Genomic DNA, 57,671 nt, shown 5'->3' on the forward strand with positions numbered 1-57,671 from the left:
AAATGCCCTTTATTCAGGAATTGATGAATGGCAATTTAAATAAAGAAAAGTTTAAGTTTTACATGCAACAAGATTCTAAATATTTAGAAAATTTCGGAAAAACTTTATCCTTGTTGGCATCAAAAAGTTATAATATTAAAGAAACAATATCTCTTTTACATTTTGCTGAAACTGCAATTATTGCCGAAAGAGAATTGCATGAGTTCTATTTTAAAGATTTTAATATTGTTCCGTCAGCTGTTATTGAGCCTGTAATTCATCACTATATAAGCCATATCAAAGCGATTTCTGCGTTCGAATCAATTGAGGTTGGCATGGCGTCAGTATTGCCTTGCTTTTGGATTTATAAAAAAGTTGGAGAATATATCTACGAAAATCAAAAAAGTAAAAATAACCCATATCAAAAATGGATAGACACATATGCTGGTAATGATTTTGATTTCATAGTGAAAGATGCAATTAGTATTTGTGACAATTTAGCTTTACATGCATCAACAAAAAATCAGACGCGAATGACAGAAGTTTTTATTACATCTGCACGGTTAGAATTTGAGTTTTGGGATTCATCCTATAAAATGAAAAAATGGCAAAGTTTTGAATAATGGATGAAAAAATAGAAGCAGTAATTTTTGATATGGATGGTGTCTTAATTGATTCTGAACCTTTTTGGCAAATTGCAGAGAAAAAAGTTTTTACTTCATTGGGTGTGACCCTAAATTCAAAATTATGCAAACAAACAAAATTTATGACCACAACTGAGGTTACAAAATTTTGGTATACTCATTATCAATGGAAAGGAAAGTCTTTGGAAGATGTTGAAAATGAAGTAATTGATTGTGTGAAGTTTTTAATAGAAAAAGAGGGAAATGAAATTGAAGGAATAAAAAATCTTTTACAATTTATTAAACATAAAGGGCTAAAAATTGGTCTTGGAACTAATGCTCCATTTAGGTTAATTTCAGTTGTCTTGAAAAAATTAGATATAGTTGATTATTTTGATTTCTTCACATCTTCCGAATTTGAAAAAGAAGGAAAACCAAATCCAGCAGTTTATTTGTCTGTTGCTGAAAAAATGAAAGTTAATCCTGCAAATTGTATTGTTTTTGAAGATTCTTATTCTGGTTTATTGTCTGCAAAAACGGCAGGGATGAAAACGGTTGCCTATCGACCAAAAAAAGAAAAGATGGAAAGAAAAGAAAAGATTGAAAATTATGTAGTCAATTCATTCACGGATTTAGATTCAATACATAAAATTTTCAATCAATAATGAATGCTTGTTTTTAACTTGGCGATCTTTACACACACACACAAACCTTACGGAAAGCCTTTGTTAACTATATTTTATACGCGTTATTAGCAATTGATTTACTTTATTTTTATATCAAAATATTGCTTTAATTTAGTGTTAAATTCATTTTCATCAAAATCTATAACTGTTTCAATTCCTAAGTGTGTAGTTTTCAATTGTGAATTATTTAGGGTAATTCTTCCATCACTTTTTGCAATTGATATTAGTTTCATTTTTGTGAAATGTGAGTTTTCACTACTTTTATGAAAATTGCATCTTTTTGTAAATTCTGATAGTTTGTGTGCTTCGTTTTTGAAAATGTATTGAGGAATTAATTTAGTATTTATTATTTCATTCACGCGGTAATAATTTGTATCATACTTGTCAAATTTAAATTGACCAAAACTATCGTTAATCTCTTCGGTCATTTGCAATTTTAAAGGTTCTAAAGAGAATTTACCGAAACCTACGTCAACCAAATATTCTTGATTTTCTATATTTACAATAATGGCTAAATGATCATAATCTGGACTGTACGCTCCATTTTTTGTGTGAACTCGTGCTGAAATAAGTTTTGCATTGAATCCAATTTGTTTTAAAAAGTGATGAAATAGCCCGTTGAGTTCATAGCAGAATCCACCACGTTTGTGGATGACTATCTTTTGATAAATTTCATTAATAGAAAGATTTATTTTTCTACCATAGTGAATGTCCAGATTCTCAAAGGGAATATTTAAAAGATGTTTTCTTTGAAGTTCAAAAAGAACATTTTCATCGATGTTAGTAGCACCGTGAAAATCTATTCTTTTTAAATATTTTGATATGTCCATTAGTTTATTGTATTGATTTTACGAACTCATTCAGGTCATTTTTTACTGAAATCGGTATGTCGTTATCTTCAATCCAACAATGTACATCTGAAACATAGTTCATTCCCAAATATTTGGCTGTTTCAATGAATGGCATATGAAACCCGTTCTTCAATTTTTTATCAGAACCGCAACTTACTACTGCCATTTCCAATCCTCTTAATTTTCTACCAGTTTCCTTTTCAATTTTTAAGCAATCTGAAATTCTATCGAAAAAGGTTTTCATAATTCCGCTCATTGAATACCAATAAACTGGAGTTGCAAAAATTATTATATCATAAGTGTCTACTATTTCTTTAATTAATGGATGGAAATCGTCGTTTCTGTTTTTGAATTCATAATCAAATTCCGAAATGTTTTTCTGTTTTAAATCGATTATCGGATAATTTGTTTTATCGCTTATATATGAAACTATTTTTCTCGTTTCGCCATTGCTATTTGCGCTACCAAGGATTATAACTCCTTTTTTCATTGCTATTTGTATGTTTAGGTTATTGCCAATGGTTTTGGCTAGGATTAGTACGGAAAAAAAGGAGCAGCGCCTTTTCAAATATGGACTAAGTCTACGCCTTTTTTTGATTTTAATTTTTCTTATCGAAAACCAAATCAAAAAGAATTTGGTAACCTAGTAAATATACACAAAACTTTGTGCAAGAACTAAACTTGTATTGAGTATAGTCGGTATTGAGAACAGCTTTTTTAAATTCGTTCAATTTCTTGATGTATCTTTCTTTTTGAGGTTTCAAATATCTCTCCTCCAAATTCTTCATTGTCGAGTGAAATTGTAGTAACATCTTGTATTCCCATTATCCCGAACACGAATTTAAGGTAAGTAGTTTGAAAATTCATATGCTCATTTTTTTCATTTTCTCCATAACCTGTATCTCCTCTACTTGATAAAATGAACATTCTTTTGTGTTTTAAAAGACCCATATAATCTCCATCTGGTTTTCCTGAACGAAATTTCCATGTTTCATTTATTCGCATAAGTTGATCAATATAGGATTTTAAACCACTAGGAATTGACCAATTGTACATTGGCGTTCCGAGAACGTATATGTTATGCTCTTTAAATTCTTTAATCAATGTATCGCTAAATTTAACGCCAGATTGATTTTCTTTTGTTCTGTCTTTAGGGTTGACAAATGCACTTGCAATCCATTTTTCATTTATGGCAGGAATTTTTTCAAGTCCGACTTCTCGAAATGAAAATGTGTCTTTTGGGTGTTTTTTTTTCCAGTTTTCCGTAAATAGTTTTGTTAATTCTCGACTGTGTGATTTTTCATTTCGGACACTTGCGTTAATAATAAGTACTTTGTTCATTTTTCTAAATTTTGAATGATGACACAAAGTTCGTTATCGTAATAGAGAAAAATATTGATCTAGTTTAAGATGTTTTATGTTTTCTGCGAATTCTACTCAAAAACTCAGCAGTAATACCCAAGTAAGAAGCGATTAGATATTGTGGTACTTTAGTTGCTATTTTTGGATAATTCTCTATAAAATTAGCATATCGTTGTTTTGCATCTAGTACATTATCTTCGATTATTCTTTTTTGTAAACTGCCCAAATAATTTTCAAGTATGATTCTGAAAAAACGTTCAAGTTTTGGAACCTGTGTTAACATTTCTTGAAAAGAATCGTAACGAATCTGTAATAATTCAGTTTCTTCAATTGCTTGAATGTTATAAATGGAAGGTGTTTGTTTTTGAAAACTTTGAATATCTGTTGTCCACCAATTTTCAATTGCAAAATAGAGTATTTCTTCTTTGCCAGTTTTAGAATTTATATAAAAAGCTTTTAAAGCTCCGCTAATTACAAAATTGTCAGTTCTGCAAGTTTCCCCGTTTCTTAGCAAATAATCTCCTTTTTTGAGTGTTTTTTCTGTCCAAAAACTTTCGATTAGATTTTCCTCCTCTGAATTTAGTATAATATATTTAGAAATGGATTCAATTAAAGGATTTTTCATTCGGATGAGTTCAAATTGTTGCTGACGATTTTGTGTATGATTAGTGGTGTATCTCAGCTCGAATCATTAAAAGTACAAAACTCCGCTGGAACATTCGCAAAGATTTTCTAAAGCGGCTCTGACCCAAAAATGACTGATGTGCGGTGTTGGTAAACGTGATTTTTTTCAGTCTAGTATTCCTTTGTTTTTTGTTTCCAACGAGTCTCACTGGTTTCCGTATAAATCTTCGAAAACTGCGATCATTCCATAATCTATTTGTTCAGCAGGTCTGACAAATTTTATTTTCCTTTCGGTCATTTTGTTATAATCTCTCCAAAAAATGTCGGTAAATAGAAATAGAAAAACTCGTCCGCCTCTCTCTGAAATTTTATATTTTTTGATTTCAGAAAAAGCAAGTTTTGTCTTTCGTTACCAGATTTTAATATTCGATAGTTCTAAAATTTTCAATCAAATCTCGTTTTATATATTGTGGACAACGTCTTAGCAGTTAGTGCGAGAATAGAAAGTTAGAGATCTTCTATTCTCACACTCGGTTAAGGTTTTTCGTTTGCTTTAATTTTTTCTTATTCAAAAGTCCAATCAAAATGATTTTACGGACTTTATAAAAATTACTAACTTTAGGGCTAAACATAAAATCCTGCATTAATTATAGCTTTTATTGACGATAATTATTGTTTTTTTCTACCCAAAAATCTTATGACAGAACCTTTTCCATTATGGTAAAGCCCTTCATTTAATTCTATTTCTTTTTCAATTAACTCAATAATTTCATAGTTTTCAAAGTCTAATTTTATTTCATCAGTTGAGAATAACGAATCTAAATCAGATGGACCTCCTATTTTCGGATTATTTCTCTGGTAGTCAAGATGATTTTTGCCAAATGCTTCAAGTATTACAATTCCTCCTTTTTTTAATTTGTTATTAAGTATTTTATGATATTCTGATCTGATTTTTGGAGGAAAATGTGCATAGATAAGAGCAATAGCATCAAATTGTTCATTTTCATATTTCAAATCAGGTAGCAACCCAATTTCATAATTAATTGAGACGTTGTTTTCTTTGGCGATTTCTAAGGCTTTGTTTTTTCCTTCCATACTTATATCAAAAGCATGAACATTCCAACCTTTTTTTGAGGCAAATACAGCATTTCTTCCTTCTCCTTCTGCTCCAAATAGTATTGTGCCAGTGTTTATGTTTTGTAATTTTTCTTTTAAAAAATTATTAGGTTCTTTACCATATGCAAATTCTTTTTTGGAATATCTATCATTCCATTTATTTAACCAGTTGTCTGACATAATTATTTTTTTTACGTTATATTTTTTTAATCATTTTGAGAACTAAGAATTTTCAAAAAAAAACTCTTTGTTTATTACCATTCCTGCATTTGTTCTCATGTAAACTGCGTTTGCAATGGTTCGCATTTTTGTTGTATTATCACCACAAGCATAAATATCTTTAACAGTGGTTTTTTGCAAGTGGTCAACTTTAATACAGCCTGTATCTGTTAACTCACAGCCTAGTTTTTCAGGGATTAAGCAATGTTGTTTAAAAGGCGTTTTGGTATAAATAGCTTTTATTTTCATTTTCTATAATTTGTATCTGATGCTTTTGTAATCTCATGGTATGTTCTTTGGTTAACGAGGATTTTCCATTTGCAAAAAGCGTTAAATCTTTAGTCCAATTAGAAATAAGTTTTGAAAATTGAAACGCATACTCTTCATTTCCTAAGATACCAGTTGCAAAAAATTAATTTCTGAGCGGAAAATCTATCACTAGCGGCAGTTGTTATTATACAACCTTTTTCTGTTTTTGAGCCAGATGTAGCTGAACCATTAAAAAAATATATTGTATCGTAGTTTTCTACTTGCTTTTTTGCTGTTGCTGTTATCTCAGCAGGTGTTTTTCCATCTTGTCCTAAAAAATTATAAAAATAGGGAGTTTGTTTGTTACATGAATTTCCGCTGTCAATTATCAGCACTTTTCTGAAAGCTCTTCTAAGAGCCATTGCAGCAACAAGGCCATAATAGCTTCCTCCAATTATAATAATATCAAATTGTTGTAATGTTTTGTCATTAGCTAATACATTAAAGGTGTTGAATGGTAATGCTAAAGCAGTGGTTATTAAAGCGCCTTGTTTTATGAATTTTCATCTACTTGTATTTTTCATTTGCCAGTTGTTTGCAAAGCTACTACTGTGTTAAAACATAAAGTAAGACAAAAAAAAGAGTTATATGGTACTTATTTAAATTTGTTTCTGTAGACGTTAGGAGAAAGCCCAGTATGTTTTTTGAAAAAGCGAATAAAATAGGAAGTGTCTTCATATCCTAAGTAAAATGCAATTTGCTTTATTTGATTATTAGTCCCTATATAGATTTCGTTTTATCTCTAATAGAATTTGTTCATTTATCAACTGAGAACACTTGATACAATAAAAGCACTCTTTTTAGTATTCCTTAAGCTAACAAGAAATATTCTTTTTATAATACGTATACAATTCTTCAGGAGTGGCGCCTTTTGATTTTTTAATGTGAATCATGGCAAAATGATACTGCAGTTTCCAAGTGCCTTTTTCACGATACTTTCTAGCAGACGTTTTTACACTTTTTGGAATAATAGTAAACTTATCTTTTTCATATACACGATTGATAAATTCACAATCTTCATAAATAATATACGATTCATCAAAACCATTTAACAACTCAAAAAGTGATTTTTCAATAAATAACGATTGATCGCCACCACGACACCAATTTACATTAAAACGTGTGAAAAACTGCGAAACAATTAAGACAGGATGCAAATAATCGAACTTCATGCGAAAACATCCAACTTTATTTTCTTTCTGTATTTCTTGAAGAATATATTCGTCAAAATGTTTTGGTGGAAATGTATCTGCATGTAAAAAATACAAAATATTTCCTGTTGCCTTTTGCGCGCCAAAATTTAGTTGTTTTGCACGTCCTTTATCAGAAGAAAAAAGCTGAATTTGAATTGTAGGTTTTTCAGTTTCAAACAAATTATCTACACATCTGTTAGTCTCTGTATGATGCCATCTGCGAAAATTTACAATAAAATCAGAGACAATTTCAACAGTTTTATCCGTGCTTCCGCCATCAATAAGTAGAATTTCATGATGCGTATATTTTACACGTTCCAACAACGTTTGAAGGAGTGAAACAATATGCTTAGCTTCATTGAGAATTGGTATTATGATCGAAATTGTATGGCGCTTCATTTGTAGTACATACGTAATTATGAACGTAATGGTTTTGTATTATTCGTTTAACGTCCAATCGTAATCTTTGTAATCAATAGCTGCGTCATTGCTAATTTTTACAGTACTATATGTGTTTAGAAAGTCAATCAACGAACCATTTTGTTTAAAATCTTTTGAAAACCACTTGAATATTTTTGAAACTTCAAGATTGTCCTTTGTAATTGTATTTCGTTTGGCATCTGCTAAAAAGTCTTTGGTCACTTTCATTAATTGCGGTTCCATTGTTGAAGCCGTAAATGCTTTATTTAATAATGGCGGACACGAAAACGAAGCACAATTGATTGCAAAATGAATTCGTGGCTCGTCCATTTTACGTAAAATTTTATGCTCAATAGTTTCCAAATCATATTTTTTTCCACCCAATGTCCATAATTCTTGTTTCCAAGGATTTCTAATGTCTTTGATACTTTTTAGCGGATAATTTTGTAAAATTAAATCTACTGTCAATGCATTATACGCATTAATCCAATACGCTAATTTTTCTTCTTTAGACCAATCATTCGTTGGCACATTTTCTGCTAAAGAAGCAATGTATGCACGTAACTTTGTTCGATCATTTTTAAAACCTTTGTAGTTTACATTTCCTTCACTTGAAACATATTTTTGAAGTAATTTGTCCCAAGAATCATGATTAAATGTTGGTTTTTCATAAGGGACAACCTCAGTTGTTACCGTTTCTCCATTATCAGTTGTGTAACCATCGGTATCTCCTTTTACTGGTTTTGTTGTATTTAAAGAGTCGCTTGGCGCGATTTTATCATGTTGTGCATTTACTGAATCTATAATCGTTGCGTTTATTGGAGTTGTTTCTTTCTTCGTGTTTTCAACTGTTTCTTGTTGTGTTCCACATGCTATACATAACGTAGAAATAAATAATGTAAAGATAAATTGTCTCATAAAAGTTATTCTTTTTTTAAATTGATAGGATAGATTTCTTGCTGTAAAAAATCTTGTGGAAACGATTCGTCATTTGTAAAACCTAACTCAATATCGCGTCCGTTTTTTGGAACGTAATTCGTTTTAAACAAATAATCCCAAACACTTAACGTTAGTCCGAAGTTTACACCATATCTTACAGGAAGTTCTTTGCTATGATGCCAAATGTGCATTTTTGGATTGTTGAAAATGTACTTTAAAACACCATAATCCCAACCCAAATTGGCATGATTTAAATGTCCAACAGCAATGGTGAAAAAGTATACAAAAGCAACATGATTCACGCTAAATCCGCCAATAATTGCCATTGGAATATACAACATAGATTTGTATACAACCGTTTCCATCCAATGGTAACGCAAATGTGCGGCAAAGCCCATTTCTTTTACAGAATGATGCACTTTGTGAAAATTCCATAAAAAGTTAACTCTGTGTAGCATTCTGTGTGTATTCCATTGTACAAAATCTGCAACTACAAAGAAAATAATCAAACCTAACCACGTTGGTAAATTGTCTACATCAAACAATTGAAAACTATCAATTGACAAACCAACAAGTCCTAAAATATCATTAAAAAATGTTGCGGCAGTATTTGAAAGCGCAATAAAAATGATAAGGTTAAAGATGAAAAAGTTGAAAAACATATAAAACGTATCCAACCAAAAATCCTTACGAAAGATTGATTGATTTTTTCGCCAAGGAAACGCAATTTCTAAAAACCAAACGAGTAACGAAATCACAATTAAACCATAAAAATAGTTTTCCAAATTTTGAAAAAATACTTGTCCTTGGAAGTAATTCCAATAGCCACTATACGATTGTTTGATGATTTCTAAATACTTTTCCATAGATTCACAAAGATACGTATGATTCGTTAAAATTGATAGGTTATTCCAAATTGTGCTTTCCAGCGTGAGCTTTCGGTATCAACAACCCACGGAGTCGCATCTTGCACATTAAATTGATATGTAGGTTGATTGTTTTCAATTCCTTGAAAATTTAATAAACTAAAACTAGAGTTTACCACATTTGGTACAAAAACCTGTTTTCCCCAGTTTCTGTTGACCAAATTTAACACGTTAAAAACATCTAATGACAAACTGATTCGATGTGTTCCTTTTATATTAATTCCATATTCAAAACGCGCATCCAAACGATGATTCCAAGGTGTTTTTGCACCATTTCGTTCCGTGTATTGTCCACGACGCGAACGTAAATAATCATTATTGTTGATGTAATTGTTTAAATTTTCCCATTGTTCAGCGGCCGTTGCAACTACAAGTCCATTACTATCTGTAATAGCTACTAAATTGATTTCACTTTGATCGTTTGGAACATATACCAAATCGTTTCGAGAAGAACCATCACGGTTTACATCTCCTTGATTTACAAACGAAAACGGACTTCCAGAAGTTCCATTGTACAACATTGAAACGAGCAAATCGCTTTTGTCTGAAATATTGAATTGGTAACTGTGTGAAGACACAATTTTATGACGTAAATCGAAGTTAGAAAACGACAAATCAGGATTGTTTGCGTTTATCGATTGATTCCATTCAAAGTTTGCGGCAGGCGAGTTTCGAACCGTACTTGAAATGTCTTTACTTTTTCCATAAGTATAGCCAAGATATCCGTTGTATTGCTCCGTTTTTTTTGTCAAACCAAGCGTTAAATTGTAACGATATCCTTTGTTTGTATTCGTTAATAAAAATACATTAGTAAAGTTCGGATTCACTTTTATAGCTTCTCCTGTTGCTGTAAAATACGAGCGATTGTCAGCGCCAGAAAAGGTAGTAGTTTCATCTTTTCTATTGATCGATTTGAAGAAAATTCCATTGATGACATTTGTGTAACTTCCTTCTACAGTTAGTCCGAAATTGTTAGGAAGCTTGAAATCGATTGCTAAATTACTTTTCCATTCGCGAGGCAAATCAAAATCATTATCAATTAAATTAATTTCCGTTAAACCTGGTTGCTGACTTGCCAAATCTTCCACATTTTCAACAATTTGTGTTTCTCCCGTTGGGCGAATATCTACATTAAAATAATCCGTTCCCGAGATATATTCCGCGTAAGCGAACCATAAATACGGAATACGACCTGTAAATAATCCAGTTCCACCACGCAATTGTATTTTTTTACTATCGTTGATATAATAGTTAAAACCAAGTCTTGGGTTTATTTGTGGCGTTGCATTTATCGTATTTTCAAAACGACTAAATTCGGGTGTGTTTTTCACTTCGTCACTTACAGGCAATTCATCCAAAAGTGCTTGACTGTCTAAACGAATTCCCGCAGCAACCGTTAATCGGTCATTAAAACGAATTCGATCTTGCACATAAAATCCTGTTGTTAAAATGTCTAAAGTTGCCGAAGGCGTATTGCTTACAAAGTCAAAATTATTATTGGAAGTTCTATACACACCTCTAATTCGTGAAGGTCTGTCGTTTACAAAATCGTCCACAGAATTGTACTGCCAGCGTCCATTCCATGCAGATAGAAATCCGTAATCAATATCGTTGTATTGCAATAAAGCTCCTAACGTAAATGTGTGATTATTTTTTGTGTATGTAAATTTATTTGTGATTTGAAACGTATTTAAATTTGTGCTGTAGACAGAAGCTTCTCGGTAGGTTCCTGCAAAGATTCGGTTTGAAGCATCTTGAATCAATAAATGTGGAAATACTCGTCCGTCAAACTCTCTGTCTTCCGTTACTTTATTGTATCCGATGGATACTACATTTGACGTATTATTATTAAAGTTTGCGTTCCATTCGGCAGTTAAACTATTAGCAATACTGTTGTGTCGATATCCTTGATTTCCAAAGTTAAAAATAGATTCATTCCATTCTAAGTTGTCTGAAAAACTGTTTACATAATTATTGCGAAGTGTCAATTTATGTTTGTCTGAAATATTATAATCTAACCGTGCAAAAACCTTTGTGCTCGCTGTTTTTAGTTCGGCATTTGTAAACGTTCCTGGATCGTAATTGTACCGCGATTGTAAAGTTTCAGAGATCAACTGAACCGTTTCAAAGTCAATATTAGAAGTTGCACTTCCAGGCGCATTTAATACAGGCAAACTACTTAATGATTGTTCAACATTGATAAAATAAAATAGCTTGTCTTTTTTTAGGGCGCCACCAATACTTGCACCAACTTGAATGTCATAAAAATTGTTTACTTCTTGGCGTGTTCCATCAGCATATTTCCCAACCAAACTTTGATTGTTTCCAAAACCATAGATAGAAGTTTTCGTCGTATTTGTTCCGTTTTTCGTGACCAAATTTATATTTGCTCCAGTAAAATTTCCAATACTGACATCAAAAGGTGTCGTTTTTACAGAAAGCTCTTTGATAGCGCCAAAAGCAATTGGTTGTGTTTTGGATAAACTTCCAGGCGTTCCATTTGCGGAAGATCCGGCGGCACCACTTGCAGGTTCTTGAAAACCAACAACATCATTATTAGCAACACCATCAATATTTAGGTTGTTAAATCGGTTACTCGCGCCAGCAAACGAGTTTAGGTTTGCTTCAGGAAGTGTTCGTGTTAAATCTTGAATACTTCTGCTAATACTTGGTGTTTGTGCAATTGTTTTTTTAGAGATGAGTTGTTCATTATCTTTTCTAAGATTTGCTCTATCAACTTGCAAAACAACAGCATCTAAGGCTTCGTCTTCTTCTTTTAAAATAAAATCTTTTGTAGTGGTAGCTCCAAGATTTATGGTAATATTTTCAAGTGTTTCTGTATGATATCCTAAAAAACTAACTTCAATTTTATATGTATTTCCTGGCGGAAGATTATTTACAATGTAAAACCCAGATTCCTGTGAAATACTTCCATATTTGAAGTTGGTTTCCGTATCCGTGATGATGATATTTGCAAATACAATCGGTTGATTTTTGGAGTCATTTATTTTACCTTCTAAACGACCTGTCGTTTCTTGAGCACATAGTATTAGGGGAAAAAGAAAGCATAACAAGGTTATGCGTAGTAACGTGTAATTCATGTAATGGTTTGATATTCAATAATAGAAGTTTTTAGTCTTCAAATTTGGGCTAAACTTACAGTTGTAACGTGTTTTTTTGAATTTTATATGAACCAGAAATTGTAATCGTAAAGTATATATAACGTCAGTGAATATAGGATGTTTCGGTAGTTGTGTGATTGCTAAAAGCTTAGGTATTCTTTTCCGTTTCTATCGAGCCAACCTTTTTGTCCGTTGGGCAATTCAAACTTTGCGAAAAAACCTTGAAATGCTTCCAGTTTTTTAAAACGCCCTTTCTTGTGAATTCCGTAGTAACCGTATAAATTATCTTTTCTAAAACAGATATAACTGCCAACACGTTTAATTTCATCCATTGACGTGAGTAAATTGGATTTTGGGTTTCTGATATCTAATAAATTATACTTTCCGTTGTTTACTTCGGCAATGATGTATGAATAATGATCCGAGATTATTTCTTTTTTTCGATTTTTAAGAAAGTAGATGTCTTTTATGCCGTTTTTTGAAATGGTTAGTGTGTCAAACGAGAAATCATGAGAGAAGGCAAATTCATGGGTGCGTTCTTCTATTTTTAGCATCATTTCCAATGTTAGTTGCGGCATATATGGTGGTGTTGGATTTGAAAGGATATATTTTTCAGAAGTATTATTAGACAATGGAATTTTTTTCAATTCATTGTTTTGAATGATTTGTAAGTTGTACCGATTATTACTGTTAAGATGAACAGCTTGTAGTTTTGGGAGTTTAAATTTTTGAAATGTTTGATTGTACACATCAATATTTTTATGTTTAAAACCAATAATGAAATTACCTAAAATAATGGAGTCATAGCTTTTCTGTAACACATCTTCACCGCGATAATTGTATACATGTTTCTTTTTGTTTTTAGTTATAATATGATAATATTTATCGAGTTGAAATAGGTGTGATGAAATAGAATATAGTTTTTTACTATCGTATGTTGGCGAATATGATTGGGTTTGAATAAAATCTAAAAGAAACATGCTTTGTCCTTGATAACGTGTCCAAATTTTTAATACTAACTTATTTTTTTTAGGAATGATATAATTTTGATGTGTATGATGAATGAGCGTTAAAATTTTTCTTTCGCCTTTTAATTGTATGAATGTAAATGGTAGCATTTCCAACTTATTTAACTTCCATTCTTTTTTACCATAATCATTCATGGTAGTATGAAATTCTTCTAAAATGAAAAATTCTTTATTAAATTGATATAACTCATATTTGAAATTTCCTTGATAAGCAGTAAATTTTTTATGTTGTAATTGGTCAAAATTATAGGGTGCAATTTCGGCAACATCTTGTAAATTATTTGTTTTGCCTGAATACTGACGTAATAGTGCATCTGCAATTATTTTTCTACGATATAATTTGAATCGTTCACTAAAAACAGTATACTTTTTTTGACGTGTATGAATACTTATAAATCTCTCTTTTAAAAGTATGTAATGATCTGCTTTTTTCCTCTTTAACTCTCTTGCTTCATCGGATATAGTTTGTCCAATAGTTGTAGCGGAAAAAAACAAACAAAAAAATACATATAGATATCCTTTCATTTTGTTGCGTTTTGAGAAACAAAACTAAGTGCTTTTACATGACCAGAAAATGACCAATACGTAAACACCGCATTTCAGTTAGTGAAATGCGGTGTTTTGTATGTTAAATTGATATGTTTTTACTTCTGCCTAGCAACATCCGCCACCATCATAATGGTAGGTAGAACCTGAAATAAAAATATCGTCTCTTCCTAAATCGGCTAGTGCTTGTGCTGTTTTGTCACAGATAGCAATTGGTTGATTTTTTAGTAGAATGTGTCCTTTTTCATCATCAAAATAGTCTTCTGTTCCAAAGTAAATTGCCGCTTTTCCTGTAAAAATACACGGTCCATCAGCTGGCATTGGATCTTTGATGGCAGCAACTTCAATTGATTCTATATAGATTAATTCTTCTGTTGGGTAATTCTTCGAATCTAAAATACGATATGGTTTTCTAGCACGAATTTCAATCGTTCCAAATCCTGCATCTGTTAGCATTTTTACGTATTCTGCAATTGGCAAACTTCCGCTTAAACACAATGCGCGTAAACGTTCATCATTACGTAACGTTTCGTTCATTGGTTGCTCACATGTTGGATCACTCATAACCAATTTTCCATGTGGTTTTAAGACACGGTACATTTCGGCAATCGCCTTTTTTAAATCATCCGTTTTAAAGATGTTGAACAAGCAGTTTTGTGCCGCAACATCAATACTATTATCTTCCACAGGTAAGTTTAATGCGTCACCTTTTCTAAGATCTACAAAGTCACTTTTGAACCAATCATTTTGTGCTTCCGCTTCTATGAAATTTTTACGAGATGCTTCTAACATTTCGTCTACAACGTCCAAACCAATAACACCGCCTTTTTGACGATTGAAATAGGCAAATTGCAATAATTCCATTCCGCCACCAACACCAACATATAACATGGTTGGGTTGTTGGTTAAATCACGCGCATGCACTGTACTTCCACAGCCGTAGTTCATTTCCTGCATGATTGTTGGAATTTTTAAACCTGGCAATTCCCAAATTGGGTTTGTTGTACAACAAAGTCCAACATCTGGCGTTAAAGCCGCTTCTTTGTATACGTCGTGTGTAGTTTCTAAATAACTCATTAATTGTATGTTTATTTATTTTTTCTTGAATAAAGTGTCTAGTCGATAATGATCCCATTCTTTCGGTAATAGGAGCAAAGCCAACAATAAAATTGCTCTGTACATTACATGTGATGCATCCCAAACAGGTTCTACTAAACCGTGCCCGAAAGTTACAATTATTAACACAGATGCCAAAGCATACAATGTGTAGTCGCGTTTTAGTCCAATTATTAACAAAATACCTCCAAAAAATTCAATATATGATGTGTAATAGGCTGTTGTTTGCAATAGAAATTCGGGTAAAATACCGTCGTATGTTTTTGCAAAAAAGTTGTTATACACATTGTCTACTCCAAATTTGAATATTTTACCAAATCCTTGAAAGAAGAAAATAAAACCTAGCAATAATCTGATGGTGAGTAGAGCGATTTTTTTGTTGGTGTTCATGGTTTTTAGTTTTTAGTTGTGGGTTGTCGCTTTGCTATTGTTATCTGTTTTTTGTTGGGTTGTTTCTTTGGTAATTCGTTGATTTGTTTTTTTTCTCACAACTCAGCATTATTTCGCATGAGCGGTTGAGCTATTGTTGGAGCTCTTTGTGAGATGCTGAATCAAATTCAGCATGATGAGCAAAAGCGACTAGCGAAGACGCGACGAAAACGCTTCACCTTTTGAAGTGAAGCGTTTTGGGCACGCCCAAATTTATATTATTTTGATGAGTTCACTAAAGAGTGTAATCATTTTTGGTTCTGTTTTTCCTGCAATTTCAATGATTTCGGCAATGTTTACAGGTGCTAAATTATCAGGATCACATTCGTCTGTTAATACAGAAACTGCCAAGCAAGGAACGTTTAAATGATTGGCAACTATTACTTCAGGAACTGTGCTCATTCCGACAGCATCTGCACCAATAATTTTGAGCATTCTGTATTCGGCACGCGTTTCTAATTGTGGACCAACAACACTTGCATAGACACCTTTTTGTATGTCAATATTTTGAGCTGCGGCAATTTGTTCCACCTTTGCAATCATGTCAGTATCATAAGGTGCGCTCATGTCTGCAAATCGTTCTCCAAATTGACTTACACCTTTGAATGCTAATGGCGATCCGCCTTGTAAGTTGATATGATCATCAATGATCATGATGTCACCTTTTTTGTAATCAAGATTGATGGCTCCTGCAGCATTTGAAACCAATAGTTTTTTGATTCCGAGTTGATGCATGATGCGAATTGGATAGGTAATATCTACAAAGTCATAGCCTTCATATAAGTGAAAACGACCTTGCATTACCACTACTTTTTTTCCTGCGAGTGTTCCAAAGATGAGTTTTCCTGTGTGGAATTCTACCGTTGCCAATGGAAAGTAAGGAATGTTGTTGTAATGCGCTTCCGCTATGATGTCGATATGATCGATGAGTTTTCCTAAACCAGTTCCGAGTACGATACCAATTTCAGGGTTTTCAAATCCTTTGCTTACTAAATATTCTGTTGTTTCTGTGATGTGTTTTAACATAAATGTATGTGCGTTTTTAGCGCTTAATCAGCTTTTTTACGAGTTTTTGATTGTCGCTTTTTAATTCGACTAAATATACACCAGAATTTAAATTTGCTAAAGAAAATGATTGCTTTTTTAATCGTGATGTTTCTGAGGTAATTACCCTGTTTCCTAAGATGTCGTATATGTTTACTGAGATTGGGTTTGGGGAATTGTTTGTGATTTCAAAATAGTCATTTGCAGGATTTGGATATACAGCAATTGATTCTTGTAAACTTTTTTCAGCTACGCTTAGTAAGTTGCAATCGGGTCCGTTAGCCGCCGCCATGTTTACATATCCCCAACGTTCGTTGATTCCAATACATTGAATTACAACATAATCATAGGTGCTTAAGTTTACATTTGGATATAGTGTTTGATTGATGACAAATGTTTTCATTCCTGTGATTGGCGATAATACAGGTGATGTCATTCCGTTGTCGCCCAATAGAGGAGAAGTTGTGACTTCAATTGCATCCGAACCAACTGCCAAGATATCATCTGTTTTGGATAAATATACCCTTAAATCGACACCTTGAACCGTCATAAAGTTAGAGTCAAAGACAACATTTTTGTCTCCGTTGAGTTCAAATGTAATTCCTCCAGTTCCTGAAATGCTGTAAGCTGGATCGCTTTGCATGAAACTTCCCGATCGTGAGCATTGGGCATTAATTTGCAGTGCGCCAAATGTTGCGCATACGAACAATAGTAATTTTGTTTTCATAGTTAGCTTTTTTGTGAACGCATATTCTTAGGTTGAATCACGTTACGTAGTTTATAGTAAATAGTTTTTAAAAGCCTCGTATGGTTCTAAATCTTCCGCGTGGTCAATATCGTTTAATGTTTCTAGTAGATGAATGGTTTGCGTTTGTAAATCGTTTAGCGTGTCTGCTAATACAGTTTCTGTTCCCCAATTTTTAGATGAAAACGCTTTTTCATGTAGTGTTTTCATACCTAATAAATAGTATCCGCCATCTTGTGCTGGGCCAATTACAACGTCATTATTGTCTAAAGCTTTGATAGCTTCTTCAATATGTTTTGGTTGTAAGTCGTACAAGTCGCTTCCTATGATAATTACTTTTTGGTAGTTATGCTGGAAAGCATCTTTAAACGCATTTAACATACGTTCGCCTAGATCATTACCGAATTGCGCCTTCTTCTGATATGAATCATCGGGCCATATGTCGTTCTGTCGAATAGAAACCGAATACCATACACATTTATCCGTTTTTATTTTTTGAAGTACATTTTCAGTGTGTTCTAATAGTTTGATGTAGACTTCTAAAGCGGCTTTTTCGCCAATGCCTTTTGCTAAGCGCGTTTTCACTTTCCCAAGTTCAGGATTTCGTGTAAACGTCATGAGAAGCGTTGAATTGTTACCCATGTTTTGTTTATTGTGGATCTTTTTTAGATGTTTTCTTTTCGAAGATTTTGATACCTTTTTTGAGCCAAATGCTCCAATCTTCATTGAAGGTATGCACATTTTCGGTTTCGTTGCCTTTGTTGTCAATTACAGGATTGTCTTTGTTTTTCCATTCAAATATTCCACCGTAGAGATTGTACACATTGGTATATCCTGCTTTTTTGAGTTTTTCGGCAACATCTTCTGAGCGAATTCCTAAAGAACAGTAGACAATAATAGGTTTACTCTTGTCTTTTGGAAGTAGTTTTTTAATTTTTTTGAGTTTGAATTTGTCATAACCAACACAGATAGCATTTTCTATGTGACTGGTTTCAAATTCTATTTTTTCACGACTGTCAAGCAGTACAATGTTTTCTTTTTGGATTAATTCTTCTACTGTAATGTATGGAATGGATTCTTCATTTTCTTTTTGTAGTAGACTGTCGAGCGCGGTTTGTCCATTCGCGAAAGCGAAACTGAAAAGAATTATAAAGTATATTTTATTTTTCATTTTATGCAATGTTCTCTAAAGTTATCATCTTTTATTTTTGTTAAACTTTTACAGTATATGTTTATTTTTGTCTTGACACAAAAACGAACCAAAAAAGTCAAGACGATCTATAGGAAATTGCTGTGCAACATTTGCTCATGCACTACATTACATGCTTAAAACTTCGCTTTGCAATTCCGTTTTTCGCTCATTATTTCTGACGATCATCACTTTCAATTCTTACTTCACTAGGAAAAAAGTATTAGCTTTTTAGCAACTAGGTCACAGTTCCTTGGCAACTACTTCCTGCGCCAGCTGTGCAACCGTAGCAGTGTTGTGAGATGATGATATTTCGTTTGCTTAAATCTTCTTCGTTGTATTCTGAGATGTGTTGCGATTTTGTTGCTACTTTTAAATCGAGCATTTGATTGAAATCGCAATCGTATAGCCAACCGTCCCAACTTACCGAAATTGTATTGGTACACATTACATTGGCAACTGCACCCGGATTGAAAGCTTCTACCAACGAATACATGTAATCTTCATAGTTTTCGGAAGCGATTAGGTAATCTAAGAAACGACTTATTGGCAAGTTTGTGATGGCAAATAAGTTGTGAAATTGAATATTAAAATCATCCAATAATGCTTTTTTGAAATCTTTTTCCATTGCCATTTGATCGCCTGGCAAGAATGCTCCTGATGGATTGTAAACCAAGTCTAATCGTAAATCGCTATCGGGCATTCCGTACCCAACTGCGTTGAGTTCTTGTAATGCTTTGATTGATTTGTCAAAAACTCCGTCACCACGTTGTTTGTCTGTTTTTCCACGTGTCCAGTGTGGCATTGACGAAACAACATGCACGTTGTGTTTTTTGAAGAATTCAGGCAAATCGTAGTATTTTTTGTTTGCACGAATGATGGTTAAGTTCGATCGTACAATGAAATCTTTGACACCAACTTTGGAAGCTTCTTCTACAAACCAACGAAAATGTGGGTTCATTTCTGGCGCTCCGCCTGTAAGATCGAGCGTATGTGCGCCTGTTTTTTCAATGACATCCAAGCATTGTTGCATGGTTTCACGCGTCATGATTTCCTTTCTGTCTGGACCAGCATCTACATGACAATGTGAACACACCTGATTGCACATATACCCTACATTGATTTGTAATATTTCAATTTTTTTAGGTTTTAGGGGAAATTGATTTGTTTCTTTTATTTTGTTTGCAAACGTTGGTAATTCGCCACTTTGAAAGATTCCATTGGATAGAATTTCTAATTGTCGATTACTGTTTGCAAGTTCACTTTCTCTTTTTTTTAGGGACTTTGTCGCCATGTATCAATTTTTTTATGAAACTCAATTTTGAGTTTCGCTAATGAGGTTTTTATACCTTTTGTTTCAGTATATACGAAATCTATTTGCTTTTAGATTTCAATTAGTGAGAGATCCTGACCTTCGTCAAGATGAGTGACTTGTACAATTTTGCAAAGCAAAATTAACAATCTACTCACATCTCTAACTTATTTACTTTGTTCATCATTTGTACACCATGTACCAATGTTGCGCCACTTTTGATAGCGGCACCAACATGAATGGCTTCCATCATTTCTTCTTTGGTAATTCCGCGTTGCAAACCATCTGTTGTATAGGCGTCAATGCAGTATGGACATTGTTCTGTATGTGCTACTGCTAATGCAATTAGTGATTTTTCGCGTGGTGTTAGCGCGCCTTCTTCAAAGACTTTACCGTAATATTCAAAGAATTTATTTCCAAGTTCTTCACTCCATTCTGTGATGGCTCCGAATTTTTTTAAGTCTCTTGGATTGTAATATGATTTGTCCATTTTATGTGTGTTTGTAATTTGAGATTTGCTAAAATACGCAAAATCAAATGGTCTATGGTAAGACGTAGTTTTTTTAGAAACTTTACAAAGGAATAAAAGAAAATTACTGTTGCTTGAAAAAAGATCGCTACGCTGTTAGATACAAGAATAAAGACTAAATAGTAACTAACTGAAAAAAATAAGACTTATGATTTTCCTTTTATACTCTAGTGAGTTCGTCATAAATCCTAAATGAAGTTCAATGTAAACTTCTCAAAAGTGAGTTTCATTGAAGTAAAAATCCTAAGCATTACACTTAGGATTTTCTCAAATTCAATGATGTGATGTGTTCATTTGTATATGAATGACTACAACCTCAATTCAAGAACACATGTATTTTTCTTTGAATTTTGAATGTATAAAAGTACATGGTTCTATGTATCTAATCTTTAGGGAATACCATAGAATTATAAGGGAAAATAACCCTTGTTATGAAGTTTTGGTTGTAGGAACATGGTTTTTTTGGAAATTAAATAGCTTAAAATAGGAGCGATAGAGTTGTGCAATTTTTTTAATTGATATTTAACCGTAGTTCTGTGTAAGTGTATTATTGTGAGTGTGTTGATATTTATTGTTCTATTGTTGGTACTACCTTTAATTCGATGATTATGGCTTTTAGAATTATAAATTGCGCCCTTTTCTCCTTAAAATTGTTCAATTATAAATTTTAAAAATAAATTAAAAATGAAGAAAAAGAATTTAAAATTAAGCTTAGGAAAAAAAAGTATTTCTAACTTACATAGTTTAGAAATTACAGGAGGAATCTTAGATAACACAGCAGTAAGTCATTGCGAAACTAAATGTAAAATAGTGTGTAGCTCTGCTTGTCCTAATAACACTCTTATTACGTGTCCACCAAAACCTTCTGATATTTGCATTTCAGAAACACCATTATTATGCCCTTAATAGTATATTAATTATTGGTGAAAGTTTAGTAAATAAATTATCATTTATTTGAAAAAACCTCAACTTCTTTTATTAAAAGAAGTTGAGATTTTAAGGTATTATTTTTAAGGCACCAAAGCCGAAGGAATCATTATATCTGCCAAACGCAAGTAAAACATTCCTGTTCCTGACATTCCAAGCATGAGTCCTTGATTTTCTTGTTGCCCAATGGTTAATCCGCTAGGATCATTTACACCACTCGGAAATATGACGCCTGTTGCATCGTATTGTGCAATACCAAAGTCACCTGCTTTTTTTGCAATTTGCACATATTCAGGGATGTTTAGTAGTTGATGTCCGTATAGTAATATATCAGCGTTTCCAGCCAAACCATGACATAATGAAAAATTTGCTTGCGCGTTCGGATTTATTTCTTGAATCACCGCTCTTTTTGTGGTTTCTAAGGCAACTTTCGCTTCATGCAAAAAGTATTCATGCTTCGTCATTTCATACGCTTTTAGTTGCGCAATGGCAATTCCTGGCGCACCATGACACCACATGGTTCCGTAGTTTAAAGGTTTGTCGCCTTTGTATTCACGCAAGTCTGGCCAGTTTTGTGTTTGCTCATTAAACCACTTTTTTTCGTAGTTATATCCGCCCATAGCCGCGTGCCAATATTCTTCACTTTTGGTAGTTGCGTAAAGTTCCATTAATGCAGAGGCAATACCAGAAGCACCATGTGAATAGCCTGTTAAGGCATTTGTTTTGTCAACAGTCATCCAAGCACATGTGTCATCTTTTTTGATGGTTCTGTTTAGTAAAAATTGACCACATTTTTTTGCAATTTCTAAGCATTCATCATCTTGTTCTGCATAGTATAGTTTTAGTAATACTGAGATTGATCCTGCCGCTCCCGAAATGATATCTACTTCATGATTTGTAATTTCTTCATCTTTTACAGATTTTACATAGGCCAAGCCTTTTGCAGAAAGTTCATCGTTTCCTAGTTTTTTTCCAATATTCCATAAGGTATAACCAACACCAATTTTACCTGAGTAATAGCCAAAATTGTTTACTTTATCGCCTTCTAAGTTGAAGTCAATTGTTTTTAATGCACCGTTTAATGTGTGCAATATGATAGGATCTTGCGTTTTGTTGTATAATTCGGTAAGGAATAAAGCAATTCCTGTAAGTCCGCTGTATAAATCAATACTACAGGCTTTTACGGCGGTTTCGTAATTACCGCCAACGACAGTTACTTCATGACCTGCCCAGTTACACATATCTTTATACCAAATAGCTTCTTTTGCTAAATATTTGCCAATGTTGTGTGCTGTTTTTACATACATCTGTACCTCTAGTTTTGGAGTGGTTTCAATATTATTCATAAGTTGGGAACGTTGGCGTTAGTGTTGTGTGTTTGTTGAGGTGTAAGCGGTGTAATATCATTCCTTTTCTTGATAGAAAGCTAATTACATTATTGAGCGTTTCTTTTTTGTTTTTTTCTTTCTGAAAAGCATCAACAATCGCTTCTGCAATGGTTGACGATCTGCTCATTCCAAAACTTTGCCCTTTCCCAGGATCTTCCGCGTAGCCAACTCCTTTGAAAAGTTGTTTGGTAAACATCGGAATTTCGTCTACAAGATACGGTTCTAAATTTGGAATTACCGCATTTAGTATCATAGCTACAATTTGCACATGTTTTTTGCTGAGATATAAAACTGCAGAATCCGACCGGACGTATAATTCAGGATGATTTAAGCATTTAAATTGAAATGGAATTTTGTAATCGTTTAGTGTTGTTGTTAGTAAGTTGATTAGTGTTGTAGCACCTTCTGGAGTTACATTCCAGTAAATTCTTCCAAGTTCTACTTCTTGTGGGAATATTTCATTGCTGAATACATGATAGAATACGGGCTGAATGTTTCTGTTTTCTTTTTGACGTATGATATTTACTTTGGTGTTAATTGCCGCTTGTTTTTGTTGAGGATTTACAAATTGATAACCGTTTGGTTGCAACCAACGTAATTCACCATTTTTTTGAACATATGCGTTGCCCGTTGAAGCGTCCACGTTGTATATATTCCAATGATAATCGAATCCGTTGGTAGAAGCATTTTCTTTAGAAAGTTCTTCCATAAATGCTTCGCGTTCTCCTTTCGGAGGAATTTTGGATGAATGATCGCCATTTTTAATACCACAATAGAATTTTGCATAAATGGTATTTGTTAAGGCATTTACCAGATTGATTCGTTGTTGTTGAGAATCAACGGTAGCATTACTTCCAAACGATTTAAAATCTTCTGCAAATGTTTGATACGGCATTTGATTTTTCACGTATTCTTCTTCTCCATTTACTTTATAAGTGCTGAGTGAAGTAATTTCTATAGCTTCGGTAATTTCTTTTATTTGCTGTGTGTATATGGTATCTTTCATCGTCTTAGTCTATTAAATTCCATTGTTTAGCAATTCCTTCTGCATTTCCTAAAATGTGATTGCAAAATTGTAATATTCGAACTGAATTTGGATGTAATTGTTTTTGTGCTACATTATTTTCAAAAGCAGTTTGAATCATTCGAATTGACATGTATGAAAGTGATTTTAATAGTTTCTTTTTAGATTCAGCAGGTGTAAATTCTTGCTTTTCGGCATACGTGTTCCAAAGTAGTTTTACAACTGGCGTAATACTTTCTACGGATAAAAATTCGTTTCCTTGTATTTGTTGATGTTGTTGTATATTTTGATTGTTGAAACTTAAAACCCACGCACTAAAGTATGATTGAAAAACACCTGCAACATCCCATAACGGATCGCCTAAATCGGCAATTTCCCAATCGACTAGTTTTACATCTTCATTGTTTGGCATTACAATAAAATTCATCCACTTAATATCTCCATGAATTAAGCTAGTTGTTTCCCATTGTGCCGCTACTTTTTCTATTTTTTGAACTAAGTCTTGATGTTTGTGAATTTCGGAAATAACCGTATTTGTAATACCATTTGGATTCGCATTTAAGAGTTGTCCTGTGTTTAAAACCCAAGGGATTTGTTTGCTGAAAAACTGAAGAGAACTATTGTCTTTAATTTTTTCTGTAATATCAAAATGGAATGAAGCTAAAATATGCCCCATTTTTACTGCATGTTCTTTTGATAATTTTTTATCTCGGTACGTTACTTCATGCACATTTTTTGTGTTAGCAAAATACTCAGTAACTAAGATATTATGATATGGATCATATCCGTAATAATCTGGAATATGATTTGCTGTTTCTTTATATAAATCTGATTGATGAATTAAATAATGACTTGTTGCATCTTTCTGCATTAAATAACTATTTGTGGAGTCTTGCGCGACTAGTTGCTTAACAAATAATCCGTGTGCTTGTTGTTGAATCTTAAATATAGAATTTCTGCTTTGTGTTTGAGTAAGCAAATAATCTCCAGACATAAAAGAAGATGGCTCTAAAAAACCTTTGTCTAGTAGATAATGAGTAATATTTTTCTTTGTTAAGCGCATAAAAGTAATTTTTTTGAGTTTTTTGAAAGCTGCCTGCAAAATTACAGACAGCTTTATATAAAAAATAACTGTATCTATTTAAGATAAGTTAGTATTAACATACTGGCCATGCTCCTGTACAACTACGTGTTGGAATACAGTCAGCAACTGGAATACTATGGATTTGTGCTTGCGCATTTCCTCCACCATCGCATCCTATTTGCGTACATAATGTAGCAGCAGTTCTTGAAGGCTGATTACATCCTTCGTAACCAGTACATCCTAAAAGGTGTGTTGGTCCACCACACATACTTGGTTGTGTACAAAGCGTAGCGGCAGTTCCGTGCTCTCCACATCCTGGGTATGCTGTATGTCCAAGCGTTTGTGCTTGTGCATCTCCATCAGGACACATACTTGGTTGTGTGCAAAGTGTAGCAGCAGTTCCGTGCTCTCCACATCCTAAGTAAGCTGTATGCCCAAGCGTTTGTGCTTGTGCATCATTTTGCTCACATCCTTCGTAACCTGTTGGTCCTACAACTGTACATCCTGGATATGCAGTTTCTCCAACACAATGACCTGGTTGTGTGCATCCTTGTGTTCCTGTTGGTCCAACGTTTTGTGCTTGTGCATTACATGCAATTGATGTAGCGCAAATCATAGAAGGTGGCGGAACAGTTTGTGCATGTGCTCCTGGACATGCTATTAATGTTGGGCAAATTTCCGTAGGGAATATCGTTTGTGCTTGTGCAGTACCAGTTGGTTGTGGGCAAACCGTAGCAGGTGGTGTTCCTGTTGGTGTAAGACATCCTTGGTATCCTGTGCAGCCTATAGGATATGTTGGTTGCGGACAAACTGTAGCTGGTGGTGTACCAGTAGGAGGAATACAACCATGCCATCCTGTAATTCCAACATTTTGCGCTTGTGCATTTCCACCTGGAGGACAAGGGATTGTTGGACAAGGTGTAATTGCCGTACATCCAACTGTGTGAGGTACACATGCAGGAGGCAATGTTGGCGGTAAAATAGTTTGTGCTTGTGCATTTCCACCTGGAGGACACGGTAATGTCGGACAAGGTGTAATTGCCGTACATCCAACTGTGTGAGGTACACACGCTGGAGGTAATGTTGGTGGTAAAATAGTTTGTGGTTGTGTACATCCTTGCGTACCTGTAGGTCCTAAACAGTGACCAGGTTGCGTACAACCTTGCGTTCCTGTTGGTCCAATTAAACAATGAGGAGGCATTGTACATCCTTGTGTTCCTGTTGGTCCGACACAGTGACCTGGTTGTGTACAACCTTGTGTTCCAGTAGGTCCAATTAAACAATGAGGAGGCATTGTGCACCCTTGTGTTCCTGTTGGTCCCAAAATAGTTTGTGGTTGTGTGCACCCTTGTGTTCCAGTTGGTCCGTAACAATGTCCAGGTTGCGTACAACCTTGTGTTCCTGTGGGGCCAACATTTTGTGCATGTGCTCCTCCGCCATTACCGCAAGTTAGGGTAATAGGAGGTATTCCACATCCTTGAAAAAATGTAAACATAATAATTAAATTTAAAGGTTAATAATATGATTTTTAAACACTTAAAAGTGTTTGGTGTTCATTCAGATGTGTTCAGCTCTTAGTTACCGCAATTACCGCATCCACAAATAGAAGCTTGTACTCCTTGTGGTTTTGTAACTGTGTTCCCTTGTGCAGTATTTGCATATTGCTGATAAATGTCTCCTTGAAAGAATTGTTCTGCATCTTGTTGTGCTTGTTGTGTATTTTCTTGCAGATAACTAGAAGCATTTTTTATCCAGATGATGGTTCCGCCAATAGCGCTATGCGTTTTGGTAATGTTTACATCATGTATGATATCTTCATCTTTGATTACTACTGAAGTTTTTAGTAATGTATCTAAGTAGAATGTGATATTATCTTCCTCTGGACCTTCAGCAACAAAACCATATACCATTATTACATCTTCTGTTTTTTTTCCATCAATGATTAAGCGTTTAGGAAGTTCATCCAATGCTAATTTTTTTGCCATGATTGTATGTTTTTTTTAGTATCGTTAACTATGTAGTTTAGTCTAAAGCGTTGATAGCTTCCATTAACTTTTTCCCATCAGGAGATCCTAAACCTGTACAAGGATTCCAACCTTCCGAAGCCAGATATAAGTTGTTGTTCCCTTCAGTGATTTGATGAAACGCTTCTGAATTCATTAATGCATATAGATGCTGATTGATAAACCCTAATCTATAACCTAAGTTTTGATTCATACGAGCAATTAGTGCTGCCCATAATGGTGTTGCCAAACTTGTACCGCCAATTTTTGCCCAATTTCCTTCAAAGAGAATAGCATAGCCTGTAGCGTCCGCGGCATTTGCGGCAACATCAGGAATACCTGTTCCGCCAGCTTTGTGGTATGGTTCAAATTGTGGATATCTTTCTAAGTATTGTTGAATTGCTTTAGCTTGATATCCTGCTTCAGCAACTCGTTGACTAAAACCACCACCAGTTCCTATTTGCGCTTGTCGTGTAGATTCATTCCAAACAGTTTCAGCAATGATTCGTTCTTCATAAATTTCAAGCTTTGTTCCGCCACAACCTAGCACGTGTTTAAAGTTTACAGGAACATTTACATTTGCATATGTTTTGTTGTTGAAAGCACCATTGTCGCCAGAAGCTCCAAGAACCGTAATTCCTTTTAAAGCCGCTTCATAAAAAACGTTGTTTAGTTCTAAAATTTCTTGTTGAGAATATCCTAATTCTGATCCTGCCCAACTGATAGAAATTACAGTTAGATTGTTTTTAGTATCGGCTAAAGCAGTTTTCATAGCGCTTAATATGCTCGTTCCATAATACACTACCAATTTTGCTTTTGGAACTAATACTCCTAATACTTGAATGTCTGCGGTAACTTCTACATTATCGTTAATTGGTGTTGTAGCAGGCTTGCCAACCACTTGAATTTCTGGAACTTCTAAATCATATGTTTCAAAGTAGGTTTCTAAGTCACTTTGTTCAAATTTCCCACCTAATTCTATAATTCCAATTGTTTGTTTTGCTCCATCACCTTCTGGAAAGTTATAAGCGTCTGCAATTTCAATGGCACTATGTCCGTGTGCAGATTCTTGAATTGGAACTGTATATCCGTTACCAACTCTTTTTTCTGTATTATTTTTTACAAAACCTGTTTTCTGAGCTGGATTTACAATGTCTTCTGCACTAGCACTTTCTTGTTTTTCTTCTCCTTCTTCTTGTTCTTCTTGTTCTTTGGCATCAAGATGAATATCTCCTTGTTCGCTTAAAAATTTTAAGGCTTCAATGCTTGTAGCGCTTTCTTCATCAGAAATATCATCAGAATTTATTCTAATAGTAATTTCACGTGCTGTTTTATCGAATGCTACATCCCAATTTTGAGCTTTGGCATATTCAATGATTTCGTCTGCACGATTTTTATCTGGAGCAAATATTTTAGAGTGCGAAGTATTTGATAGGTATTTACGATCTTTAGGATGTTTATCGATTGCATTGTCGATCATTCCTTGTTGTCGTTTTGTAATTTCATTGATTGGAACGTATACTTTAATTTCTAATACGTCAGTTGGTGTGGTGTTTTCTTGAGAAGCTTCCATAAAAAATGATAAGGTTGGTTATAGTTTCTCAAAGTTGCAAATTAGATGTTGAGTATAGATACGTACTTACACTTGATTTTAAGATTGAGTATTATCACTTTTCAGCCCGTAATAAATACCTAATAACTTTTTTATGACGGTTTTTTATTTTGATTATCAGGTGTTTACGGTAAATCTGGTTGTGTGTGTTGTATAAAAGCTAAAGAAGAAAGTAGTACGTGGTAAAAATATTTTATTGAGTTTTAAAAAGATACTTTTAGAATGTGTAAGATGCTACAATTTTTATCAAATTATAAAAAGAAAAGTTCCAACATCTTTAAAATTTTAAAAATGAAGGAACTCGTCAGTTTAAGAAAATTAATAAACAGATTTTAGAAGCATATATACTACAATATTTAGCGGTGATTTAGGCTGTGTAAGTACGTCGAAGGATTTATTCCTGTATGTTTTTTAAACGCTTTAGAGAATACTTCTGTACTTGTAAACCCTAACTTTTTCGCCAGTGCTTTTACAGTATATGTTTTTAATTCGTCATTTTTTTGCAATTCTTTCAAAAGATATTTTATGCGTAAATCATTGATATATGAACTAAAATTTTTCTCGTAATGAATATTGATAATCTTAGATAAATATTTCGGATTTGTTTGTGATTTTCTTGCTAAAGTATGTAATGATACTTGCTTTAAAAACTCTTGATTTTTCTCGAAATTAGAGAGCTTATCCATAACATTTAGTACAATAACTTCATTAATGTCAAGTGTATTTTTTTTGAATTCTTCGTGTTCTTTTTTTAAAATATTTTGAAAAAAATACATTAATTTTTTTAGTAAACGTAACATTTTGTAATTGGTAAAAGTGTATTAAAAATTTAAAAAGTCTCAAAACCGTTTTGGTAGAACGGTAATGAGACTTGGGTTAAAAACATAGTGATTATGTATCTTAAATATCTATTTGTTGACTGAAAAAATATCCTTCAATTGTTTTACAACACCGCCGTTTCCAGCAACTGTAATCTCACCGATTTTATCTGCGATTTTTTCCACATATTCCATTTCTTTCAACTGATATAACATTTCGTTTTCTTCCATCAATTTTGCCGTATTTAACAAGCTTCTTGTCGAAGCAGTTTCTTCACGACGTGTAATGATGTTTGCCTGTGCTTTTTTCTGTGCAATTAATACCTGATTCATGATATCTTTCATTTCTCCAGTTAAAATCACATCACGAATTCCGCAATACAAAACTTTAATTCCTAAAGTCTCAACTGTATCTTTGATGTTTTCAAATACAGCATTGGCAATGTTTTCTTTTCTGTCTAACAATTCATCCAATGTGTAATTTCCAACAAACGTTCTCAACTTTAATTGCATGGCAATGTATAATTGCTTTTCAAAGTCTTTGTTGTCTAAAATTGCTTTTTTCACATCTATAACTTTGTACTGCGTGTAAAAGTTAATACGAATTGCCGCTTTATCTTTCGTTAACAATTCCTGACCAGAAATTTCCAATTGCAATTGTCGCATATCTACTTTTGAAATTTTGATATTTGTTGCATTTCGCCAAAAACGATACATTCCTGAATTTAAAATTTTCTCAAACTTGTCATCAATCAATAAAATTGCTTTTTCGTATTCCAAAACTTCAAATGCTTTTATATAACTTGTCAACCTGTAGTTGCCCAACAAATTCATGTCTTTAATTTCAGTAATTTCAATTTTACTCAAGTCAATTCGTGTAAAAGTGCGTTCAACCAAGCCTTTCCAATACAAGTGTTGTCCAGCTTCTAAAACCACTCTAAAATTGCCTTTTTCAAATAGCAATACAAGTTCATCATCCTTAATATCAATTACTTCTAACATATTTGCCAATGTTACATCTTGCAATAAAATTTCACTAGCAATTGGAGCGTGAAACTTTTCAGTAAGATTATACACGGTTACATGCTGACTAAATTTTAGCCAATACGTTCCTTCAGTAATTACTTTTTGGTAGTTTCCGTTTTTAAAAACCAAACCTACATTTCCTGTGTTAATTCGTACTCGTTTCATTTTTCTAGGTACTTTATTATTGCCAATTTTGGCGGTTTTACTTTTCTTTTTTGATAAAAAACGATACGTATCAATCATTTCTCCTTCGCGGAAATAGAGATGTTTACAGAGATTACTTAGTTATTTTTTGAGAATGGAATCGCGCCAAGCAAAGTACTTTTACAAGTATTTTTTTTAGATTGATTTGATTTTCAAGAAATGCTAATTTCTAGCTATAAACCTTCAGTATGTCAAGGCGATGTTGAAATTGCTATTGATTTCAATGTGAAATGTTAGCCGATTGATACTCCATCGTTTTTATAAAACAGTTTTTAAGACTGTGATCTTTTTTTAGAAGAGATCAAACTTCGGGCGGTTTCCCGCGACTACATTAAAAGTGTAGTGCTCTGCCACTGAGCTACAAAAGCCAAGGACTTGCATCCAAGCTAATGATCGGATTCGAACCGATGACAACCAAAAACGTCGTTCTAACCTGACTGAACTATCTCTTGCGAGAATGGGAATCGAACCCATGACCTACGTTGACCGTGGTGGACTATTATTTGGCTAATAACCCGAAGCCTCCAAGTCGAGTTGCATATAAAAACATGATACAAACTTTGCAACGTTTTATACAATGGTGCTATACAGAAACACGCAACAAGACTCGCTTGATATTTTCTATTCGTTATACGAATGTGATTTTTTTGTTTGATGTAATTTTTTGTAATCATTTGTATTGTTGAATCTATTTCTTCAATTCGATTACAAATATTTTACACAACTGCGCATTCATTTTGCGTAGTTAAAATCTATTTTTTCTGATACTATATTTTGAACACTAAGCATCTTAGATCATAATATGTTACCAGTGATTTACTAATTGTAGAATGGCAAGGAGTTAACTTGCATCTTTGAGATATAAACTCACTATTTTAAAAATTAAACTACATTCTTTTTTTGGAATAAATAGGTTTCGATGAATTCATAAACTCATTTCAAACCAGCGCATTGACCAACTTTGCTATTATTCCCTTTTGGGTGACTTCGGGGTTAGTTCACGTACTATTTATTTGATAATTTGGAGTTCATGAATACTAAAGTATTTCGAACCCTGTTCTTCTCATTCACAGTGAGGCGTTTTACCACTAAACTAAAGACACCATTTTGTAGTGATAGAAAGAATCGAACTTTCATCTGCCAATGTATCAGATTGACGCTTTACCAATTAAGCTATATCACTATTTTAGTGGCGATAGAAAGATTTGAACTTTCAACTTCTGGCTTATGAGACCAGTGCTTTACCAATTAAGCTATATCGCTATAGTAGATCTGAGAGGAATCGAATACTGAATCAAGTTCAGCACAGGCTCTCTTCTCCGAGAATCAAAATCTCGTGTGCTAGCCGTTACACAACAGATCAATTTTGTAAGTCTAATAGGATTCGAACCTATACTTTCAGCTTCGTAGGCTAAAGTGCTATCCATTACACCATAAACTTGTTGCACTCCTTTCAAGATTGCGTTTTGTACAGGAAGAGAGATTCGAACTCTCAAAATACTGCTTCTAAGACAGCCGCGTATGCCAGTTCCGCCATTCCTGTATGTTGTACTCCGTGAGAGAATCGAACTCTCATTAGCTGCTCGAAAGGCAGGTGTCCTAGCCGTTAGACGAACGGAGCATTTTAATTATGTACTAGAAACTTCATAGCTTCTATTCTCAATTTTGCAGTACCGACGGGATTCGAACCCGCAACTTCTCGAGAGACAGTCGAGCACGCTACCGTTGCGTTACGATACTATTTTGTATAGCTACTAAGACTCGAACTTAGACTAAGAGATTAGAAATCTCTGGTGCTATCCAATTACACCATAGCTATATTTTGTGGAAGTAGTAGGATTCGAACCTACATGCTTTAAAAGACCTGATTTACAGTCAGGCGAGCCACCAGTTGCTCAATACTTCCAGATTTTGTTTCGTTGAATTCACAAGCTTATTTTAAAATTGTAATTAACACTATTTGCTCTTCTAAAATATCAAACACAAAAAAAGCATCTCTTTTTTCGGGAGATGCTTTTATAAAGTTTATATATCGTTACAATCATTGCAACGTATCTTTATAATACTCCCGTTTTTTCATATACATAATATCTCCTTTCTGTTCTAGTATAAACAGTCTGCAACTTTCCAGCGATCGGAGAATACTTGCAAAGGCGGATATGTGATGTATTGTTGTATGATTCATGATATATTTTTTATGATGTCGTTTTTTGTTTTTGACGTTGCAAATATGTAAACGATTTTTTGATTACACAACTATTTTTTAAATTTATTTTATTGATAATCAGGTGTTTATGTTTAAATTTAAGCATGAGAATTCCTGTCCGTTTGTTAACGGATACTGAACTTTTTGACAACTGTCTGTCTCTCAATTGTTTTTTGTTTCAATGCGTATTATTTTCTATTTGATTATGCGATAAACATTTTTTAATTTTTTTTCATAAAAAAAGCGCCCAATTTCTTGGACGCTTGTTGTTTGTATAGTTTTTGAGTTATTTCATATTAAAATTTACTTATAAAAATGTACATAAAGCGTCCTGTTTCGCCAAAATGGTTCAACCATTCCGCGATTTCTGTCTTGACTTTTCAGGCAAATAGAGGTTATATGTATGTGATATCTTGTCATTAGTGTGGCAAATATGTAATTTTTATAAGGTTTCTTCCAAATTTTATAGTTTATTTATACTGAGTCTAATTGATTCTATACTAAAAAATGAGATACTAATTAGTCAATTTCATTTTCTGATTCAATTTTTTGAAAAACAGAACGAAAACTATCATTCTTTAGTAAATTATCAATAACATCTTTTATGGTTGTAATGTTTAAATTATCAATCAGTATCATATCAGTTGCCCAAAAATAGTTACCATATAATTCTTCTCCTATCTTTTTATTTTTTTGTCTTAGTGTTTCAATATTTTTGTAGGTAAAGAAGGTAGCTATGTATTGATCTCCATTAGTAAATTTCACAAAAACATCTTCATTGCCATCAAAAATATCTTCGCTTTCAGTAATTCTGATGATTTCGTAAAGCATAACTTAGTTACATTTTTTAAAATAAGCAACAGTAGGCGAGAATCGAACCCGCACTTCCTGCGTGACAGGCAGGCACTCTTCCAGTTGAGCTACTACCGTTGCCGTTTTTTACAAAGATTGAGCAAGACTTGAACTCGCACCTCCAGAGATGATCTAGGTATTCTTCCAATTAAACTATCAATCTTTGCTGTATCAATATGTTTTTATGTCACTTTTACCAATCTACAACAGCGTAGTTTTTTAATAACTTTCCTGTAAATATAGTATTGTTTTTTTCGTTTTCATAAATAGGATGTACAATTCTCGCCGCGCCATCTACAGGATCTAATGGCGGAATGTATCCTTTTTGAAATTGTGTTTTACGTAAAGATTCACGTGCGCCCGTAGAAACCCAACCAACATCGACAGCATTCATGTAAATATGATCTTCTTCAAAAGCCATTGCTGAAGTTCGTGTCATCATGTTTAAAGCCGCTTTGGTCATGTTTGTATGTGGATGATACATCGTTTTGTTATTGTAACTAAATTGTCCTTCTGAAGAAGTTACGTTGATAATGTGTTTTCTTTTAAAGGTTGAATTCTTCAATAAAGGCAGCAATTCTTTGATTAAGAAATACGGAGAAATTTGATTGATTAAGTTGACTTCAATTAACTCCTGCATTGAGATTTCTTCCAACGTAGCATTCCAACTATTTTTAGACCGATTGTCAATTGGTTGTCCAAATCGATTGAGTTCTAAAAAGTTTTTTTCTATATGATTTTCCAATAATTTTACATTTGCTACAGGCGTTTCATTCGCGATCAAATGTTTTATTTCTGAAAAATCATTTAGTAATTGTTGTTCTTTTGTAAGTAATGGCGTGTAATATTGATCTGTATATTTTATGGTTTGCGCTGCGTTATTGATGAGAATATCCAGCGTTTCATGGTTGCTTTTGTAATAATGAATGAAGTTTTCAACCGATTTTAAATTTCGTAAATCTAGTCCGTACACCACTAAATTAGCTGCCCAAGATTCATAATCTTCTTCTTGACGAAATTGATCTAATGCATTTGCAGGAAAACGTGTTGTTACCGTCAAATTTGCATTGGAACGTAGCATTTTTAGTGCAGTTGCGTATCCAATTTTTACACGTCCGCCAGTTAAAATGATGTTTCTATTTGAGAAATCGAGATTTTTGAAACGATTTTCATAGTTTATTTCCGCGCAAGACGGACATAACCGATTGTAGAACGAATGTGCAAGTTTGTATGAAGCGTTACAGCAATAACAATTTTTGGGAACATTTAGTTTTGTAAAGGATTGTTGTGCTTTTTTTTCGTCCTGATAAATTGTTGTGTTTTGCAATGCATTTTTAGAAATTTCACTGTTCAAGATAGTTTCTAAATCGGCTATTTTTTTTGTGGAATAACTATCTTTTCGATTCAATTTTTTAGCTTTTTTATGAATCTTCGTAATCAGCGTTCCAAACTGTTTGTTGTCTGGATTCTCCAACGGATTTTCTTTCAGCGCATGCAAAACCTTTAGGCACGTTTCCCATTCTTGTTGCGAAAAATTATAGATCTGTTCATGTTCTGTCATAATCGTAATTTTCAAAAGGTTCTAAAAATCCAATGAGTTCTAAGTTCTCTTTTTTCCAACGAATTCCGTGTCCACTTTCAATACGAATTTCGTATACAATTTCGTGTTTGTAATGTGTAAATATATTCCACCAAGTTTTATGTTTAAGCATATGTTTGATGAGTTTTTGCACGTTTTCTTCTTTTTCTTGCGTATTTCCTTTAATGGTTCCCCAAAAATTATCAGAAGAACGTTGCGCATGTTTTTCCCAAGCACGTACAGCTTTCGAAATTTGATTGTTATACGGTTCAAAACTACTTTTCATCAAGTCCTTCCGTAATGGTGGAATTGCTTGTTCATCTTGTAAACTTGCTGAGGTTAATCGCTGTCCAGATAAAATTAATACATGTGCAAAAGGCGTTTGCTTCAATGCAGTAGCAAACGCCTTTCGCGTGATTACGTTCCATTCAAAATTGTATTTTTTGATGGTATGAAACTGTGTTTTAAAGATTGAAAATACTTCCTGAATATCGGGAATGATTTCTTCTTCAAAATGTGGTTTTCCGTGAATTTTAGTAACATCGTTTCGATACAACGCATACACATTTCGCGAAAGCAAAGACAAATGCTCGTTTTGTAAAAACACGCCATATTGCGCTTTCCAATCTTCCGAAAGGAAATTTTTGATAGAATATGCGATGTCTAATAATGCGTTCACTTTTTTGTTTTATAAAATTCGGTTCTGATGTGAATTAATAATTCGTTAATCGGTTCTAAGTTTGGACGTTCTGGTAAATTAGAATTCATGTACAAAGTTTCCAATGCTGTTTTTAATTCCGTTGCCCAGGTGACCAATTCGTCATATTCAAATTTACCATGTTTTATGTCTAATAAAAATTCGCGATCTGGACGTTTTACATGAATGGTGTTTTCTGTAGCAATTTCTTTCGCCATGCGTAACAAACGAAAGGTATGCATCATGTTTTTGGAATCGTAATTTTTCCCATGTGAAATGGTAGTTTTGTAACGCTCATCATTTCGTTTTTCAACCCAATTCCAGTATTCCTTATATTTTTTACAATAGGAAGAATAACTGTCTTTATTGAAAAATAATAATCCAATTGATTTTTCCCCTTTCGGGATAGAACTCAGTGCTAATTCATTCGCGTTTTCACTTTTCATAATTCCTTTGTAAGGAATATTTTCGTTGTGATATAGATTGCAACAGTCTTTTAAATGCGGAATATTTGTGATGCCACAATGTTTTTGTTTGATGTTTTTTTCAGCTAAAAACGTTTGCAACGGAATTGAAGTTCCATTTTCATAGATATAACAAAAATCCACCACAAATTTGCGTTCTTTTTCCATCGGATTCACGATTTTCTTCTCCAATCCACGCGCTTTTTTGATTTGTGTAAACGCGTAATTTGCAAACGACTTTTCGCATTGTTTGGATAGAAATGTTTCTAGTTTGATTTGATCAAATAGTGGATTTTTTTGTAAGATGCAATCTTCTGAAACATTTAATAATTCAAGAATATTTGGATTATTTTTTGTGCACAACGAGATGAATTTCTGCAATTCATAATATACAGTATCATTTGTTTCATCATTAATCTGATCAATATACTCCAACGAATAATACATCGATTTTGGCAATACAAAAACACCTCGAATATCCGTATCGGAAGTCGGCGTATCTAATCCGTATGCGCGACTTCCGCTGATACATTCAAATATAATATATCCAGATTTTTTGAGTTCTGAAAGTGTCATTGTATTGTTTTTAAAAATAATGCATTAAAATTATCAGGATTTGATTTTGCGTTTTTCAAGTCTTTTCGAACTTCATTGTTTTCAGCAACAATTCGTTTTACCAAATCGATCAAACGGATATCAACAGGTTCATCACTTTTTTCAATATGTTTACTTTTTAGCAGAATTAATTCATCCAAAAGCAAGCAAGAATCTGTATCTAAAAGTGAATACAATTCTTTAAATGCTACTGGCGGAATTGTCTTTTTTTTGTAAATCCAATTGGCACACAACGCAGTTCTAATCGCATAGAAATAACTTTTTAACGTCATTTCACTTGAACCTAGAGTTTCTTCAAAATTTTTATTCATACTATGATAATGAAAGAAGCCCGCAACAGGATTAAAGTTGTCAATTGCAACGGCTTTCATTTCTTCTAAGAACGTTCCAGAACTTCGGTACACAATAGGAGAGAAGAGCCAACCGAGCAAAGATGCATTCGATTTTGAAAGCAATTTTAGTGCTTTTCGAATGTCCCAACCTGAACCGTCCAATTCGTCTTCCGTGATAAATTGAATTGTATCTTTTTGTTCCCAAAGATTCAAATACCACTCGGTCTTGTGTTTGTACACAAAGCGGATGTCATAATCGGAATCTGGCGAAGCAAAGCCCCAAGCTCTGCTTCCTGATTCGACAGCGAATAAGATTTCGATATTTTTATCGTGTTCTATTTCGTTGAGTTTTTCTAAGATTCTTGTTTCCATTGTTTTTTTCTTTGACTTTTCCAGTTTCGTTTTGGAATTGTACAATTGATTGTTTCATAACCGTGCGGAAAGCACCAGCTGCAACCTGATTCTTCACCTAAATAAATTCTAGAAATTTTTGTTCCAGATATTTTTTTAGGAAAATCGATTAGTTCATGATCAGTAAGACCAAAAGCCTTTTTGAAGCGATTAAATCTTTTCATTTTGTTTTAAGTTATTTGTTAAATACTTAAAACAGTGAACCTTTTTTAGTTTGCATGATTATAAAATTTATTTTTTCATTTCTGAGAACAAAGATGAAATATAACTACGCAATTTTTTTACGTAGTAAATTCTTTCTACATTAAAATTATATTTAATTCATATTGTGTTGTTCGTTTTCTTTGCTCGCCCAAAGAAAAGAACCAAAAGAAAGGGCGCTTTTCCAGAGGTATTTTTAATTTTTCTTTTAGAGAAAAATTAAAACCGCATGAGTTTTTCTAATTTTTCTCCAAGGCTTCAAAAAATTTTAACGCAGATCTATTACTATTCTGCATAAAAGATTTTCTCACTGTTGTTTAATTAATGTTGTCACTTTCCACTACATTTTTCTGTGGAATTTCTACATCTACAATATGTCTTACCATATTGCACCAAGAGTTTGAATTGTCTAAAATCCAGGCATCTGAACTGATGGAAATGTTTCCGCTTTCAGCAATTAATTTATCAGGATTGTTATCTAAACTAATTTCCCAATTGTAATTGTGTTCGTCTGCAATTTCTCGTAATATTGTTTTTAAACGACCACTATTGGAAACCGGTTTGTCAAATATCCAGATTGCTTTTTTGATTTTATGTTTTTGCAAGAAATCAGCAATTAAATGAATGGCTTTGTCTGTTTGTTTTACTTTTTTGTAGGTTCCGTGAACACTTGATAAATCGCGATAGCAACCATCTAATCCTTTGAATAGAAACGCACCAGATAAGGCACTTTCTAGCATAATTAATACATTGAAACCATCTAGCATGACTTCTTTTTGAGCCAATTGATTTGGTTGTAAACAGCGTTCTGCACGTTTTGTGAGTTTGCCAGAAGCTTCACTCATTCCTTGTACAGCGCGTTGTTGACGATTGTTGAGTTTGTAACGATTTCCAACTAATTGTAATGATGATTTTTCAGAGAATCCTCTACTTAGTAAATACGATTGATCTTTAATGGCTTCTCGCATTTTGGATTGCATTTTTGGATCGCCGAATAAACGATCGTCACTTCCTTCTTTTCCTCTGCTTCGTGTTGCCATGATGCGTTATTTTTTCTTTTTGATCTTCAAAAACATTACTCCAGTAGAGATTAAGAGTCCTATTCCAATTAATAGCGTAAAAAAGCCATAATATCTGGTGTTGTTTTCATTGCTTAGAATTACAATGCTGTATGTAGTGAGTATGATTCCAATGATTAATGTTGGAAGTAGTTTTTTCTTCATCACTTTTTTGGAAGCGACTTCAGAAGCTTTCATTATCTCTTTGATTTCATGATCTGTAAAACCATTTTCTTTCAGGAAACGTTTTACTTTCGATTTAGATTCTAAGTTCGCAAGTTCATTGATAGCTTGATTAATTATTACTTCTCTTTGCTTACTTTTGATCGGTTCTTTATGTTTGATTATCTGTAAAGAAGTTTGCAAAAAATCAGTCCATTTTTGATGCTGTTTGTAGAGATTGTATTTTTCGACAACTGCACGTGCACATTTTTTTATATTGAAATATACATCTTCTTCTTTCGTTTTTACCAAATCATCTTTTATGTATGATAATTCTTCTTTTAGTTTGTGAAAGTCATATACAATGTGATATTTATTTTCACTGTCAATATATGTTTTAGCTAAACTTGTTGCGTAACTAAAAGCAATTTTTTGGTCTGTTGTTGAAACGATATTGATACAATCTTGGTAAATTTTGAGACTTATCAATTCTTCTTTCGTTGTGTATTTTGAGATGACTTCAATTAACCTTTTTTTATAGTCTTGCTCATTGTAATTTACAAGAGTTAAATCGTGCAATAATGAATCTGAATCTACTCCATATACATCAACCAATACTTGAATGTCTTTTTCAAAATCTACTTTAGTTATGTTGTCAAAAAGTAATTTGTAAACTTTGTTTTTCAGATTTTTTTGATTCATTATTGTATGATTTAAGATTTTATTTTGATTCTCTTGGGAATTATTAAATAGTATCAATTAAGATATATAAACTTTCTAGTTTTAAATTTAACTCTTCTGAGAATTCATGATTTTCTTCCCAAAAAATACGTTCTAAACTATTTTTCACTTTTTCTTTTAAAGTATCACGTTCTAACCAAGATAGAAACTCTTTACTATTGTTTTCATTAAAGAAAGCATTCGTTTTTAGCATATCATAACTTCCGTATGATACATCTATTAAATGTGATAGGCTTTTCGGAGAAAAATTGTCTTCCCATTTTTGTAATAAGCTATTTTTATCTACTGGAAAATCATATAAACACAAATATATTCCTCCAATATCTTCATTAAAAGGCAGTTCTTTATTTGTTAGACAATATATCCAATAGTTAGTTACAAATCTTTCGAAGAAATCAATTTCTACGTTATTCCAACTTTCTTTAGGAAGCATTTTTATACGTTGAAAAAATAATTCAGTCGAATGATGTATTTCTTCTTCATTTATGAATAGCGACAACATTACAGGCAAGAAATGCTTCAATTCATAACTTGTTTCTAATGTGTAACCACTTTTTGCCGTATTGTTATATTCGTATATGTCTTTACATACCAGATTTTCCCTGTTTTCATTCATCAATCGGATACTTTGTGCTTCAGACATGCAACATGTAAGACAAGCATCAAGAGTTGACAAAGGATTTTGTGCAGGGAAAATAGAATATGCTTCTTTTATTAAGTCTTGAAATTTAGAATTCATTATTGTAATACTTATGCTCTTTTATATGGTAGTTTTTCTAAACTTTTAATCGAACTCTCAATCAATTTATAAAAACTATACGGATTGTTGTTCCTTTTGACTAATTGCTTGAAAGCTTTATCAAGATTTTTATAAATTAAATTTTTACCATCAATTTTCACCAAACTAGGAAGTGATGTTTTGACACAATCTTTACTCAAATAATCACCAAAATCATTTTTTAACTTTCCATCTGTTATTTTGATACACGCAATAGGTTTGTCATGCTTTTTAAAATAATTGTCAAAGTCAAATTTGTTATGATCTGCATATAGTAAAAATATGTGACATCATTGATTTCTATTTTGTCGTTTAATGTAAGTTCTTTAAACATGTCTTTATATAACGATATGATTATATAAAATGGACCTACAATTACACAAATTAATATACCTAGTGGCACTATAAATATAGTAAAATCAATGATGTTACATATTTTTTTAATCAGTTTCATTTCCGATTTCTCTTTCTACGTTTCCAAGGTGCATTTTTACTTACATCACCAGCCATAATACAACCATACGGCATGACTTCATCAATAACTTCACCCAAACCAAATTCGTCCATTTGGTTACGAACCGTTTCCGCATTTTTATAAGCTGAAGGCAACTCGGTAATGTCAATTTCATTGGAAAAGAAACGCGCATCAATTCCTTTTGTTTCTTCTTTAAAGATTTCTTGAATCGTTCCGTTTTTACTTTTTCTATGTTGCGTTCTGCTGATATTTCTTCCTGCTCCATGTGGCGCAAAACCTAAGTTAGATTTGGTTGTATTTCCTTCTACAATTAATACAGGTTCAGACATGTTTAATGGAATTAATCGCGGTCCAGTAATATCGGGCATAAACTTTTTATCCAACGGCGTTGCACCTTTTGCATGGTAGAATAAATCTCCATCTTTGAATACGAAGTTATGTTCGTTCCAGTATCTATCTTCTTTTTCAATTCCTAACGTTGACAAGGTTGCATCGTGAATTACTTCGTGGTTTTTCTTTGTCCATTTACGAACAATTTGCAAAGCTTCCCAATAGTTTTGTCCTTCTTCTGTGTTGAAAGGAATCCATGCATTGTATTTTAAGGTTTGTGGCGATAATTCTCTTCTGAATTGTTCCGCTACTTTCATTCCTTTTTTATACAAATTGGCTCCAAAACCTCTACTTCCGTGATGTGTAACCATCATTGTATTTCCTGTTTTTTTAGATGTTCCGACAAATAAGAAATGATTTCCATCACCTTGTGTACCTAAATGTGAACGTGCTGCTGAAATACATCTTTGATCATTTAAGAAATAGTTTGCTTCAATTTCGGCTAATAAATCCATCGGAAATCTAAATTGTGAATTTCTATCTCTTCCGCCAGGACCAAAATGTGTAATGCTATGTGCGGCATCTAAAACGTCTTTAGGATTTGCATTTCCAAAGTCTGTTAACATTACAGAACAACAAATATCGGCACTATGCATTCCTGGATGAATGGCGTTTTTAGCTACAGCAACTCCACCAACAGGAATTACGCCGTTTTGTCCTGTCGGGCACGCATCGGGCATAATTGCGCCGTTAACTAATGTTGGTGTTTTCATTAATGTATTCATTGTATTGATAACATCATTAACGTTCTTTTCTTCAACTTCATTTTCGGCTTCTATATTGATGGCAAATGCAACTGGAGTTGAATGTAATTCTAGTTCAGGATCAGATTTAAACTGTTCTAAATACGCAAGCATTTCATCTTGTGACAATTGATTTTCATTAATATGTACAATTGCTTCCTTAAACCATTTTTTAGGTTTGAAACCTAAATTGATTAATGTATTTCCGTTAATTTGAATGTGTTCTTTCATGATTTCTTTTTTAATAAACTCCGCTGACTTCACTATTCAGCTGAGTGTTGCTACAATGTCATTTAGTATATGAAATGACGTATTTATGATTCCGATACAAATATTTTACAGTACTACGCAATTATTTTGCGCAGTTAAATTTTGTATCTGTTTTTTTGTGTTGATTTGTGTCAATAAAAATTAAAAAGGTGGTTTGCGTTAGGGATAGAGTGATGTGTTTGAGCTCTTCTATAAAAGTGGATTCCTGCTTACGCAGGAATGACAGTTTTTAGAAAGCGAGTAGCGAAAGCCCGACCCTCGTGGGAACGCCCAAAATAATATAAGATAGTTAATTTTGTAATTGAAGAATGTCTATGACATTGGTAATATTGCTATTACTTTACCATATACATTTTTTGTCCATCCGTTAATTCTTCCGCGATTGTTTCCAATTTGTAAACCGCGTTTTTCGTTTTTGCCTTTCACTAAATGTGTACATACATTTCCGCGAACTTTACAAAAAACGATATCACCAACTTCACAATCTTCCCAAGAAATAGGTTGCAACTTTACAGGTTGCTTGGATTTTAGAAGTGGTAACATAGAATTACCAGGTTCTTTTGAAATGATGGTTTCGCCATCTAATAGTTTTTGAATTTTCCAATTCATAATGTTTAGTTTTTAAAAGTTATGTGCATCAGTATTGACACACATATCTTTTGGAAACCTATTTCAAAAGAATTTTCAATGAACTCGTATAAAAGAAGCGAAGAACTGCGCAATCTTTTTACGTAGTTTTAAATTTAAAGCAAAAAAAATTAGCCAAGTGGCTAATCAAAATTAAAAATTTATAAAAGTATCTTACTGATTGTTTAAACACCAATGTAAGATTTTTGCGGTGTTGTTAGCATCATCAACGCCTCGGTGATGTTTTCCTTCTAAAGGAATCCTGAGTTGTTTTAATGCGCGTGCCATTCCAATGCCACGTCGCATTCGATTGCAACGTCTAAACTCTTCTTTGACATTGATATGTTGATATCCGAATGGGAAATCGACATTTTTCTGCCTGCATTGTTCGATCACTTTGTTACGGTCATAAGCACCGTAACTTGCCCATGTGTATGCAGACGAATCATACTCGTCAAAAAGTATATCAATCGCATCTTCAAAAGAAACGCCTTCTTGCGCAACCATTTCAGGTGTAATTGATGTAAGTTCTGTGCAAAATCGACTGATTTCGGAATGTTCAGGAATTACGAGAATTCCGCGTTTATTGGAAATTTCCCCAGAAGGAACATCCAATTCGCAAATACCAATTTCGATAATCTCACTGTGATTTCGTTGGTATTCGCCATCTTGTTCCCAGCAAGTAGCTTCTAAATCTACCACTAGGATTTTGTTTGTTGTTTTCATCTTTAAATGATTTTTAATAATTGTTTAATTAATCTCGTTGCATAACAAGATCTAATGTTTGATACTGACAGATGAAAGTCGACGCACAAGTATGTAAAAGAACTTGTGCAAAGAATTAATTTAGCTGCGCAATCTTTTTACGCACTTCATAAATTTTTTCTATTTTCACACCAAATACACAAAACATGGCAATTAATAAAAACGCACTTATTCGTTATAAAACCATTGATAAATGTTTGCAAAATAAGTATCGACAATGGACATTAAACGATTTAATTGAAGCGTGTTCTGATACGTTATATGAATATGAAGGACGTGAAGTGAATGTGAGTAGAAGAACGGTTCAGTTAGATATTCAGATGATGCGCAGTGATAAATTGGGTTACAATGCGCCGATTGTTGTGTACGATCGTAAATTTTATAAATATGAAGATGAAGATTATTCTATTACTGATATTCCGTTGACGGAAAACGACATGAATGTACTGTCGGAAACCGTAGAAATGTTGAAACAGTTTAAAGATTTTTCATTGTTTTCAGAATTAGGCGGCATTATTCAGCGTTTGGAAGATAAAGTATACACTGAAAAAACGCATCAGGCTTCCGTTATTCATTTAGATAAAAACGAAAAATTAAAAGGTTTAGAACACTTAGATTTGTTGTATCAGGCTATTTTGAAGAAAATAGTGTTGCGCCTTACCTATAAATCATTCAAAGCAAGAAGCGCTTCAGAAATTATTTTTCATCCGTTTATTTTGAAAGAATTTAACAATCGTTGGTTTTTGGTTGGTGTTACAGGAAATAAATCACAGATTTCTACTTTTGCCTTAGACAGAATTATTAGTGTAGATTACGATTTAGACATTCCATACAGAAATGAAAACTTTAATGGAGATATATATTATAAAAATACAATTGGTGTTACTGTTTTAGATGAAAAACACATTCAAGAAATTATACTGAAAATTGACAGAAGCAATGCGCCATATGTTGTGACAAAACCTTTTCATGCTACACAAAAAATTATTTCAACAGATAAAGATGGTAGTGTTACTATAAAACTTTTGGTACATATTAATTTTGAATTAGAACGATTAATTCTTGGTTTTGGTGATGCTATTGAAGTTTTAGAGCCTAGAGTATTGCGCAAACGCATTCGAAAAAAACTTGAAGCAGCTGCAATTAAGTATAAAATTTAATTTTTAGTGATTAAATAATTATTTTCTAAAAGCATAAAATAAAGTACTAAAATAGATTTGTGTGCTAGTGAATGTGTTTAGTATATTCTTAGGGATAGAATTCTCTTTATAGTTACAGATTCCTTAATACATACGCATCTTACTAAATATATTAGCACATACAAGAATTTTTCTTAACTTTGATACTTGTTTATAAAAGAACAATTACCAGAAAATTTAACTAATTTATCAAACGAATCAACATGAAAAAAACTACTTTTATTTTTTTACTTTTGACTGCTTTTGCACTGTTTACAAGCAATGTGAATGCACAAGACGGTTATACCTACACTTTACAACATAATGGTGGATATGACTTTACTGTACAGGCAGTGCCAAATGCAAGTGCTAATAACTTTGCAACTTCTGTACAAAGTTATGGTTTTACAGTGATAGTGCCTGATGGTGTTACAATAGTTGTAACATCTTCTTTAGGAGGTGCTGTATCAAGCAATTTTTTCGATGGAAACAATGTGTCACAACCTACTATTGATGGATATTTAATTACAGAAACTTTAGGAAGTCCAGCTTCTTTACCTGCTCCATCTGCTGGAACGAATTCGGATATGGTGAGTTTCACTGTAGATGGAAGTCCTACGGCTGGAACCTTATACATTTTAGAAAATAATTCATCATTGGCTAACGCAGTAACGACTTTAAAAAGTTTTATGCAGGCAGATATGGAAGATGATGGTATGGCAACGTTTTCAAACAAGGTTAATCCGAATGCAGCAGCGGTTACTGCACCGTCTTCGTTTAACTTAGCTACTTTGAGTACGAATGAAGTTGAACTTACAGGAGTAAGTGTTTATCCAAACCCTGTAAAAAATATAGCGATAATATCTGGAGTAACAGATATAGAAGCTGTTGAGGTTACAAATGTTACAGGACAACGTGTATTAAACAATACGACAAACTTGGAAACTATTGACATGAGTGGATTTCCATCAGGAATTTACTTTGCAAAAATAAAAGCAACTTCAGGATCAAAAACAGTAAAGTTGATTAAAGAATAATTGATTTTAAATCAAATTATATTTAAAACGCCATTTGAAAGAATGGTGTTTTTTTGTTGTAGCAATGTTTTAAATAGGTTTTTACGATATTAAAAACAAAAAACCCGATCAAAATTATGATCGGGTTTTTCTGGTGGTGCCTCCAGGAATCGAACCAGGGACACAAGGATTTTCAGTCCTTTGCTCTACCAACTGAGCTAAGGCACCAGCGCTAAATGCGGATGCAAATATAAGCGTTTTTTAAACTTGACAAAACTATTTTGCAAAAAAAACGTTTCTTAAATTAGCGGCGTTGAAAAGATATTATGAATTTAATTGTAGATGCAGGAAATACATTTGTAAAAGTTGCTGTTTTTCAGGAAGATAAATTGTTATCTCATGAAAGCTTCAAAAAAGAAGTGTTTCAAAAAAAAATTGAAAAAATTTTAAAAAAGTTTCCAGAAGTGAATCAAATGATAACTTCATCAGTAACAAAGTTGCGAAAAGAGACCAAAGAATTTTTATCAAAATTAGACATAAAAGTGTTGAAATTGACACATGAAACCAATGTACCTTTTCAAAACAACTATACAACACCTGAAACTTTAGGCGTAGATCGGATTGCATTAATTGTTGCTGCAGTAACTCAATACCCAAAACAAAATGTACTAGTTATTGATGCTGGTACCTGTATTACCTATGATTTTAAAACACATAACGAAATGTATCTTGGCGGAAGCATATCACCAGGAATACAACTTCGATACAAAACATTAAATCTATTAACCGCCAACCTTCCTTTATTAGAACCTAAAATGCCTGAAAATTACATAGGTGACTCAACAGAAAATGCAATTCATTCAGGAGTAACTGTAGGTGTAATAACCGAAATTGACGGGATAATTGAGCATTATAAAGAACAATTTGAACATTTAACAGTTATTTTAACAGGCGGCGACACTAATTTCTTGGCTAAAAGGTTAAAAAATACCATATTTGCGAATTCAAAATTCTTGTTACAAGGATTGAATAATGTTTTAGAATATAATAGATATAATGATTAGAAAGTTTTTAGGATTATCAATTTTGTTGTTTATCTGTCAAGTAAGTATTGCACAGCAAGGAACAGCTTCACCGTATTCATTCTTAGGAATTGGAGACTTGAAGTTTAAGGGGACAACAGAAAATAGAAGTATGGGAGGAATGAGTGTCTATTCAGATAGTCTACATTTAAACTTGCAAAATCCAGCGGCATTTGGAAGTTTACAGTTCACAACATATACATTAGGAGCTAGCTACGGACAGCTAAAGCTAGAAAGTCCATCTGGAACCGATAAAGGCTCATCTACAGCTTTAGATTACTTAGCAGTAGGGTTTCCGTTGAGTAAAAAAATGGGGATTGGATTTGGAATCTTGCCGTTTAGTTCGGTAGGGTACAACTTTGAAGGAATTGGAGAAACAGGAATTACATCCACGCCAAATAAATTTGCACAATATGAAGGCGAAGGCGGATTAAACTCCGTATTCCTTTCATTAGGATACAAAGTCACAAAAAATTTCTCAGTTGGTGCTACGGCAAGTTACAATTTTGGAAATATTAAAAATCAAAACACAGAATTCTTAGGAGAACTCGATGAAGATGGTAACTTTATACGAACACTAAATTATGGAACACGTTCAAAAGACGAGTCTAAATTAAGTGGATTGAGTTATAACTTAGGAGCGTATTATCAAACAAAATTCAACGAAAAATTATCATTAACGACTTCGTTAACATTCTCTCCACAATCAGATATTAAATCAGACAACACACGTGAATTATTAGCGTTAAATTTGTCAGGAACTGGCGGAGAACTTGTAAGTCCTGGTCAATTAGACCAAGTTGATTTAGGAGATAAAGAGACAACAGACTTAACATTGCCTACAAAAACAGCACTTGGTGTTGGTTTGGGAGAAAGAAATAAATGGTTTGCTGGAATAGAGTATACATTTTTAAATAGTAGTAACTTTGGGAATAGTTTAACAACAATAGAAAATGTATCTTACGAAAATTCTTCAAAAGTTTCACTTGGAGGATTTTATGTTCCAAAATATAATTCGTTTACAAGTTACTGGGAAAGAGTGACTTATAGGGCTGGGATTCGGTATGAGCATACAGGAATTACAATTCGAAATGAAGACCTAAATGATTTTGGCATATCTTTTGGAGTAGGATTACCAGTGGGAAGAACAATATCAAATTTGAACCTTGGTGTTGAGTTCGGACAAAGAGGAACAACAAATGCAGGATTAATCAAAGAAAACTATGTCAATTTCCACTTAAGTTTATCATTAAACGATAGATGGTTCATAAAAAGAAAGTATAATTAACCGAATAAAATTAGAGAAATGAAGAATATTTTAACATTATTAGTAACAGGATTGTTCACGATAACAAGCTTCACAACTTTAAATGCTCAAGATTGTAAAACAAAGTTATCCCTATTTGCCGAAAACGCTAAAGCTAAAAATTATGCAGAAGCAGAAACGCAATTAAATGAATTAAGAAAAGAATGTCCAACAATAAGCTCTGCATTGTATGCGTACGGTGAAAGAATTTATAAGCATAAAATAAAAGAAGCTGCTACAGATGCTGCGAAAGCTAAAATTGCAGAAGAATTAATTCAGTTGTACAGAGACAGATTAGCAAACGTACCTGCTAAAACGAAAAAAGGAGACATATTAGGAGATATTGGAAACCTAATGGTTGTGTATAATATTGGTTCTGAAAAAGCACAATATGATGTGTTTGATGAAGCTTTTAAGTCTGACTTAGAAAATTTCAACGCACCAGATGCATTATACAGATACTTCAAATTGTACTATGATATGTACAAAGAAGGACAAGGTGGTTTGCAACTAGAAAATGTTATTGAGAAATTTGAAGAAGTAAACGAAAAGTTTGAATCTGAAAGTGAAAGATTAGCAAAAATCAAAAATGAGTTAATCGCTAAAAAAGATGCTGGAAAAGAATTAACATCAAAAGAAAAAAGAAAAGAAAGAATAGCAGATACAAATGTAAAAGCAATTGCTATATTCTTAGGAAATGTAGAAACGCTGGTAGAAAAAGTATCTACTTGTGAAACATTAATTCCATTATTCAGAAAGAATTTTGATTCTAACAGAGATAATGCACTTTGGTTAAAAAGAGCTGCAGGAAGATTAGATGCTAAAGGATGTGATGAAGATCCACTATTCGTAGAGTTAGTAGAAGCAGTAGATGCGTTAGAACCGTCTGCAAACTCTAAAAGATACTTATCTGGAATTTACGAAAGAAAAGGAAATACAGCAAAAGCTGAAGAATACTTAACGCAATCATTAAGTATGGAAACTGACCCAATTAGAAAAGGAAAGTTATTATACAAAATTGCTGACAAGGCTAAGAAAAAAGGTCAAAAGTCAAAAGCTAGAAAATATTACTTAGATGCTGTTCAGAATAATCCATCTTTAGGAAGTGCATACTTAAAAATAGCACAACTTTACGCTTCAAGTGTAAACCAATGTGGTAATGATGAATTTACAAAAAGAGCTGGATACTGGAAAGCTGCTGAAATGGCAAGAAAAGCTGGTCAAGTAGATCCATCTTTAAGAAGTATTGCTTCAAGAACTGTAGACTCATACATGAAATCAGCTCCAAGTAAATCAGATATCTTTAGCAAAGGATACAAAGGAGGAGAATCAGTTCCATTAAACTGTTGGATTGGTGGAAGCGTAAGAGTTCCAAGTTTATAACATACATGAACACGTATACAAAATATATAATACATTGCATTGTCACAGTTTTCGCTGTGACAATGTTTTTTTCATGTCAAGGCAACTATAATAGTGAAATTCAAAAACTATCATATTCCAAACGTTTTCCTGTTGGAGAAGCCGAAAACATATTTTTAGTATATACCGATTCTGGAAAAGTAAAATCTACACTAAGAAGTCCTTACAACAAAGACTTTTCCAATCAAAAATTTCCTTTTTCAGAATTTCCACAAGGTGTCGTCGTAAAATTTTTTGATGAACAAAACAATGAAAATACAATAACTGCTGAGTATGCAATTTTGTATAGTGACACAAGATTAGTAGATTTACAAGGAAATGTAACCTTAACAACACATAAAGGAGATGTCTTAAATGCACCTCAATTGTTTTGGGATCAAGACAGAGAATGGATTTTTACAGAAGGGAAATTCAAAATTAGTAATGAATACGGTGTGTTGCTTCAAGGGACAAATGGAATAGATTTCAGTAGAGATTTAAGCATTATGGATGCCCATGAAATTTTTGATAGTACCATACCAATTGACGAAGACGACAAATAAAAAACACTGCAAACTAACTAAACCCAAAAGCCATGAAAATACTAAGTTATACAAAATACTTGTATCTCGTTGTAGCTGTCTTAGCTACGTACAAAGCAATAGAATTGTGGAATTATGGTACAGAATCGTACATATTTATTGGTTTTGCAATTGTATCGTTTCTTATGTTTCTCTTTAGAAGACACTATGGAAAAAAATTTGAAGAGCGAAAAAATCAAAAATAAATGGAACTACAGTTGCTCATTATCATAACGGCATTACTGTTTTCTGCTTTCTTTTCCGGAATGGAAATCGCATACGTATCTGCGAACAAAATCCATATAGAACTTGAAAAAAAGCAAGAAGGAATTCTTGCAAAAATTCTAACACGCCTAACCTTAAAACCTTCCAAATTTATAGCAACAATGCTTGTTGGAAACAATGTAGCGTTAGTAATCTATGGTTTTTTTATGGGCGAATTGTTAGTTGATTGGGTTCATGAAACACCTTGGCTCAGTCAATACATAAATAGTGAGTATGAATTGCTATTTCAAACAATCGTATCAACATTAGTCATCTTATTTACAGCAGAATTTCTTCCAAAAGTATTCTTTCAAATCTATGCTAACAAGCTTTTAAAATTCTTAGCAATTCCTGCCTACGTTTTCTATCAACTATTTTGGTTAATCTCAGAATTTGTAATGTGGATATCAAATGTAGTCTTAAAAAAATTCTTCAAAACCGATGGTGATGAAATTCAACTAGAATTCAGTAAAGTTGAACTTGGAAACTATATAACTGAGCAAATGGAAGCCACGCATCAAGATGAAGATGTCGATTCCGAAATTCAAATATTTCAAAATGCGTTAGAATTCTCAGCTGTAAAATCACGAGAAGTCATGATTCCAAGAACGGAAATTGTGGCAATAGAATTAAGAGAAACAACGGATAACTTAGCAAAAGTTTTCTCAGAAACTGGCTATTCAAAAATATTAGTCTACAAAAATAGTATTGATGATATCATTGGATATGTACATTCCTTCGAACTATTCAAAAAGCCAAAAACAATCAAAAATATTGTCATGCCAGTTATATTTGTACCAGAAGCAATGTTGGCAAATGATGTACTAAATGTATTGACCAAAAAACGAAAAAGTATTGCTGTTGTTTTAGATGAATATGGAGGAACTTCAGGAATAATTACAATTGAAGACATTGTAGAAGAGTTATTTGGAGAAATAGAAGATGAACATGACATAACAGCATTGCTTGAAAAAAGAGTAGGAGAATACGAATATATGTTCTCTGCCCGATTGGAAGTTGATTACATCAATGAAACCTACAAACTAAACCTTCCAGAAAGTGAAAATTACGAAACATTAGGCGGACTAATTGTAAGCGAAACCGAAGAAATTCCTCAAAAAGATGAAGTCATCATCATCAACAATATAAAATTCACAATCTTAGAAGTTTCGAACACAAAAATTGATACAATTCAACTTCAAATACTTTCAGAAGATTAAAATCCCTAAAATAAACGAATTAATACGTAGTTCTTCTTTTATTATTTGGTAGGAAATTGTATTTTCGCCCACTGAATTTCATAAAATTGAAGATAAATGGCAATTCTTGCAAAAATTAGACAACGTACATTAGTTTTAATCCTAATCATTGGATTAGCGCTATTTGCATTCGTAATCTCTGACGTATTTACTAACTCAGATAACGGAGCAAAGCAACCAAACGAAATAGGAATGGTAAATGGTGAAAGCATTCCATACAGAAGCTTTAGTAACAATGTGGAAAATGTGTTAAACCAAGCTAGAGGTAGTCAATCTACAATTCAAGTAGTAAACAATGTTTGGGATCAACAACTACGAACTGAATTAATATCTCAACAATTAGACGAATTGGGAATCACTATAGAGAAAGATGAAATCTGGAACTTAATGATTACCAATCCAAACTTTACAAACAATCCTCAGTTTCAAGATGAAGCAGGTGTTTTTGTAGAAGGAAAATTAAGAGAATATATTAACAATTTAGAAGCTACGAAAAACGATAAAAACGATCCTACGAAAGCGGCTCAGTATCAAAGCTGGTTAGCAACGGAAGAATTCTTTATCAGTCAAGCAAAACAAAACCTATACTACAACTTAGTAAAATCAGGTTCAATTGCAACTGTAAAAGAAGGAGAATTGGCATATCGTTTAGAAAATGATAAAGTAACGTTTAAATATGTTCAAATTCCTTACAATACAGTAAAGGATGATGAAGTAAAAATTAAAAAGAGCGATATTAAAAACTACATCGACAATCATAAATCAATGTTTGAAGAAGATGCTTCAAGAGATATTCAATATGTATATTTTGAAGAAAAAGCTTCTAAGCTAGATGAAGATCAAGCAAAACAAGATGTTGCTGACTTGATGAGTGGTTTTGAAGCTGCAGAAAATGCTGAAGGATATGCAAATGAAAATACAGATGTAAATGAAAACAGTACATTCTTATACAAAAATCAATTGCCAAAAGATGTCGCTGAAAATTTATACGCAACGGAAGTTGGAAAAGTATTCGGACCTTACAAAGTTGGAGAAGCATATAAGATTTCAAGAGTTTTAGAAACGAAACAAATGCCTGATTCTATAAAGAGCAGACACATCTTAATTCGTTACCAAGGTGCATCTGGAGCGTCTCCTGATACAAAGAAAACGAAAGAACAAGCCAAAAAACAAGCTGATAGTATCTTAGCAATTGTAAAAAGAAGTAAATCTAAATTTGCAGACATTGCAAAAGAAATGTCTGACGATGGATCTAAAGATAAAGGTGGAGAATTAGGATGGTATTCTAGCGCAACAGGATTAACGCCAACATACAAAGAATTTGTTTTTGGAAACAAAGTAGGTGATATGGATGTTGTAGAATCTCCTTTCGGATTTCATGTAATTGAAATTCAAGATCAGAAAAATTCTCAGAAAACAATAAAACTTGCAACAGTTACTAAATTAGTTGAATCTTCAGCAAAAACATTAAGTGACTTATTCACAACTTCTTCAAAATTTGAAGCAGATGCAGGAAAAAGCGACAATGCTTTTATTGATGTTGCTAAAGAGAACTCATATGAAGTGAAGCCAGTAAATAAGATGAAAATATTAGATTCAAGAATCTTAGGTTTAGGAGATCAGCGTCAAATTGTACGTTGGACATTTGAAGAAAAAACAAAGGTTGGAGATATCAAACGTTTTCCTGTAGGAAGTGGATTTGTAGTTGTGCAATTGACACAAAAACATGCTGAAGGATTGGCTTCTGTAGAAGATGCTTCTGCACGTGTAATTCAGTTATTAAAAGATGAGAAAAAAGCTGAAATCATCAAATCTAACAACACAGCAACAACTTTAGCTGACTTAGCGGCGGCAAACAATGTGCAAGTGCAAACAGCAACTTCATTATCAATGAGTGCACCAGTAATTCCAGGTGGTGGAGAAGAGAAAAAAGTAGTTGGAGCGGCATTTGCTTTAACTGAAGGAAAAACTTCAAAATTGATTGCTGGAAAAAGAGGTGTATACATGATTGAAGTAACGAAGAAAACACCAGCACCAGAAAAAGATAGCTATCTTACAGAAATGAATGCACTAAGAACGCAACGAGCTTCAACAGCTACAAGTTCAGTATTCAATGCATTAAAAAGTGCTTCTGAAATTGAAGATAACAGATCAATATTCTACTAAGAAATATACAAACTAACATTCTAATTATAGAATATAAAAAAGCCTGTAAAGTTACTTTACAGGCTTTTTTATATAGTTCTATTTTGCAGAATCTACTATTTACAAGAATGATAATGAATATGACATATTAAAAATGTATAATAAATAATCATAGTGAATTTTTTTTCTAAATTGTTGAATGCTTGTTCGTACGACGATCTTCAGAAATAATGAGTGAAAAGTGAAACTGCGAATCGAAGCTTCAAGCATGAAACGCATGAGCAAATGTTGCATAGCAATTTCCTATAGATCGTCTTGACTTTTTTGGCTCGTTTTTGTGTCAAGATAAAAATGAGCGTTACTAAAAAGAATCTAATATAGTTTCATTGCGTAAGTCAAACTCACGCTAATTTGCGTAGTATGAAATTTAAAAAAATTACTTCCCAGAAAGTATCATTTTATCAAAAGGAATGACAGTTTCATGTCCTTTTGCTGTAAAATAACTTGGAGTATCTGTATTTCCTGTTGCCAGAATAAAATCGCCGCCCCAAGCACCTAAACTCTTCGTTTGTCCAAAATAATCCGCAAACAAACGTTCTTGTACAGGAACTTCTTGAATAATTGTGCTAATAATTGCTTCGTGTTCTTGCAACAGCAGCTTAAAATCTATCATAGATTTACAGACAATCATTTCGGAAGTAATTGCATTGATCACTTTTATCTCGTTTGCAATTTTTCCTTTTCGAGTAGTATAATTGTTAATAGCGTTCCTACTATTTTGTTTTTTGTTTAAATGTACAAAGTACAACTGATCGCTAAAAGAAGGTTGAAACGTAACTTCAGTTACTATTGGTTCTTTTTGGTTGGTTTCGTAAATAATTGGCGAATTGTGCTTCGCGCAAGCAATATCATAGCCACTTCCTTTAAAAGCATTCCAAAGAAGCGTAAATGGATTTACATTTGCCCAAAGTGCAATATTATGAATCAACGTGGAAGAAGAACCCAATCCCCAATTTCTTGGAAATGTTAAGTTCGTTTTTACGTGAAAGCCAGTTGTTTCATTTAAAAAACTTGGATTCAATCGTTTGGCTTCTGCTAACAAATTATGCAGTGTTTGTGAAACTTCATTGGTATATCTTGCGGAAGCAGTAATAGAATTTAACTCAAAATCATGTTGAAACCAAATAGCACCTTGTTCATCTGCGCTTTCCCAAACAAGTTTTGAATCTTCAATAGGCGTAACTACCAATGATTGTCCATACGCAGTCGGAATTGCCAACGCTTTTGCGCCATCCAACACAACATATTCTCCTGTTAACAATAGTTTTCCGTTGCTATAAAAATTCATTAGGCTTGTGCTACTTTATAAGCGTTAAAAGCATTTACAACTGCACTATGTGTAACCGTTTTATCTTTAAAGAAGTTGATAAAATGTTTTTTCTCAGCGTCTGTGGCTTCCAATTGATTCAAAATATTAACCAAGTGCATTTTCATGTGTCCTTTTTGAATTCCAGTAGTAACCAATGAACGTACAGCGGCGAAATTTTGTGCCAATCCAGCAACAGCTACAATTTGCATCAACTCTTTTGCATTTGGTTTTCCTAACATTTCCAACGCTAATTTCACAAGTGGATGTAAAGAAGTTAATCCGCCAACAGTTCCTAATGATAATGGAATTTCTATCCAAAATTTAAAAAAACCATCTTTCACTTCGGCATGTGTTAAACTAGAATAACGTCCGTCTTTTGCGGCATACGCATGAATTCCAGCTTCTACAGCTCTAAAATCATTTCCCGTAGCTAACACAACGGCGTCAATTCCGTTCATAATTCCTTTATTATGTGTCACAGCACGATATGGCTCTGTCTTTGCAATTTGAATTGCACGAACAAACTTTGTGGCAAATTCGTTAGCGTCCATCGTTTCGCCTTCTGTTAACGAACTCACAGGACAACTTACTTCAGCTTTTACCAAACAATTTGGAACATAATTAGAAAGAATACTCATTACAATTTGAATGTCTTTTTCTTCTGTTGTAAAAGCTTCAAATGATTCTGCATTATCTTTAAATGTTTTGGCAAACTGTTCTAAACATGAATTAATGAAGTTTGCGCCCATAGAATCGACCGTTTCAAATGTGCAATGCAGTTGAAAATAGCCGTCGAGTTCTGAGGTTTTATCACGTAACTTAATGTCTGTAATTCCGCCACCACGTTTTTCCATATTTTGTGTAATATGCTTTGTAGCTTCAATTAATTCAGATTTGATCGAACTAAAATAGGTATGTAATTTTTCGGTTGAACCGAAATACATAAAATGCACTTGTCCAACTTTTTCAGTACTCAACACAGTTGCCGTAAACCCGCCACGATCTAGCCAAAACTTTGCGGCTTTACTTGCCGCCGCCACGACTGAACTTTCCTCAATAGCCATTGGAATGGCGTGTAATTTATCATTAATTAAAAAATTAGGTGCAATTCCTAACGGAAGATAGAAGTTAGAAATAGTATTCTCAATAAACTCATCATGTAACTTTTGTAGTGTTTCATCTGAATTCCAGTATTTTTTTAACGTATCAATAACTGTTTCGTTAGTTTGAAAATACGTATTCGCAAGCCATTCAATTTTTTCCTTTTTGGAAAGTTTTGAAAATCCAGCAATAGGAGTAATCATAAAATAGGGTTTAATATCCGTTAGATTCAATGCAAAGATACACAATGAAAAAGTACAATTTTACTTCATATGCGCTAAAATATAGATAGAAAACAAAGCTTTTAGCTTCAAAAGTGTGCAAAAGTGTATGTTTTAGACCATATTTAGTGTAAAAATGATGAAAAAATCGCTTCAAGAAAATCGCTCAATCTGCGTTATAATTTAAGGTTCGATTTTTGTGGTACTTGCTTGATATTTGTATATTGTCAGCTTTATAATTTATAATTACTCAAAATAATAGGCTTTTTACAAGCATATTCTTAAAAACTTAACACGAATGAAATTAAAATATATTTTTCTTTTTGTCTTCCTAGGATTAGTCAGTATTACAGCGGCACAACAAAAAGAAATTACGCTCAAAGAAGTTTGGGGCAGTACTTTCAGAACCCGGGGAATGGATGTTTTGCATTCAATGAACAACGGACAGCAATATACCGTCTTAAATAGAAGAGCAGGTTCTGTAGATAAATACGATTATAAAACACTTGAAAAAGTTGAAACAATTGTAAGTGCTAGCGATCTTTCAGAAATTAAATCATTTTCTTCCTATAGTTTTAGCGATGATGAAAACAAATTAATCCTAGCAACACAAGTAGAACCTGTCTTTAGAAGATCTAGATTAGGAATATACTATGTATATGATATCGCATCAAAAAAAGCAACAAAAATTTCAGACAACAAAATACAAGAACCAACCTTTTCTCCTGATGGAAAAAAGGTTGCTTACGTTTATGAAAATAACATCTATGTAAAAGATTTAATTTCTAGTGCTTCAACACAAATTACAACTGATGGCGTAAAAAATAAAATTATCAATGGTGTAACGGATTGGGTATATGAAGAAGAGTTTGGATTTGTAAGAGCATTTCAATGGAATGCGGGAAGCGATCATATTGCGTTTATTCGTTTTGACGAAACGGATGTTCCTGAATTTTCAATGGATGTGTATGGAAGTCAATTATATCCAC

Annotated in this window: 55 protein-coding genes and 11 tRNA genes (2 of these 66 running past the window's edge); 13 read left to right on the forward strand and 53 right to left on the reverse strand. The window is 33.1% G+C overall.

Translation table 11 applies throughout. The annotated features are described in order from the left end of the window. Together tenA and hxpB are read left to right on the forward strand one after the other, a co-directional pair. Positions 1–602: the 3' portion of a thiaminase II gene (gene tenA / locus ACQ654_RS17280; RefSeq protein WP_430411603.1), read on the forward strand. It extends 58 nt beyond the left edge of the window; only the last 602 of its 660 coding nucleotides appear in the window; the start codon falls outside the window, past its left edge; it ends in the stop codon at positions 600–602. After that, on the forward strand, positions 602–1,267 hold the full coding sequence (gene hxpB / locus ACQ654_RS17285; RefSeq protein WP_430411604.1) for a hexitol phosphatase HxpB: 666 nt from the start codon (positions 602–604) through the stop codon (positions 1,265–1,267). Before tenA ends, hxpB begins: the two co-directional genes overlap by 1 nt. Positions 1,268–1,365: 98 nt before the next feature. On the opposite strand, the gene ACQ654_RS17290 is transcribed toward hxpB, so the two are convergent. The 20 genes from ACQ654_RS17290 to ACQ654_RS17385 all read right to left on the reverse strand — a co-directional run bounded on the left by ACQ654_RS17290 (position 1,366) and on the right by ACQ654_RS17385 (position 20,268). Continuing rightward, entirely contained in the window at positions 1,366–2,118 is a 753-nt protein-coding gene (locus ACQ654_RS17290) for an arylamine N-acetyltransferase family protein (protein ID WP_430411605.1), read from the reverse strand. Between the two features lie 4 nt (positions 2,119–2,122). Beyond that, positions 2,123–2,629, reverse strand: coding sequence for a flavodoxin family protein (locus ACQ654_RS17295; RefSeq protein WP_430411606.1), 507 nt, complete (start codon positions 2,627–2,629; stop codon positions 2,123–2,125). Positions 2,630–2,856: 227 nt separating this feature from the next. Beyond that, on the reverse strand, positions 2,857–3,480 hold the full coding sequence (locus tag ACQ654_RS17300; protein WP_430411607.1) for an FMN-dependent NADH-azoreductase: 624 nt from the start codon (positions 3,478–3,480) through the stop codon (positions 2,857–2,859). 64 nt (positions 3,481–3,544) lie between these two features. Further along, positions 3,545–4,126: a Crp/Fnr family transcriptional regulator gene (locus ACQ654_RS17305; protein ID WP_430411608.1), complete on the reverse strand. Its 582-nt coding sequence runs from the start codon at positions 4,124–4,126 to the stop codon at positions 3,545–3,547. Positions 4,127–4,794: 668 nt separating this feature from the next. Further along, entirely contained in the window at positions 4,795–5,421 is a 627-nt protein-coding gene (locus ACQ654_RS17310) for a class I SAM-dependent methyltransferase (protein WP_430411609.1), read from the reverse strand. Positions 5,422–5,463: 42 nt separating this feature from the next. Next, a complete protein-coding gene (locus tag ACQ654_RS17315) occupies positions 5,464–5,709 on the reverse strand; it encodes an FAD-dependent oxidoreductase (protein ID WP_430411610.1) in 246 nt (81 codons plus the stop codon). Between the two features lie 655 nt (positions 5,710–6,364). Further along, on the reverse strand, positions 6,365–6,499 hold the full coding sequence (locus ACQ654_RS17320) for a helix-turn-helix domain-containing protein (RefSeq protein WP_430413034.1): 135 nt from the start codon (positions 6,497–6,499) through the stop codon (positions 6,365–6,367). An 85-nt stretch (positions 6,500–6,584) separates the two neighbouring features. Then, entirely contained in the window at positions 6,585–7,361 is a 777-nt protein-coding gene (locus ACQ654_RS17325; RefSeq protein WP_430411611.1) for a TIGR04283 family arsenosugar biosynthesis glycosyltransferase, read from the reverse strand. Between the two features lie 39 nt (positions 7,362–7,400). Then, positions 7,401–8,300, reverse strand: a complete 900-nt coding sequence (locus ACQ654_RS17330) for a DUF547 domain-containing protein (RefSeq protein ID WP_430411612.1) — start codon at positions 8,298–8,300, stop codon at positions 7,401–7,403. Between the two features lie 5 nt (positions 8,301–8,305). Further along, positions 8,306–9,187, reverse strand: a complete 882-nt coding sequence (locus ACQ654_RS17335; protein ID WP_430411614.1) for a sterol desaturase family protein — start codon at positions 9,185–9,187, stop codon at positions 8,306–8,308. Positions 9,188–9,213: 26 nt separating this feature from the next. Continuing rightward, entirely contained in the window at positions 9,214–12,348 is a 3,135-nt protein-coding gene (locus tag ACQ654_RS17340; RefSeq protein ID WP_430411615.1) for a carboxypeptidase regulatory-like domain-containing protein, read from the reverse strand. 161 nt (positions 12,349–12,509) lie between these two features. Continuing rightward, on the reverse strand, positions 12,510–13,922 hold the full coding sequence (locus ACQ654_RS17345; protein ID WP_430411616.1) for a hypothetical protein: 1,413 nt from the start codon (positions 13,920–13,922) through the stop codon (positions 12,510–12,512). 129 nt (positions 13,923–14,051) lie between these two features. Then, positions 14,052–15,020 (reverse strand): arsenosugar biosynthesis arsenite methyltransferase ArsM, encoded by a 969-nt coding sequence (gene arsM / locus ACQ654_RS17350; RefSeq protein ID WP_430411617.1) that lies wholly within the window; start codon positions 15,018–15,020, stop codon positions 14,052–14,054. 15 nt (positions 15,021–15,035) lie between these two features. Further along, the gene (locus ACQ654_RS17355) at positions 15,036–15,449 is read right to left on the reverse strand and encodes a DoxX family membrane protein (protein WP_430411618.1); all 414 of its coding nucleotides are present in this window, start codon (positions 15,447–15,449) and stop codon (positions 15,036–15,038) included. Between the two features lie 252 nt (positions 15,450–15,701). Further along, positions 15,702–16,514, reverse strand: a complete 813-nt coding sequence (locus ACQ654_RS17360; RefSeq protein ID WP_430411619.1) for a purine-nucleoside phosphorylase — start codon at positions 16,512–16,514, stop codon at positions 15,702–15,704. A 16-nt stretch (positions 16,515–16,530) separates the two neighbouring features. Next, the gene (locus tag ACQ654_RS17365; protein ID WP_430411620.1) at positions 16,531–17,259 is read right to left on the reverse strand and encodes a T9SS type A sorting domain-containing protein; all 729 of its coding nucleotides are present in this window, start codon (positions 17,257–17,259) and stop codon (positions 16,531–16,533) included. A 51-nt stretch (positions 17,260–17,310) separates the two neighbouring features. Next, positions 17,311–17,919, reverse strand: coding sequence for a TIGR04282 family arsenosugar biosynthesis glycosyltransferase (locus ACQ654_RS17370; RefSeq protein WP_430411621.1), 609 nt, complete (start codon positions 17,917–17,919; stop codon positions 17,311–17,313). Between the two features lie 7 nt (positions 17,920–17,926). Next, positions 17,927–18,448: a rhodanese-like domain-containing protein gene (locus ACQ654_RS17375; RefSeq protein ID WP_430411622.1), complete on the reverse strand. Its 522-nt coding sequence runs from the start codon at positions 18,446–18,448 to the stop codon at positions 17,927–17,929. Between the two features lie 256 nt (positions 18,449–18,704). Then, positions 18,705–19,760 carry an arsenosugar biosynthesis radical SAM (seleno)protein ArsS gene (arsS, locus tag ACQ654_RS17380; RefSeq protein WP_430411623.1) on the reverse strand — a complete coding sequence of 352 codons (1,056 nt, stop codon included), beginning with the start codon at positions 19,758–19,760 and terminating at the stop codon, positions 18,705–18,707. A gap of 172 nt (positions 19,761–19,932) precedes the next feature. After that, positions 19,933–20,268: an arsenosugar biosynthesis-associated peroxidase-like protein gene (locus tag ACQ654_RS17385; RefSeq protein WP_430411624.1), complete on the reverse strand. Its 336-nt coding sequence runs from the start codon at positions 20,266–20,268 to the stop codon at positions 19,933–19,935. A gap of 723 nt (positions 20,269–20,991) precedes the next feature. On the opposite strand from ACQ654_RS17385, the gene ACQ654_RS17390 reads away from it, so the two are divergent. Beyond that, a complete protein-coding gene (locus ACQ654_RS17390) occupies positions 20,992–21,213 on the forward strand; it encodes a hypothetical protein (protein WP_430411625.1) in 222 nt (73 codons plus the stop codon). Positions 21,214–21,317: 104 nt separating this feature from the next. Here the strand turns inward: ACQ654_RS17390 and ACQ654_RS17395 are convergent, their stop codons facing one another. The 30 genes from ACQ654_RS17395 to ACQ654_RS17540 all read right to left on the reverse strand — a co-directional run bounded on the left by ACQ654_RS17395 (position 21,318) and on the right by ACQ654_RS17540 (position 43,720). Then, positions 21,318–22,580 carry a lanthionine synthetase LanC family protein gene (locus ACQ654_RS17395; protein WP_430411626.1) on the reverse strand — a complete coding sequence of 421 codons (1,263 nt, stop codon included), beginning with the start codon at positions 22,578–22,580 and terminating at the stop codon, positions 21,318–21,320. After that, positions 22,573–23,628 (reverse strand): T3SS effector HopA1 family protein, encoded by a 1,056-nt coding sequence (locus ACQ654_RS17400; protein ID WP_430411627.1) that lies wholly within the window; start codon positions 23,626–23,628, stop codon positions 22,573–22,575. The genes ACQ654_RS17395 and ACQ654_RS17400 overlap by 8 nt, the downstream gene beginning before the upstream one ends. A gap of 4 nt (positions 23,629–23,632) precedes the next feature. Next, the gene (locus ACQ654_RS17405) at positions 23,633–24,709 is read right to left on the reverse strand and encodes a phosphotransferase family protein (RefSeq protein ID WP_430411628.1); all 1,077 of its coding nucleotides are present in this window, start codon (positions 24,707–24,709) and stop codon (positions 23,633–23,635) included. A 94-nt stretch (positions 24,710–24,803) separates the two neighbouring features. After that, the gene (locus ACQ654_RS17410) at positions 24,804–26,225 is read right to left on the reverse strand and encodes a hypothetical protein (RefSeq protein WP_430411629.1); all 1,422 of its coding nucleotides are present in this window, start codon (positions 26,223–26,225) and stop codon (positions 24,804–24,806) included. A 79-nt stretch (positions 26,226–26,304) separates the two neighbouring features. Then, the gene (locus ACQ654_RS17415; protein ID WP_430411630.1) at positions 26,305–26,715 is read right to left on the reverse strand and encodes a hypothetical protein; all 411 of its coding nucleotides are present in this window, start codon (positions 26,713–26,715) and stop codon (positions 26,305–26,307) included. A 37-nt stretch (positions 26,716–26,752) separates the two neighbouring features. After that, the gene (locus ACQ654_RS17420) at positions 26,753–28,306 is read right to left on the reverse strand and encodes a S53 family peptidase (protein WP_430411631.1); all 1,554 of its coding nucleotides are present in this window, start codon (positions 28,304–28,306) and stop codon (positions 26,753–26,755) included. Between the two features lie 395 nt (positions 28,307–28,701). Next, complete coding sequence (locus ACQ654_RS17425) at positions 28,702–29,145, reverse strand: helix-turn-helix domain-containing protein (RefSeq protein WP_430411632.1); 444 nt, start codon at positions 29,143–29,145, stop codon at positions 28,702–28,704. Between the two features lie 108 nt (positions 29,146–29,253). Further along, positions 29,254–30,354, reverse strand: a complete 1,101-nt coding sequence (locus tag ACQ654_RS17430) for a slipin family protein (protein WP_430411633.1) — start codon at positions 30,352–30,354, stop codon at positions 29,254–29,256. A gap of 331 nt (positions 30,355–30,685) precedes the next feature. Beyond that, positions 30,686–30,753: transfer RNA gene (locus tag ACQ654_RS17435), tRNA-Lys, on the reverse strand. A gap of 750 nt (positions 30,754–31,503) precedes the next feature. Beyond that, a tRNA-Ile gene (locus tag ACQ654_RS17440) sits at positions 31,504–31,576 on the reverse strand. 7 nt (positions 31,577–31,583) lie between these two features. Beyond that, positions 31,584–31,656 (reverse strand) — tRNA-Met (locus tag ACQ654_RS17445). Positions 31,657–31,762: 106 nt separating this feature from the next. After that, positions 31,763–31,834, reverse strand: a tRNA-Arg gene (locus tag ACQ654_RS17450). 28 nt (positions 31,835–31,862) lie between these two features. Beyond that, positions 31,863–31,936, reverse strand: a tRNA-Leu gene (locus ACQ654_RS17455). Positions 31,937–31,942: 6 nt separating this feature from the next. Next, a tRNA-Glu gene (locus tag ACQ654_RS17460) sits at positions 31,943–32,014 on the reverse strand. A 47-nt stretch (positions 32,015–32,061) separates the two neighbouring features. Next, positions 32,062–32,133: transfer RNA gene (locus tag ACQ654_RS17465), tRNA-Asp, on the reverse strand. 85 nt (positions 32,134–32,218) lie between these two features. Further along, positions 32,219–32,299 (reverse strand) — tRNA-Tyr (locus ACQ654_RS17470). Between the two features lie 819 nt (positions 32,300–33,118). After that, positions 33,119–33,430 (reverse strand): hypothetical protein, encoded by a 312-nt coding sequence (locus tag ACQ654_RS17475; protein ID WP_430411634.1) that lies wholly within the window; start codon positions 33,428–33,430, stop codon positions 33,119–33,121. Positions 33,431–33,457: 27 nt separating this feature from the next. Further along, positions 33,458–33,529 (reverse strand) — tRNA-Asp (locus tag ACQ654_RS17480). A gap of 14 nt (positions 33,530–33,543) precedes the next feature. Then, positions 33,544–33,614 (reverse strand) — tRNA-Asp (locus ACQ654_RS17485). 30 nt (positions 33,615–33,644) lie between these two features. Then, positions 33,645–35,012 carry an SDR family oxidoreductase gene (locus ACQ654_RS17490; protein ID WP_430411636.1) on the reverse strand — a complete coding sequence of 456 codons (1,368 nt, stop codon included), beginning with the start codon at positions 35,010–35,012 and terminating at the stop codon, positions 33,645–33,647. Next, positions 34,999–35,709 carry a hypothetical protein gene (locus tag ACQ654_RS17495; protein WP_430411637.1) on the reverse strand — a complete coding sequence of 237 codons (711 nt, stop codon included), beginning with the start codon at positions 35,707–35,709 and terminating at the stop codon, positions 34,999–35,001. The genes ACQ654_RS17490 and ACQ654_RS17495 overlap by 14 nt, the downstream gene beginning before the upstream one ends. Continuing rightward, positions 35,706–36,767, reverse strand: a complete 1,062-nt coding sequence (locus tag ACQ654_RS17500) for a nucleotidyltransferase domain-containing protein (RefSeq protein WP_430411638.1) — start codon at positions 36,765–36,767, stop codon at positions 35,706–35,708. The genes ACQ654_RS17495 and ACQ654_RS17500 overlap by 4 nt, the downstream gene beginning before the upstream one ends. Then, positions 36,764–37,510: a nucleotidyltransferase domain-containing protein gene (locus tag ACQ654_RS17505; protein WP_430411639.1), complete on the reverse strand. Its 747-nt coding sequence runs from the start codon at positions 37,508–37,510 to the stop codon at positions 36,764–36,766. Before ACQ654_RS17505 ends, ACQ654_RS17500 begins: the two co-directional genes overlap by 4 nt. Next, complete coding sequence (locus ACQ654_RS17510) at positions 37,492–37,713, reverse strand: phosphate ABC transporter substrate-binding protein (protein WP_430411640.1); 222 nt, start codon at positions 37,711–37,713, stop codon at positions 37,492–37,494. Before ACQ654_RS17510 ends, ACQ654_RS17505 begins: the two co-directional genes overlap by 19 nt. A gap of 354 nt (positions 37,714–38,067) precedes the next feature. After that, complete coding sequence (locus ACQ654_RS17515) at positions 38,068–38,790, reverse strand: DUF434 domain-containing protein (protein ID WP_430411641.1); 723 nt, start codon at positions 38,788–38,790, stop codon at positions 38,068–38,070. Between the two features lie 6 nt (positions 38,791–38,796). Further along, positions 38,797–39,672, reverse strand: coding sequence for a hypothetical protein (locus tag ACQ654_RS17520; protein ID WP_430411642.1), 876 nt, complete (start codon positions 39,670–39,672; stop codon positions 38,797–38,799). 43 nt (positions 39,673–39,715) lie between these two features. Beyond that, on the reverse strand, positions 39,716–40,450 hold the full coding sequence (locus ACQ654_RS17525) for a hypothetical protein (protein WP_430411643.1): 735 nt from the start codon (positions 40,448–40,450) through the stop codon (positions 39,716–39,718). A gap of 489 nt (positions 40,451–40,939) precedes the next feature. Next, positions 40,940–42,328: an RtcB family protein gene (locus ACQ654_RS17530; protein ID WP_430411644.1), complete on the reverse strand. Its 1,389-nt coding sequence runs from the start codon at positions 42,326–42,328 to the stop codon at positions 40,940–40,942. A gap of 351 nt (positions 42,329–42,679) precedes the next feature. Beyond that, on the reverse strand, positions 42,680–42,976 hold the full coding sequence (locus tag ACQ654_RS17535) for a hypothetical protein (protein ID WP_430411645.1): 297 nt from the start codon (positions 42,974–42,976) through the stop codon (positions 42,680–42,682). A gap of 192 nt (positions 42,977–43,168) precedes the next feature. Beyond that, positions 43,169–43,720, reverse strand: a complete 552-nt coding sequence (locus ACQ654_RS17540) for an exonuclease domain-containing protein (protein ID WP_430411646.1) — start codon at positions 43,718–43,720, stop codon at positions 43,169–43,171. 185 nt (positions 43,721–43,905) lie between these two features. On the opposite strand from ACQ654_RS17540, the gene ACQ654_RS17545 reads away from it, so the two are divergent. Both ACQ654_RS17545 and ACQ654_RS17550 read left to right on the forward strand, forming a co-directional pair. Further along, positions 43,906–44,919, forward strand: coding sequence for a helix-turn-helix transcriptional regulator (locus ACQ654_RS17545; RefSeq protein WP_430411647.1), 1,014 nt, complete (start codon positions 43,906–43,908; stop codon positions 44,917–44,919). A 242-nt stretch (positions 44,920–45,161) separates the two neighbouring features. Continuing rightward, positions 45,162–45,974 carry a T9SS type A sorting domain-containing protein gene (locus ACQ654_RS17550; protein ID WP_430411648.1) on the forward strand — a complete coding sequence of 271 codons (813 nt, stop codon included), beginning with the start codon at positions 45,162–45,164 and terminating at the stop codon, positions 45,972–45,974. Positions 45,975–46,105: 131 nt separating this feature from the next. Here the strand turns inward: ACQ654_RS17550 and ACQ654_RS17555 are convergent. Then, positions 46,106–46,181 (reverse strand) — tRNA-Phe (locus tag ACQ654_RS17555). Positions 46,182–46,279: 98 nt separating this feature from the next. Between ACQ654_RS17555 and ACQ654_RS17560 the strand changes: the two genes are divergently transcribed. The 7 genes from ACQ654_RS17560 (at position 46,280) to ACQ654_RS17590 (ending at position 54,012) form a co-directional block, all read left to right on the forward strand. Beyond that, a complete protein-coding gene (locus ACQ654_RS17560; RefSeq protein WP_430411649.1) occupies positions 46,280–47,017 on the forward strand; it encodes a type III pantothenate kinase in 738 nt (245 codons plus the stop codon). After that, positions 47,010–48,323, forward strand: coding sequence for a hypothetical protein (locus ACQ654_RS17565; protein WP_430411650.1), 1,314 nt, complete (start codon positions 47,010–47,012; stop codon positions 48,321–48,323). Before ACQ654_RS17560 ends, ACQ654_RS17565 begins: the two co-directional genes overlap by 8 nt. 18 nt (positions 48,324–48,341) lie before the next feature. Continuing rightward, positions 48,342–49,724, forward strand: a complete 1,383-nt coding sequence (locus ACQ654_RS17570; protein ID WP_430411651.1) for a hypothetical protein — start codon at positions 48,342–48,344, stop codon at positions 49,722–49,724. A gap of 5 nt (positions 49,725–49,729) precedes the next feature. Continuing rightward, positions 49,730–50,305, forward strand: a complete 576-nt coding sequence (gene lptC, locus ACQ654_RS17575; protein WP_430411652.1) for an LPS export ABC transporter periplasmic protein LptC — start codon at positions 49,730–49,732, stop codon at positions 50,303–50,305. A 32-nt stretch (positions 50,306–50,337) separates the two neighbouring features. Beyond that, on the forward strand, positions 50,338–50,529 hold the full coding sequence (locus tag ACQ654_RS17580; protein ID WP_430411653.1) for a hypothetical protein: 192 nt from the start codon (positions 50,338–50,340) through the stop codon (positions 50,527–50,529). Beyond that, positions 50,530–51,807 (forward strand): hemolysin family protein, encoded by a 1,278-nt coding sequence (locus ACQ654_RS17585; protein ID WP_430411654.1) that lies wholly within the window; start codon positions 50,530–50,532, stop codon positions 51,805–51,807. It abuts the gene before it with no gap. Between the two features lie 96 nt (positions 51,808–51,903). Continuing rightward, complete coding sequence (locus tag ACQ654_RS17590; RefSeq protein ID WP_430411655.1) at positions 51,904–54,012, forward strand: peptidylprolyl isomerase; 2,109 nt, start codon at positions 51,904–51,906, stop codon at positions 54,010–54,012. Between the two features lie 415 nt (positions 54,013–54,427). Here ACQ654_RS17590 and ACQ654_RS17595 read toward each other — a convergent pair whose 3' ends face one another. After that, positions 54,428–55,339, reverse strand: coding sequence for a GYDIA family GHMP kinase (locus ACQ654_RS17595; RefSeq protein ID WP_430411656.1), 912 nt, complete (start codon positions 55,337–55,339; stop codon positions 54,428–54,430). Next, positions 55,339–56,664, reverse strand: a complete 1,326-nt coding sequence (locus ACQ654_RS17600) for a hydroxymethylglutaryl-CoA reductase, degradative (protein ID WP_430411657.1) — start codon at positions 56,662–56,664, stop codon at positions 55,339–55,341. The genes ACQ654_RS17595 and ACQ654_RS17600 overlap by 1 nt, the downstream gene beginning before the upstream one ends. 316 nt (positions 56,665–56,980) lie before the next feature. On the opposite strand from ACQ654_RS17600, the gene ACQ654_RS17605 reads away from it, so the two are divergent. Beyond that, a protein-coding gene (locus ACQ654_RS17605) for a S9 family peptidase (RefSeq protein ID WP_430411658.1) crosses the window boundary here: on the forward strand, positions 56,981–57,671 show its 5' end (the start). 1,481 nt of this gene lie beyond the right edge of the window; the window shows 691 of its 2,172 coding nt (coding positions 1–691); its start codon is at positions 56,981–56,983; its stop codon lies beyond the right edge, outside the window.

Source organism: Kordia sp., assembly GCF_965283645.1.
In the GTDB taxonomy this organism is placed as follows: domain Bacteria; phylum Bacteroidota; class Bacteroidia; order Flavobacteriales; family Flavobacteriaceae; genus Kordia.

Excerpts from the sequence above, each read along its gene's own strand:
- ACQ654_RS17545 (WP_430411647.1), top strand. The coding sequence starts at position 43,906 with ATGGCAATTAATAAAAACGCACTTATTCGTTATAAAACCATTGATAAA.
- ACQ654_RS17590 (WP_430411655.1), top strand. The coding sequence starts at position 51,904 with ATGGCAATTCTTGCAAAAATTAGACAACGTACATTAGTTTTAATCCTA.
- ACQ654_RS17475 (WP_430411634.1), bottom strand. The coding sequence starts at position 33,430 with ATGCTTTACGAAATCATCAGAATTACTGAAAGCGAAGATATTTTTGAT.
- ACQ654_RS17430 (WP_430411633.1), bottom strand. The coding sequence starts at position 30,354 with ATGAAACGAGTACGAATTAACACAGGAAATGTAGGTTTGGTTTTTAAA.
- ACQ654_RS17310 (WP_430411609.1), bottom strand. The coding sequence starts at position 5,421 with ATGTCAGACAACTGGTTAAATAAATGGAATGATAGATATTCCAAAAAA.
- ACQ654_RS17550 (WP_430411648.1), top strand. The coding sequence starts at position 45,162 with ATGAAAAAAACTACTTTTATTTTTTTACTTTTGACTGCTTTTGCACTG.
- ACQ654_RS17395 (WP_430411626.1), bottom strand. The coding sequence starts at position 22,580 with ATGAATAATATTGAAACCACTCCAAAACTAGAGGTACAGATGTATGTA.
- ACQ654_RS17490 (WP_430411636.1), bottom strand. The coding sequence starts at position 35,012 with ATGACAGAACATGAACAGATCTATAATTTTTCGCAACAAGAATGGGAA.
- ACQ654_RS17410 (WP_430411629.1), bottom strand. The coding sequence starts at position 26,225 with ATGTTTACATTTTTTCAAGGATGTGGAATACCTCCTATTACCCTAACT.
- ACQ654_RS17400 (WP_430411627.1), bottom strand. The coding sequence starts at position 23,628 with ATGAAAGATACCATATACACACAGCAAATAAAAGAAATTACCGAAGCT.
- hxpB (WP_430411604.1), top strand. The coding sequence starts at position 602 with ATGGATGAAAAAATAGAAGCAGTAATTTTTGATATGGATGGTGTCTTA.
- arsM (WP_430411617.1), bottom strand. The coding sequence starts at position 15,020 with ATGAGTTATTTAGAAACTACACACGACGTATACAAAGAAGCGGCTTTA.
- ACQ654_RS17375 (WP_430411622.1), bottom strand. The coding sequence starts at position 18,448 with ATGAAAAATAAAATATACTTTATAATTCTTTTCAGTTTCGCTTTCGCG.
- ACQ654_RS17345 (WP_430411616.1), bottom strand. The coding sequence starts at position 13,922 with ATGAAAGGATATCTATATGTATTTTTTTGTTTGTTTTTTTCCGCTACA.
- ACQ654_RS17390 (WP_430411625.1), top strand. The coding sequence starts at position 20,992 with ATGAAGAAAAAGAATTTAAAATTAAGCTTAGGAAAAAAAAGTATTTCT.
- ACQ654_RS17355 (WP_430411618.1), bottom strand. The coding sequence starts at position 15,449 with ATGAACACCAACAAAAAAATCGCTCTACTCACCATCAGATTATTGCTA.
- ACQ654_RS17420 (WP_430411631.1), bottom strand. The coding sequence starts at position 28,306 with ATGGAAGCTTCTCAAGAAAACACCACACCAACTGACGTATTAGAAATT.
- ACQ654_RS17580 (WP_430411653.1), top strand. The coding sequence starts at position 50,338 with ATGAAAATACTAAGTTATACAAAATACTTGTATCTCGTTGTAGCTGTC.
- ACQ654_RS17530 (WP_430411644.1), bottom strand. The coding sequence starts at position 42,328 with ATGAAAGAACACATTCAAATTAACGGAAATACATTAATCAATTTAGGT.
- ACQ654_RS17335 (WP_430411614.1), bottom strand. The coding sequence starts at position 9,187 with ATGGAAAAGTATTTAGAAATCATCAAACAATCGTATAGTGGCTATTGG.
- ACQ654_RS17525 (WP_430411643.1), bottom strand. The coding sequence starts at position 40,450 with ATGAATTCTAAATTTCAAGACTTAATAAAAGAAGCATATTCTATTTTC.
- ACQ654_RS17600 (WP_430411657.1), bottom strand. The coding sequence starts at position 56,664 with ATGATTACTCCTATTGCTGGATTTTCAAAACTTTCCAAAAAGGAAAAA.
- ACQ654_RS17340 (WP_430411615.1), bottom strand. The coding sequence starts at position 12,348 with ATGAATTACACGTTACTACGCATAACCTTGTTATGCTTTCTTTTTCCC.
- ACQ654_RS17425 (WP_430411632.1), bottom strand. The coding sequence starts at position 29,145 with ATGTTACGTTTACTAAAAAAATTAATGTATTTTTTTCAAAATATTTTA.
- ACQ654_RS17325 (WP_430411611.1), bottom strand. The coding sequence starts at position 7,361 with ATGAAGCGCCATACAATTTCGATCATAATACCAATTCTCAATGAAGCT.
- arsS (WP_430411623.1), bottom strand. The coding sequence starts at position 19,760 with ATGGCGACAAAGTCCCTAAAAAAAAGAGAAAGTGAACTTGCAAACAGT.
- ACQ654_RS17385 (WP_430411624.1), bottom strand. The coding sequence starts at position 20,268 with ATGGACAAATCATATTACAATCCAAGAGACTTAAAAAAATTCGGAGCC.
- ACQ654_RS17300 (WP_430411607.1), bottom strand. The coding sequence starts at position 3,480 with ATGAACAAAGTACTTATTATTAACGCAAGTGTCCGAAATGAAAAATCA.
- ACQ654_RS17570 (WP_430411651.1), top strand. The coding sequence starts at position 48,342 with ATGAAGAATATTTTAACATTATTAGTAACAGGATTGTTCACGATAACA.
- ACQ654_RS17515 (WP_430411641.1), bottom strand. The coding sequence starts at position 38,790 with ATGGCAACACGAAGCAGAGGAAAAGAAGGAAGTGACGATCGTTTATTC.
- ACQ654_RS17405 (WP_430411628.1), bottom strand. The coding sequence starts at position 24,709 with ATGCGCTTAACAAAGAAAAATATTACTCATTATCTACTAGACAAAGGT.
- ACQ654_RS17415 (WP_430411630.1), bottom strand. The coding sequence starts at position 26,715 with ATGGCAAAAAAATTAGCATTGGATGAACTTCCTAAACGCTTAATCATT.
- ACQ654_RS17560 (WP_430411649.1), top strand. The coding sequence starts at position 46,280 with ATGAATTTAATTGTAGATGCAGGAAATACATTTGTAAAAGTTGCTGTT.
- ACQ654_RS17535 (WP_430411645.1), bottom strand. The coding sequence starts at position 42,976 with ATGAATTGGAAAATTCAAAAACTATTAGATGGCGAAACCATCATTTCA.
- ACQ654_RS17295 (WP_430411606.1), bottom strand. The coding sequence starts at position 2,629 with ATGAAAAAAGGAGTTATAATCCTTGGTAGCGCAAATAGCAATGGCGAA.
- ACQ654_RS17290 (WP_430411605.1), bottom strand. The coding sequence starts at position 2,118 with ATGGACATATCAAAATATTTAAAAAGAATAGATTTTCACGGTGCTACT.
- ACQ654_RS17315 (WP_430411610.1), bottom strand. The coding sequence starts at position 5,709 with ATGAAAATAAAAGCTATTTATACCAAAACGCCTTTTAAACAACATTGC.
- lptC (WP_430411652.1), top strand. The coding sequence starts at position 49,730 with ATGAACACGTATACAAAATATATAATACATTGCATTGTCACAGTTTTC.
- ACQ654_RS17510 (WP_430411640.1), bottom strand. The coding sequence starts at position 37,713 with ATGAAAAGATTTAATCGCTTCAAAAAGGCTTTTGGTCTTACTGATCAT.
- ACQ654_RS17565 (WP_430411650.1), top strand. The coding sequence starts at position 47,010 with ATGATTAGAAAGTTTTTAGGATTATCAATTTTGTTGTTTATCTGTCAA.
- ACQ654_RS17540 (WP_430411646.1), bottom strand. The coding sequence starts at position 43,720 with ATGAAAACAACAAACAAAATCCTAGTGGTAGATTTAGAAGCTACTTGC.
- ACQ654_RS17330 (WP_430411612.1), bottom strand. The coding sequence starts at position 8,300 with ATGAGACAATTTATCTTTACATTATTTATTTCTACGTTATGTATAGCA.
- ACQ654_RS17505 (WP_430411639.1), bottom strand. The coding sequence starts at position 37,510 with ATGGAAACAAGAATCTTAGAAAAACTCAACGAAATAGAACACGATAAA.
- ACQ654_RS17365 (WP_430411620.1), bottom strand. The coding sequence starts at position 17,259 with ATGAAAACAAAATTACTATTGTTCGTATGCGCAACATTTGGCGCACTG.
- ACQ654_RS17370 (WP_430411621.1), bottom strand. The coding sequence starts at position 17,919 with ATGGGTAACAATTCAACGCTTCTCATGACGTTTACACGAAATCCTGAA.
- ACQ654_RS17360 (WP_430411619.1), bottom strand. The coding sequence starts at position 16,514 with ATGTTAAAACACATCACAGAAACAACAGAATATTTAGTAAGCAAAGGA.
- ACQ654_RS17305 (WP_430411608.1), bottom strand. The coding sequence starts at position 4,126 with ATGAAAAATCCTTTAATTGAATCCATTTCTAAATATATTATACTAAAT.
- ACQ654_RS17595 (WP_430411656.1), bottom strand. The coding sequence starts at position 55,339 with ATGAATTTTTATAGCAACGGAAAACTATTGTTAACAGGAGAATATGTT.
- ACQ654_RS17500 (WP_430411638.1), bottom strand. The coding sequence starts at position 36,767 with ATGACACTTTCAGAACTCAAAAAATCTGGATATATTATATTTGAATGT.
- ACQ654_RS17520 (WP_430411642.1), bottom strand. The coding sequence starts at position 39,672 with ATGAATCAAAAAAATCTGAAAAACAAAGTTTACAAATTACTTTTTGAC.
- ACQ654_RS17585 (WP_430411654.1), top strand. The coding sequence starts at position 50,530 with ATGGAACTACAGTTGCTCATTATCATAACGGCATTACTGTTTTCTGCT.